Genomic DNA, 57671 nt, shown 5'->3' on the forward strand with positions numbered 1-57671 from the left:
ATGAGTCAGCGAGTTACTCTTACTAGCGAGGTTAAGTTCATGGAACGGAGCCGAAGCGAAAGCGAGTCTTAACTGGGCGTCTAGTTAGTAGGAGTAGACCCGAAACCGGGTGATCTATCCATGTCCAGGGTGAAGCGAAGGTAACACTTCGTGGAGGCCCGAACCCACTGGCGTTGAAAAGCCAGGGGATGAGGTGTGGATAGGAGTGAAAGGCTAATCAAACTCGGAGATAGCTGGTTCTCCCCGAAATATATTTAGGTATAGCCTCGGGGGTTCCGTGATGGGGGTAGAGCACTGAATGGGCTAGGGGCCTCACCAGGTTACCAAACCCAACCAAACTCCGAATACCATCAACGTATACCCCGGGAGTCAGACTGCGGGTGATAAGATCCGTAGTCGAAAGGGAAACAGCCCAGACCGTCGGCTAAGGTCCCAAATTGTATGCTCAGTGGAAAACGATGTGGAAATGCCCAGACAACCAGGAGGTTGGCTTAGAAGCAGCCACCCTTTAAAGAAAGCGTAATAGCTCACTGGTCGAGTGGATCTGCGCGGAAAATGTAACGGGGCTCAAGCATACAACCGAAGCCACGGACTTATATTTCAAAATATGAGTGGTAGGGGAGCATTGTGTAAGCCTGCGAAGGTCGACCGCGAGGACGGCTGGAGGTATCACAAGAGATTATGCTGACATGAGTAGCGAAAATGCGGGCGAGAAACCCGCACACCGAAAACCCAAGGTTTCCTACGTAAAGGTAATCTGCGTGGGGTTAGTCGGTCCCTAAGGCGAGGCCGAAAGGCGTAGTTGATGGGAAACAGGTTAATATTCCTGTACCTCTGGTTACTGCGATGGGGGGACGGAGAAGGGTAGGCGATCCAGGCGCTGGTTGTCCTGGTTCAAGCGTGTAGGGGGAGAAGGCAGGTAAATCCGCTTTCTCGTTAACTCTGAGACGTGATGACGAGAGCGTATGCTCATAAAGTCGTTGATCCCATGCTTCCAAGAAAAGCCTCTAAGCTTCAGGTAACTTGAGACCGTACCGTAAACCGACTCAGGTGGGTGAGGAGAAAATCCTAAGGTGATTGAGATAACACTGGTTAAGGAACTCGGCAAAATGACACCGTAACTTCGGGAGAAGGTGTGCCTCCACTAGGTCTAGCGATTTGCACGTGAAGCCGAAGGAGGTCGCAGAGAAATGGCGGTAGCGACTGTTTACTAAAAACACAGGACTCTGCTAAGTCGTAAGACGATGTATAGGGTCTGACGCCTGCCCGGTGCCGGAAGGTTAAGGGGATTTGTTAGCCGCAAGGCGAAGCTTTGAACCGAAGCCCCGGTAAACGGCGGCCGTAACTATAACGGTCCTAAGGTAGCGAAATTCCTTGTCGGGTAAGTTCCGACCTGCACGAATGGCGTAACGATTTCCGCGCTGTCTCAACCAGTGACTCAGCGAAATTGAATTCTCGGTGAAGATGCCGAGTACCCGCGGTAAGACGGAAAGACCCCGTGAACCTTTACTACAGCTTGACAGTGACATTCGGAATAGCTTGTGTAGGATAGGTGGGAGACTTTGAAGCTGGCACGCCAGTGTCGGTGGAGTCGTCCTTGAAATACCACCCTGGTTGTTTTGGATGTCTAACCTAGGCCCGTCATCCGGGTCGGGGACACTGTCTGGTGGGTAGTTTGACTGGGGCGGTCGCCTCCCAAAGAGTAACGGAGGCGCGCGAAGGTTCCCTCAGCCCGATTGGAAACCGGGCGTAGAGTGCAATGGCATAAGGGAGCTTGACTGCGAGACCCACAAGTCGAGCAGGTACGAAAGTAGGTCATAGTGATCCGGCGGTTCTGTATGGAAGGGCCGTCGCTCAACGGATAAAAGGTACTCCGGGGATAACAGGCTGATCTCCCCCAAGAGTTCACATCGACGGGGAGGTTTGGCACCTCGATGTCGGCTCATCGCATCCTGGGGCTGAAGTAGGTCCCAAGGGTTTGGCTGTTCGCCAATTAAAGCGGTACGCGAGCTGGGTTTAAAACGTCGTGAGACAGTTTGGTCCCTATCTACCGTGGGCGCAGGATACTTGAGAAGAGCTGTCCTTAGTACGAGAGGACCGGGATGGACGTACCGCTGGTGTTCCAGTTGTTCCGCCAGGAGCAGTCGCTGGGTAGCTAAGTACGGAAAGGATAACCGCTGAAAGCATCTAAGCGGGAAGCCTCCTTCAAGATTAGGTATCCCTGGGTGTAACAACCCCTGAAGGCCCGTTGTAGACCACAACGTTGATAGGCTAGGTGTGTAAGCGCAGTAATGCGTTCAGCTTACTAGTACTAATCGGCCGTGAGGCTTGACCATAAAAAAATAAATGGAAGGGGGGTGTTAACCCACCCCCCAACCTATAAAGCAATCGACTCCAAAAACTAAACAACTACAATCCCTCAAATGCAATTGGAAATCAATTCGGGTAAGCAGCCTGCCATGTGCTGTTGCTTGACCCAAAAGATTTCTGGTGGCTATGCCGAGGGGGCCACACCCGTTCCCATCCCGAACACGGAAGTTAAGCCCCTCTGGGCCGATGATACTGCACGGGTAGCTGTGTGGGAAAGTAGGTCGCCGCCAGAATTAATTACAGAAGCCCCGCCCAGGTATACCTGAGCGGGGCTTCTGCGTTAATCGTTAATCAAGAAGTCAGCCCTCTCCGCTGCATACTTGAGTAGTTAGTAGTTACATCCAGTTACCCTGAGAAAGTTGGGAGAGTGAGTGCACAATTGAATCTGCCTGCTGGAGTTTTGAGTCAGGGTAACTATTAGAAACAGCAACGACTTTCAGGCCGGCACCTTTGGCAGACTGAATTCCTGCGGGTGTGTCTTCTATTGCATAGATAACGCTGTTGGAATCAAGCTGATGGGGATAACTGTAGAGCAATTTATCCCTTGCGCCTATGTAGCTAGCTGGATCAGGTTTACTTTGTGGTACATCATCAGCTGTAACAATATGACTGAAAAAATCTTTGATTTTTAACTGTTCTAGTATCGGTATGATATCGCTTCGAAGTGCCCCGCTGCTAATTGCAAGCGGTATTCCCTGATCTGCCAGTTCTTGAATAAGTTCAATGACCCCTGGGTAGGGGGTGACGCCTTGCGTTACAACTTCTTCAAAAATAGCTGCTTTTTGATTAATGAGTAGTTGCAAAACGTCTTGGCTTACTTCTTTACCTGCTGTGTGAAACGCCTCCCTGAAGGCATCTCTATCATCAAATCCCATGTATTTATCAGTATATTCCTGCCAACTGTATCCCATCCCCTGCGGTTCCAGAATTGTCTGAAACACCTGGTAGTGAATCGGTTCCGTGTCCACGATGACTCCATCAAAATCAAATATGACAGCTGCTGGATACATGCTTATTGATGTCCTTTCATAGGCAAAGGGCAGGTATAAACTCCCTGCCCTTTGCATTACCACATTCTATGGTGAGCTAAAATACTATTTTTTGAATTTGGCTAGTGGTGATGCAATGTTTGCTGCAATATCAATCGATTTTGTCGGGTCTCCCTGACTGTCAGTGCCGCTGGCAATTTTAGCCCTGATCCTCGCGTTAACTCGCGCCAAATCAAGACCGGTAGAGGTCACTACTTCAGCGAGAACCTCTTCTGTTGCAATCAAATGATATGCCATATTCTCGACTTTTTGAACCAGTATATCGAGTGTTTCACTCAGAGTACCGACGAGGCAGGATAGTGTTGAAAGATTTTCAACAACCAGCTGTTCACCCGATAGATCCGATACGAGTGGTGTTGCCTTCTTGCGGGGGGCCTTCGCAGTAGGTTTGGGAGGAGTCGCTTTGGTTGGAGCCTTTACTGCTGCCTTTTTTGCCGATTTGTTGGTTGCCATGGTGGTAATGTCTCCTTTCATGATTGTAGATTACAGGTTGATAAGATTACATCAAAATTATTTATAGCGTATCACGGACTTTGGTCGGGTCAAGTGTCGTATGAAAAAAAGTGAACCGTAAAAGGCATTAGTTTTACGGTTGACGATTCGGGATTATGCATTATTATTAGTTCGGTTGACAGCTGGTCTCTTATTTGGATTCAGCAATGCATCGGTTATCATATTACATGAGGAGGAACAGGTATGGCTTTGCGCGTTGCAATCAATGGTTTTGGACGTATTGGCAGGATGGTTCTCAGAGCGGCTTGCAAGGATAAGAATATTGAATTTGTAGCTATCAATGACCTGACTTCTGCTGCCACCTTGGCGCATCTCTTTAAGTATGATTCTGTGCATGGTGTGTTTCCCGGCAAGGTGGAAGCAAAGGACGATCAGCTGATTATTAACGGCAAGGCAATTAAGATCTTTGCCGTTAAAAATCCGGAAGAACTGCCTTGGAAAAAAGAGAAGGTTGATATCGTACTAGAGTGTACTGGTATCTTTACTGATCGTTCAAAGGCCGAACTGCACCTTAAGGCTGGTGCAAAGAAGGTGATTATCTCGGCTCCTGCTACCAATGAGGATATTACTATTGTGATGGGCGTTAACCAGCACCTGTATGATCCTAAGAAACATAACATCATTTCAAATGCCTCCTGTACCACTAACTGTCTGGCTCCGGTCGCCAAGGTGCTGCATGAAACCTTCGGAATTGAAAAGGGTTTGGTCACTACGGTTCACTCGTATACCAATGACCAGAATATTCTGGACCTTCCCCACAAGGATCTGCGCCGTGCCCGTGCTGCTGCCATGTCAATGATCCCAACCACAACCGGTGCAGCAAAGGCTGTCTCGCTGGTGCTTCCAGAGCTGAAGGGGAAGCTGGATGGTATGGCTATCCGTGTGCCGACCCCGAATGTTTCAGTCGTTGACTTGGTGGTTACCCTGAAGAAAAAGACCGATGCAGCCAAGGTTAACGCCGCGCTGAAGAAAGCCTCAAAAGGTGCCCTGAAAGGCGTGCTTGGATACGAAGAGGCTCCCCTTGTCTCTATCGATTATAATGGCAATCAGCTTTCTTCGATTGTAGATGCCTCTTGTACTAAGGTACAGGATGGGAATCTGGTCAAGGTACTTTCCTGGTACGATAATGAATGCGGTTTTTCCAATCGCGTGGTTGACCTTATGAGACTGATTGATAGCAAAAAGTAGCTGTTTGATTATACATTGTCGGAGGGGGAGCTCTAGTCCCCCTCTTTTTTTGTCAGATGCCAATTTATAGCGGGAGGAGCTCATGCCGATTCGTTACATTGATCAATTGAAGGACCTGAAGGGGAAAAAGGTGTTTATTCGGGTCGATTTTAACGTGCCTCAGGATGAGAAGGGCAACATAACCGAGGATACTCGTATTGCAGGTGCTGTCCCTACCATTAAATATGCGGTTGAGCAGGGGGCGAAAGTCGTACTCGCTTCTCACCTGGGCCGTCCCAAAGGGGAAAAAAAGCCCAAATATACCATGGCTCCGGCAGCCAAACGGCTTTCCCAGCTGTTGGGTAAAAAGGTTGTGCAGGCCCCGGACTGTTTTGGCCCTGAAGTTTCTAAGGTGATTGATTCCATGAAGCCCGGTGATGTGGTGATGCTGGAGAATGTCCGTTTTTACCCGGGTGAGGAGAAGAATGACCCTGAGTTTGCCCAACAACTGATTAATGGCTGTGAAATCTATGTTAACGATGCCTTTGCTGTTTCCCATCGGGCGCACGCTTCGGTTGAGGCGATAACCAAGCTGGTGCCTACCATTGCAGCAGGCTTTCTGATGAAAAACGAAATGACCTTCTTTGATAAAGCAATGAGTAATCCGGTGCGTCCTTTAGTTGCCATTCTTGGGGGGGCGAAGGTCTCCGGCAAGCTGGAGGTGCTTGAGACACTGGTTAACAAGGTTGACAAGATTGTAATCGGCGGAGGCATGGCTTTTACCTTTCTAAAAGCCATGGGATACGGTGTTGGTAAATCTCTGGTTGAAGATGAACTTATTCCAACCGCCAAAAAGATTATGGATAAAGCGAAAAAGAAAGGGGTCACGTTTTATCTGCCGGTTGATTGCGTGGTCGCCAATGCCTTTGAGGCTAATGCAACCAACTTTGTCACCACAGTTCAAGAAATTCCTGAAGGTTGGATGGCTTTGGACATTGGTCCGGCCTCAGCAACGTTATTTGCCGAAACCTTGCGTGATGCCAAGACCGTTATCTGGAATGGGCCAATGGGTGTCTTCGAGATGGATGCCTTCTGCCGCGGCACATTTGCTGTTGCTGAGGCGGTGGGTAACTGCTACGCGACAACGGTGATCGGTGGTGGAGATACTGATGCCGCAGTCAACAAGGCAGGGGTTGCTGCCAAGGTCAGTTATATTTCCACCGGTGGCGGGGCATTTCTTGAGCTGCTTGAAGGCAAGATTCTGCCAGGGGTAAAAGCCCTTGATGTAAAAAAATAGGGGGCGCCATGCGTACACCGCTTATTGCTGGAAACTGGAAGCTGTTTAAGACGTTGGCTGAAGCAACAGCTCTGATTAATGAACTGGCGCCCCTGGTTAACGATGTCAAAGACGTCGAGATAGTTGTTGCACCGGTGTTTACTGCGATTAGTACGGTCGTAAGTGCCGCTGGAAAAACCGCTGTCAGGGTGGCGGCACAGGATTGTTACTGGGAGGATGAAGGGGCCTTCACCGGTGAGGTTTCGCCGAAGCTGCTGAAGGATGTAGGCTGCAGCCACGTCATCATTGGCCATTCTGAACGCCGGCAGTATTTTGGCGAAACGGATGACACCGTCAACCGCAAAACAAAAGCCGCTATAAGAACTGGGCTGACAGTGCTGTTGTGTGTCGGCGAGAGTCTTGCCCAGCGTGAATCAAACGACACCTTCAAGGTGATTGAGGCTCAGCTCCGTGGAGGGCTGGCTGATATCCCTGCAGCTGAGCTGCCGCATATTGTTATTGCCTATGAACCGGTCTGGGCGATTGGCACCGGTAAAACTGCCAGTGATACTCAGGCACAGGAGGTACATGCCTTTATCCGGGCGCTGGTCGCCCAGATCTATAGCCCGTCTGAGGCTGACGCAGTGCGTATTCTCTACGGTGGAAGTGTAAAGCCGGAGAACATCAACGGGTTGATGTCGCAACCCGATATTGATGGCGCACTGGTTGGTGGAGCAAGCCTTAAAGCTGAATCATTTGCAGGCATTATTCGATTTAAAGGCTGATTTCATGCTTTACATCCAAGTAGGCGCTGTGGTAAGAAATAAGCTTCATTTTTGAGAGGATGAGTAAACTATTATGACGACCCTCATTGCAATCCTGCATGTACTTATCAGCTTGTTTATAATTGGCGTTGTGCTGCTTCAGTCCGGTAAGGGCGCTGAAATGGGTGCTTCTTTCGGAAGTGGGGGCAGTCAGTCGGTGTTTGGTGCGGGTGGTGGAGGAAACTTCATGACCAAGCTCACTACTGCTGCTGCTATTATTTTTATGCTGACTTCCCTGACGTTGGCGTATCTTTCCGGGCATATGCCTGCATCTTCAATTATGTCTGGAAAACAGTCCCAGAAGCCCGCTCCTGTTTCGCCTGTGAAGCCGATGCCTGCAGCTCCGACTGCTCCGGTTTCCCCGGTTAAGTAGAATTTTGGTTGCTTTGTTTTGGCTAATCTGCTAAATATCGCAACTCTTGTGCCGAAGTGGTGGAATTGGTAGACACACCATCTTGAGGGGGTGGCGGGCGACAGCCTGTACGAGTTCGAGTCTCGTCTTCGGCACCAATGACTTTTGTAACATACTGTAAGTACTAAACTTTTTAGTGGTAAAAAATGAAGGCCGTTCCGTTTTTGTGCACAATTTTGCACACGCGGGAGGGCCTTTATGCTTTTCTATCTTCACAAAATTGGAGCCATTTACTATTATCGTCGGCGCGTCCCGGATGACATCCGTCATTATTTTCCGTACCCGGAAATTCGTCTTAGTCTCAAAACTGGCAACCAAAGATTTGCCCGCTCTCTGATGCGTGGACTGTTGGGCAAAACAGAAAAATTGTTTTTGCAGATTAGGAGCGGCATGCTTTCAGAGTCCATGATTCATAACCTTGTGTTAGATTTTATCTCTGAATCGCTTGGGCGACGTGATGAAATCCGCAAGGACATGGATTCCGCTGAGCACGAAATGCTGAGCGATTGGGCCAACGAGTTTGCAAGCGATGTATCGGAAACACATAAGCAGATGCTCGCCAGGGGGCAGATGTCGGGTTACCCTGCCATGCGCGTGCGCGAACTGCTGCAGGCAAAACAGATAGCATTTGATGAGCAGTCTCCCGCCTTCCGCCTGCTCTGCAGGGAGATACTTGTTGCTGAACAGAAAATCGCCGACACTGATGTCCGTCGGTTGGTGCATGGTGATTATCGAAGCGAGCTGGATGAACAGCTCCGTCGCCGTGGTGCTCTGCCAGATAACAGCGTTCCCCAGCCTTCAGAAGGCCTTGCGGATATTGTACGGGGGGAGTTGGAAAAAGTAATTCCGGTTTCACCATACCGTGATCTGCACCTTGCCCGGCTTATCGAACTATATGAAGAGTCAAAAGCCGGTTTCTGGACAAAGTCGACTGCAGAAAAGCTGCAGGGGGATCACCGGAAAATCCTTCACATCCTTGGTGATATCTCAGTTAGTGACATTACCCAGCAACTGGTCAATCAATTCTGTGCAGATCTTCTACACTACCCAAAAGCCATAAAAGGGAATCAATTAGAGACGCCCTGGCAGGAGTTGTCAAGGTCAGTGTCAGCACGGCTCTCGGAAAAATCCCGTACAATAATTCGTACCCAGCTTGCCAGTCTCATCAAGTACGCCAAAAATGTGCTGGGCTGCCCGATAGTCGGTGACCCTACCGTTGGTCTGGTGTCCAGCAAAAGGGGTAGAAATTATGAGGTGCAAAACCCACCGCAGCATGCTGTAGCATCTGGGCAGGCAGCGTCGGTTGAAGTGTCTGTTGCTGCAAAGCAGCGTGGCTTCTATGAACAAAACGAGCTTCAGGGGATGCTGTTAAAACTATCAAAACAAAACAGAGTTGAGAGGCCTGATAAATACTGGATTCCTCTTGTGCTGCTGTATACTGGTGCGCGCGCAAACGAAATTTGCCAGCTCAGAACTGATGACATTGTAACGGCGGGGGATATTCCGTTCATTTGTATTAAGGAGGATCTGGCACACCTTCAGTCGACAAAGGACCACAAAAATCGGGAGGTTCCGATTCATCCGCATTTGGTTGAGCTTGGTTTTCTTGATTACGTTCGGCAGCAACGGCGTCGGAAATCCGACCGACTCTGGAGCGCACTGAAGCCTGATAAAAAAGATAAATGGAACAAGCTGTTTGGCAACTGGTTTAACGGTACCTTGAAAAAATATTTTGTCAACGATACTAACCAAGATCTGCACACTCTGCGGCATACGTTTATTACTGCGATGGTTAGTAATGTCGATACGAGTTTTAAGAAGCTAGCCGTTTTAAAAGGGATAATCGGCCATGTTGATGGTGCTGATAATCAGTTAATGCAGCAACTACTGGATAAAAGTGAAATGACGCTCAGATATACGCATACGACACAGCAGGAAAAATTTGAGTATCTGTCGCAGCTTGATTACGGGCTTGATTTTAGTTGCCTCAAAAAATGGTAGTGACCCGACAGCCCGGCGTAGCCGGGCCGCAGATGATTTTTCCAAAGGGCGGGATTACTCCCGCCCTGCCCGTATGTAATATCAATAAGTTACGAACACCTCACGCACAAAAACATTAGCAAAAACATTAGCAAAAATCCAGTGAAATTTAGGGTTGGTTTCCAGGATAATAAAATATTGTTCTATTAATTAAAACACCTCCACAACCCAGTAAATACGGGCAATTCCCGCACGTCTTACAATAAAGCCACTATTTAATTCTGCCCACCAGAACAACACCCCTAAACCCTACCCCAAAAACTTTTTTTCATTAGAAATACTGGCGTTTAGTCATGCTTGTACGTAACTTGCTGTTATTGCTAATATAAAATTTCTAATAAAATTTTAAAAATTACCGTATACGATCTTTTAAAGACCATGACGACATGGTCTAGTCATCGCAATAAAACCGATAAAAAGATAATAATATCAGCTATATGATAAAAAATGATGTTTGCAGGTATATCAATATAGTGAGGATGAAAACATGGTGGAATTATCGCAAAGGATTAGAAATGAGAATTTCCCTACATTGGTACGAATTTACAATAAAGCATCTGACTGAAGATGCACTAAAAGAACTCTGCACATTGCTGGATATTCAGCTATCCGTATTTAATCTGCAGATTACTAAAACCGGTGAAATCTACCGCTATGCTGTTCCACATTCCGGCGTTGCTGAATCTCTCTACATCAAAAACCCGTCAAACCGTGAGTCATACGGTGTTGTCAAGATCAAGGGGAGTTACTGGGAGCAGAACCCAGACTTACCCTTTGACCTCCTGCATAAGTTCGCTAAAAAGCATCAGGGCAACACCAAACGGATTGACGTAGCGTTTGACGACGACAAGGGGAAGTTACCTTTCAGGGAAATTATCCGCGTATCCCACAAAGATTTATACAAACAAAACATCGTCGGGACCCACTGCTGTCCCATAGTTTTTAAAGCAGCGCCAGTTGAGGATTTGGCAATGCTTTCGTTGGTTTGAATAAGCTTTCCAGGTCTCTTCGTTCGAACAGATTGAGCTGTAATAACCGTAACATCTGCTGCATCGTGATGTTGATCTTTGACATGAACTTCAGCCAGGCCAGCACCAGGTACACGCATAGCGCTATCCAGATTTGCGTCAGCACGGCATTCTCCGAGGTGCCGTAAAACGCCTTGATCTTCAGGTTCTGCTTAATCCACTTGAAGAACAGCTCAATCTGCCAGCGTTCCTTGTATAATTCGGCCACCAGTGCCGCAGGGATGTGGTCGGCATTGGTGACGAAGCGGTACTCGTTGCCATCATCAGCCACAAAGTGAACCAGACGAAGGCTGCCCTTGACTCCTTTCAGGCTGATCTTCTGATCGGCAAGTACACCCTGTGATCTGCGACCCGGACGCTTCTTAAAGTACTCAACCAGGGCGTTGTCCTTGAGCCGGGCTACAAAGAAGATGCCGCTGTCCATCAGGGACTGATACCAGTTGTAGTCGGTGTAACCACGGTCGAAGACAACAAAGGAGCCGGTGGGCAGTTTGAGCATTCTGGCCCAGTTGATCTCATGCTCTTTGCCGGTGGTGACATCGAAAAACTCCGGCAGATAGCCGTCAGCGGAAAGACCGACATGCAGCTTGATGGCTCCCTTGGTCTTCTGGTAGCTGGCCCAGGGAAACACCTTCAGGCAGAGGTTGATGACGGTGGCATCCAGCAGGTACAGCTTGGCGTCCAGCTTGAACCGGTTTTTTGGCGCAATGGCCTGGCAACGGCCCAGCAGTTTGTGAAAGAGCTCTTTGTACAACTGGTGTGGCTGCTCTTCATTTACCCGAGCCAGTGTTGAACGGGGTACATCCTTGGTACCCAGATGGTAGAGCTTATGCCCCTGAACCTTGAGATTATCAACCAGATCACGCAGGCTTTTACGACCCGTCAGCTGACCAACCAGCATGGCGGTGAACTGGCTCCAGCGTGAAAAAGAGCGAAATTGCTGCCCGACGTGATGCCTGCGGGCGAGGGTCTCAAATTCATGTCTCTTGAAAAAACGAACAACTTGGTTAATGACTGTGTTATTATGTGCCACGGCTCTGATCTCCTCGTGTTTATTGGTGTTTTGGCGAACTCAATATAACACAAGTAGCTCTCAGAGCCTCCTTTTATTCAATCAAATTATGGGACAGCAGTGGGTCTGCATCAAAAGCCATAGAGTTTGAAGCAGAGAATAGAAGTAGTGAGGCACCGAAAGCACATATAGTAGATTTTATCATGAAACCCCCTCTCAATTTTTTTTTTTTGAAATTCTACCTGTTGAATGAAGTATGTCAAATGTGAAATTAACAAAAATAAATAATAGTACGATTTAAGTACACTTCATCTGACTGTCAGATACACCCTGATTTTGTGTCAGATATAAATGTACGAAAATAAATATTGACAGCCTCCCGATAATGTCTTAGATTTAAATCGTACACAATGACTTGTTAGGGGGACTCCATGAGAGCCAAAGGGACCAAAATTCAAAGCACACTAGCAGCAGCTATAGGTATGGAGAGCAACCACAAAGGCCAGCAGCTAGGATATATCCGCGTATCATCAGCCCTGCAAAACACTGACAGGCAATTAGCAGACCTGACCCTTGACCGTATCTTCACTGACAAACTGTCAGGAAAAGACACTAACCGCCCACAACTGCAAGAACTGCTGACATACTGTAGGCAGGGTGACACTGTACACGTACACAGCTTAGACCGCTTAGGCCGTAATCTTGACGATCTAAGACAGCTTGTGCAGCAGTTCAAGGCTAAGGGGGTAGCTGTAGTGTTCCACAAGGAGAACCTGACGTTTGCTGCAGGGGAAGACAGTAACCCCATGAACGAGCTGCTATTCAACATTATGGGTGCATTCGCTGCGTTTGAACGGTCATTGATACGTGAGAGGCAGCTTGAAGGGATCAGGATTGCACAGGCAAATGGAGCGTATAAAGGCCGTCCTGCTGCTATGACTCCTGAGAGAGTAGCAGAGATTAAGGCAAGGGTAGAGGCTGGAGAGAGCAAGGCGGGGATTGCTAAGGCCCTGAACATCAGCCGTGATACTTTATATCGTTACCTTAAAGAACTGTAACAATAACAGTATACTAGCATGGGGCGGACCTTTTACTAGGCTTATGCCTCATTTGCCCCCACCCTCCTGCTTTCGTATAAAACCATAATATCATTAAATAAAACATGGCTTTAGATTTTATTTTAGGAAAACCTTTTCTGTACTGAGATAGTATTCACCTGACAGTGCCCTTGAATGGTTTGTGATTTACGCTGCCAGTTTGTAGTCCTCAGTATCTGAATCGTCGTTCTTTGGCAAGCCGTCTATGAAAACTGCATAAGGTGTCCTGCCAAACATGTTTCTGCCCTGGTGTGGACGGTCGTAATTGTAGGTCTTGAGATAGGCTTCCAGATCAGCCTGCATCTCGTCCAGTGACTCGTACCATTTGGTACGCCCCATAATGCGGAAATGCTCGTCCAACAAGGTTCTGTGAAGCCGTTCAACAAAGCCGTTGCTCTGTGGCCTTCTGACCTTGGTTGTGCGGTGTTCGATTTCCTCAAGCTGCAAAAACAGCTCGTAGGGATGGTTGTCTGGCCTGCCGCAGAACTCTCTTCCGTTGTCTGACAAGACGGTGCTGATCTTGGCGTTATGCTCTTCAAAGAACGGCAGCACATCCTCGTTAAGGACATGCACGGCAGTGACAGGCAGCTTGTTGGTGTAGAGCCTGCCCCAGGCATAGCGTGAATAGCAGTCAATGACTGACTGCAGGTAGACCTTACCGACGCCTTTCAAGGTGCCGACAAAGAAGGTGTCGACAGCTACCAGATCGCCAGTATGCTTTGTCTCGATGTGGCGCTCACGAAACTCAGGGCTGAAACGCTCCAAGACGCGGATCTGTTCGTCTGAAAGTTCAAACGCCTGCTCTCTGACGCTCTTTTCAAGCCGGAGAAACCGTTCATGCTTGGTTAGAAGGCTGTGCCTGCTCCAAACGCCACGAACACCTCCAGAGCTAACCTGAATCCCTTTCAGCATCAGCTCATGGGCAACCCGAATAGGGCCATGGGAAGGATGAGCCAGGCAGTGATCAAGGATCGCCTGTTCAACAGCTTCATCAACCCGGTTAGGATGTGGGCCTCTGGCTCCAGGTAGCCGGTCAACTAAACCAGCTGAACCGTAGGTCTGATAATTACGACGGATTTCATAGAACTGCTGCCGTGAATAGCCCATAAGCTTACAGGCTCTGCTGACATTTGAGAGATCAGCGGCCAGGTCTAGCAAACTGAGCTTTCTTCGTGATACTTTCTCTGCGGTGGTCATACTGTTCTCCTTGATGGAAAAATGTTGTCTGAGCAACTTCATCTTTATCCATTCAAGGGCGGTATGGCCACCCCTAGAAAATGACCAACTGTCAGGTGAATACTATCTCAGTACACCTTTTCCAAAAATTTTTACTAACTAAATTTAGTTAAATAGCCACAACCAGCTGTTTTTGTTTAACTAAATTTAGTTAAATAACGCCAAGCACATGTTTTAATTTACTAAAATCAACATCATATTTCAGTCTTGAAACAACCTCACTGCAAATAATATCTCTTTGCTTACGGTAAACGGTTTCTCCCTTACCGCCTTTAATTACATGCCCCATAATGTCATCTATTGATCTGTCAACAAAAACACTGAGACCGAAATGATTTCCAGCTATTGCCATCTCAGTATAAATCATCTCTAGTGTCGTCCGAAATTGAGCCCGTAACGAGTATAAGACGAGCTTTTTATTGCTAGACACATGCTCATGTATAATCTGATTTAGTGCAACGCTAAGCGACCCAGAATAGTAACCGTCTTTAATGGAATATTTACAATTCGGGAAAACTTGACTTTCTGCTGATTGCTTTCCAATGTATTCAAGAAGACCTAAATCAATTAGATTCTGGTGAATTGGAACTCTTCTTTCTACTCCTGCCTCTCCTTTATCTGTTTTTACTGATTGTTTCCGCTCTTTATTATTTCTAGCCTCAAAAAACCACCTGTCACGCACCAAAATAATATCGTCTGTATAGAGTTGGGCTATCTCATTTGGTCTCATACCTGAGTGCATACAGATAATTGGTATCCATAACATTTCAGGGTGGTTAGTATCATAAGTCTCAGCTAGTGCATTAACATATGTTTGTAGTTGTTCATCCTCAAATATATCGCGTCTGTCTCGTTGTCTACCAACGGACAACCTCAATCCCTTGAATGGATTGCATATAATATTTTTTTTGTAGGCCGCATTACTCATAGCCCAGTTATAAGCAGAGCTTAGGTCTTCAAGTTTTTTGTTGACCGTTGCTGGTTTGAGTTTACTAGCTGCAAAGTACGACTTTAATTTTTCTATTTCCTCATCACCTATGCTAGCGGCATATACATCGTCTTTAAAACAATCATATATATTTTTGTACAAAGTCTTGTACGTTGATTGTTTTTTGTGCACCCTACCCTCATGCTTAGCTGTTTTTATCCAATCATCAACATACACCTGCAATAAGGTCTTTAATAATACCCCTTTAGGTTTTGGTTTTTGGGATTGCCACTCACTAATTTTACGCCGCTGATAATCTGAGTCATATTCTCCTCTGACACGCTCCGATATAATCTTGCAATAGTCTACATCAGCTTGAACTAATCCCCGCTTGAGTTGTCTATATTCAGCCGATTTCTTGATTTTTGCTGTTGGTTTAGTACCTGAGTTAGTCAGTAATCTGTCTGCTGTCTCGTCAAGCTCATCCAGATCGTCTGTAGCTAATTTTAGTTGATACTCTGCTACTGCGTTGCTAAAAGCCTCACTGCTCTCTTTTATTTTGGCAGGCGTAGGTCTACGGCTAGGGTCATGGGGTATTTGCTCGAAATATTGCCAGATACTTAAAGATTGCAATCCGTATTCTGCAACTAATCCCTCAATTTGTTCAGGCGTAATCATTCTAGACCTCACCAATAAAAATAATCCCTCAATCCAAGCATGAAAATGCCGGGCATAAATCCTTGCATGATCATATTTAGTAGATTTTAGAGACTTCCATATCTGTTTTTTACCAACAAATGCCTGTACGTCCAGAGGTACTGACACAATCAGTGAGTAATTTTTACCACGTTTGACTAGTCCCGTCATAAAAAAACCCCTTCCACATTAGCAAAAACATTAGCAAACGCGAAAAGGGTTTTTTATTAGTGATATTAGCAGTTTAAGCTATTTCCTGGCGGGATTTCTCCCGCCCCTTTTTTGTGGCCATTACAGCAGGCCGGACTCGACAAATGAAAATGAATTGCCGGAATCCGTATCCACAATGATATGGTCCAGCACCTTGATACCCAAAATATCTCCGGCTTCTTTCAACCTTCTGGTGATTTCCTTATCTTCCCTGCTTGGCGTGGTGTCTCCCGATGGGTGATTGTGTGCCAGGATCACGGCCGCCGAATTTGCAAGAATTGCGGATTTGAACGTTTCTCTTGGGTGCACAATTGACTGGTTCAGGCTGCCTTCACTGACGATGTGGATGGTGGTAATCCTGTTTTTACCATCCAGCATCATAGCCACAAAATACTCCCGATCAGGGTTGCCAAGCAGTTCGGTGAATGCCTGGGCGGCCTGTTGTGGCGTGGAAAGTTTAGTACCGTTATAAGCAAGTTTCCGGTCACGTACCATCTGAATCGTTACCACGTCGATTGATTTCTTTGCTTGTGCGGTCATTGCTATATCCTCCGCAGGAGGGGCGGCCCCTCCCGTTGTTGTCTTTTTTATGGTTAGTTGTCGTCGTGGTCGTTGTGCTTGGTGATATGCACAACGGTTTCAGTGGATTCGTCTTCTTCGTTGCCGTTATTTTCAATTCGTTGCATAACCTGCCCCAGCAGCATGTAGATGCCGAGAGCAGTGTTGCCCTTGTGAATCAGTTCACAGACAATAATGACAATCAGGATTGTTAAAGCGGTTTTGCCGATGGTCTTGGTGGTGCGGTGATTTACTGCCTTGCGGATTGTTTTGGAAATGGCTGCTGAAATTGTTGCGATTTGAGTTTTCATTATGTGGTTCCCCTTTTGCTCTTAGATTTCTGAACCCTCTCTCGGGCTCCCGTCTGTTTCGTATTCAGTTTTCAGAGAACTTCTGGTGCTGCCTCTTGCTCTTGAGTTCCTTCACCCCTCACCAACTGCGGGGGTGAAGGGAATCAAAGAGCTGGCAGCGCCGTGAAAACTGGATACAAAAGAGCTGGGTAACTGACGCGACGCAGTGCACTCCTGCTGGCCAAACGGCAAATGACAAAGCAAAGCGGTCTTTACGATTGAAATGAAAAAATTGGGGGAAACCTTCAGGGGGAACCTATTTTTGAAATGGAAACGGAAAGATTGGCGTGCCGCCGTGCGAACAGCAGGTGGGTGCTGCAGAAGCAAAGTGCTGTTGATTTTTTGATTGTGAAGAGGACCTCTTCCCACCGACTTCCATGTCGGTGGATGCAGGCCTATAATAAGGGTTACTCAATCAGCAGTGGGCGGCAGTGACCAGGCTGCCATGGTGTTACGCTGCCGCGTTTTTGTTTTCTTCACCAGCTGCAGCATCAGGTTGTGCCTGGGGCTGTTTAATCTTCTGCAGGATGTCAGTCAAGATGTCTTTCGAAATATTAAGGGCTTGTGCTTGTGCAAGTTCAGCCTTGAGTTTTATGTTTTCAGTCTTGTACTCATGCAGCTGGTTATTCAGGTGATCAATACGTGTCTCAAACTCAGCAACTGTGTCGTCGAAAGCTTCCGCTTCTTTTTGGAGGTCAGTCATATATTGACCACGGAGTTCAAGCAAGGCCGCCTCATGGTCTTTCATTAGCCAGGCAACTTGAACTTTAAGGACCTGTTCTGCATCAGCTCGCAGTTTGTCAAGCCCATCCTGAGCATCCTGTGATAATCTGCAGGTAGATGCTGCTGCCATCTGATTTGCCTTCCACTCGTTAAAAAAATCCTTGATGTCTCGTGAACTCATTTTGGCTTTGTGGGCAACATCATCAACTTTGGGAATGTCACCAGTTTCTCCATAAAGTACATTAGCTGCTTCATTAACTCGTGCCTGCTTAACGCTGTCTGGTGCTTTCTTTCTTGGCATACAGCCTCCTTGTTTTTGAAAATGAAAATGAAAAGATTTTCGTTTTCATAACCAACTTGCTTTGAAATAACAATATTTATAGCATGTTATGACACTTGTCTTTTCTTGCGGCGAAATATACCAACAGAAAGTCGACTGTCAAGGAGGAAAACTAGCTTTTTTTAATGATAATTTTTGTGCCTTAAAATAAGGGGGGAAAAGCGACAAGAAATTTTAAAAAGAGGCAAGGACGACTGGGCTCGATGGACGGTATAAATTGTCTGAGGGCAGGGTGGTTTATAATGCTTTGAAGTTACTGCTTAGAACTTAGTATTGGTTGGCGTTGGTAGGGGCCGGTGAGACGTGAGTCCCACCGGCTTTTTTTATCGAATCAATCCAATCCACTGCCAGTACGGCACAGAAACTATGATTGCAACCTGTGCCGCCAACACGTGAACTATGGCGGCTTTTCGGGTCTGGTGATGGTCAAACACTTTGCCTTCTGTTGCCTCAAGCAGATTGAGATAGACACTATTCTGATACGGGAAAAACCACGGGTTGCCGGATATCAGAACCACTAGGCAAAGCGCGAACGGATCAATGTTTGTTGTGGTCAGTACCGGGAGAACGGAAAGCAGCGTAACCAACTGTGCCGCCGGTAACGGCAAGAAGAAGCGCAACAGATACATGCCAAGTGACACTGCCACCAAAAACGTGTAAGGGCATTGCTTGACCTGTTGCAGTAGCGGGGCAACATACTCTGCCATGACTCCACTCAGTCCGCTTGAAGAAATCAATCCACCAAATCCGACTAACGCACCGAACGAAAGTAAAAAATTCCAGTCAATATCAGACCTTACCGACCGTTCCGGCAGCACACCAAACGCAAACAGTAGAAAGAAGCTGGTCAGCGCGATCCATGCTCCGTTCACGTGGTGGAACGATTGCGTGATAAACCCGAGCAGTGATGCAATCACCAGTAGGATTGTGATCTGTTCATGTTCACTGTAGGGGCCAAGTGCGGCAAGCTGTTTTGCAATCACACTTGAACCTGATGTGCGCTGCACTTTGGGACGGTACTGGATCAGGACTGCTAGATACGAAATTCCGAAGAAGACCAGTCCAAGCGGCAATGCCGCTAGAAACCAGCTCCCCCAGGTAACGCGGTTGATCACTTGTTGTGGTAACAAGCCAAATGCCAGCAAACAAGTTGCTGTACCGTTCATGAACATGAACGACATATGCCCGAACCCCAACAGTGCCGCCATTGACATGCCGATTGAACCGGCACTCCCTCTACGGAACCGCAAAACCTCACTGACGTTGGCAATCAGAGGACCAGCTAGCACAGCTCTACCGTTGGATGACGGGATAATCGGTGTTAAAAACATTCCTGATAATGCCAGCGCAAAACTCTGCCAACGGTAACTGGCTGGGAAGCGGCTAACCACCAGCAGCACCAGCCGGTACATCAAACCTGTTTTTGAGATGGCGGCTGAGATGGCAAATACACCTAACACCAGAAACCACGAGGGATGAGAAAAACCGCTGAATGCCTGCGCTGGTTTTGCCGCGTTCAGCACAACTGCTGCCAGTGGCAATGCGAGCGCGACCGCGTGGTAGGAAAATGCGTCAAAACTCCAGGTCACGGTTGCGCCGAGCAACAAAACCGCCAGCGTGATCTGCTGATAGGTCATGCCGGTTCTGGAAAGCATTAAAGCGACTATTGAACAAAGTACAACTGACAGAGCGCTGCTGATGAACCGGCGACTGCGTAGCTTGACCCCCAAACTCCAACCAGCCTTCAGACCTGATGATGATGGCAGTTCGCGTGTTTCACTGTCGTTCTCAGGTTCTGTTACGTGGAAAACGTCTGCATGATCGTTGTTGGTGACATGCCCGTTGGTACGGCTGATACGTTTTGCCAGGATGGAAGCTATTTTGAGGGCAAGGGCATTATGTTGTTTGAGAAGGCCGTTGAAACGTTCACGCGAAAGCCGGAAAACCGTAGTCTGCTCATCAATGGCAATGACATCTGCTGTTCTGGTCTCTCCGGTAAGCAGTGCAACCTCACCAAAGCATTCGCCTTGCCGCAGCAAAGCAATTTCAGCATCAGAACCATCCATCTTATGACGCACGACCTGTGCTGTACCACTAATAATAATAAAGAGACTGTCGCCATGTTCTCCCTGTTTAACAATTGCATTACCCTTTTCAAAAGCAATGACAGCACAATTGGGAATCAACCGGGCGCGGTCAAGCCTGCTGAGCGAGCTGAAAAGTGGGATGGCGTCAAAGTTTATCTGCATAGATCAGTACATAACCAGCTTATCTACTGTCCTACGAGGAGGCTCGTCTTCATCAAACAGCTTTTTCTTGTCTATGCTGAACGGTAGCACCTCCAGCTCAGCAGTAGCCGTCTTTCCCGAGGCCAAATGGCGGGCAACAATCCGTGTCTTACCCACCTTCAGTCCCTTCAACTGTAGATTCTCATCATTTGAGACGGTTATGGCTACCAAAGAAGTATCCTCAACAGACCATTCAACTTTACGGTTGCGTATTTTTGCTGGAGTAAAGACCGTGCCGCAATTCCCGGTTTGGTTGCGCTTAATAGTCAGCTTAACCGGTTTAACTGCCAGTTTCATCAAGTCAAAATCATCTGCGGCGATAGTCACGTTATTGTCAATCAACGCTTGCTGATGTACCCCAAATGGATCCAGATAGCTTAATTGCTGCGGTGTATGATCTGAAATCGCCCCAATATCATTGAAAATAAGATCTATCAGGAGATACTGTTCATCGAGCACATGCGTACCAGCAGTCCCTTTACGCATCTTCAACCGAAGCCCTCCATCAATAATATTGCTGCCGTCCGGGCGTTGCGATACCTTCAGGTGGTCTGCTGTAGGTTTCATCTGCGCGTCAACCACCTTCACTGATCGAACTTTTACGGGCTGGGGCAACAACTCTTGGTAAACGACGTTTTTAAATGTAATTATGGCATCAATATCCGCCAGAACCTGGCGGTAGATTTCCTGCATGTCTGCTTCGCTCAAGGCCTTGTAGTAATGTTGTCCGTTTTGGGTTTCCCGTGCTCCCATTGCCAAGGCAATCTGCTCGATAGAGCTGCCCACGTCGGTAATAGAAACGGCATAGCCATTGATGTTCTTTTCACGCAACTGTACAGCCGCTTGCAGCGTATCGTTCAGATTGTTTGGCATGCCATCGGTCATCAGCACTACAAAACGAGCGGTATCCTCCGGAAAATTCTGAAGTAACTGGGCCGCCTTGCGTAATGCAGCACCGGTGTTGGTGTTGCCGTCTACCTTAAGGGCGCTTATTCGCTCCTGCAGTTGTCTCACAGAATATCCAGATTTTTCCTGCAGATCAAAAATCTGGAAGTTACCATATACCGTCTGTGAAAAAGGTGCCAAGATGATTGAGGCCTGTTTACCCATAAAAGATGCAACAAAACTCCTAGCTGCATCCTGCATGATCTGCATGCGGTTTTTTTCAGGAGAGCTGGGATAGCATTCATCGCACGTCATACGCCACCCCATGCTTCTGGATGTGTCCAGGATGAGTATAATCGCCTTGTCAGTCTCTTCAGGCGGGCGAGACAGCTTGACCGGCTCTGAGTAGATACGGTGCTTCAGAGTCACCTTTTCGCCGACCTTGAGCGACTCCAGCTTGGTAGATTCCCCCCCGGACTTACCCGACAGCGTTGAAGACAAGTGAATAACCGACTGAGCTGATACCAATTCACGTTGCATCAATATGGCTGCTATGAAGAAAAATAGTATAATAAGCGGTTTAGCTTTTCTCATATCTCAATTTTGCTCCTTACTTAATCTTCATCATCCCGCCGAGATCCTCCTGAGGCGGACCCTGCAACAGCAAGAGCAAATAATGCAATAACAGCCAGAACTGCAACAATTGCCATGAAGGCACCAACCATAAGTATAGGCGCTTGCAGCAGGGTTCCGCCGACGCCATATAACAGGTTTGTTTTTTTGATGTTGAACGATATTACTCCAATAAAAATCAATAAGCTGGCACCGTACAGGCCATAGACAATATATTGTTTTTCTTTGACAGTAAACTCGCCCAGCTTGCGATCCATAAAGTTTGTATGCGCAATGGCTTTTGCATCAGATTTCTTCTTTCCCTTTTTACCGGAAAGTTCTGCCACCTTCACAGGTGCAGATACAGCCTTGATTGAGTCTTCCACATAGGAGGCACCCCAAAGACAACCGATAATTACCAAGTACACCAAAAGAATGGTTCCATTTTTTATGAAACGATAACCAAATTTTTCCTCACTATGGAGATCAAACTTCCAAATAGCCCAGATAATAAAAATAATCAGTCCAATTGCAGCAATCAATTCAAACAATTCCATATTGGTCATGGCGACGTAACACTCCTTAACAGTATTATATCATTGTCTGCAATCAGACCAACACGCTACGGCGCGCCTTGGTCAGTTGCGATGGCCCGCCGATCGGCTGGCCTGATGCCGACACCGCCCTTTCACGCCCCCACGTACGGATCGACTCGATCTGTTCAGGGCTGGTCTTTGAAAGCGGCACTACATTCTGGAAACTGAGTACAAAAAGCTGCTCGTTTACCACCTCATCGCCCTTCAGGTACGCTTCCTTGACCACTTCACGCACTGCCGACTCCAGATCTGATCCGGCAAAGCCTTCCGATAACTCAACCAGATCATCCATCAAACTTGGCGGAATATCACGTTTCAGGCCACGCCTGACGTAGATTGAGATAATGTCACGGCGTTCTTCCTGGGTAGGCAGATCCACAAAGAACAGCTCATCAAAACGGCCACGGCGCAGCAGTTCCGGTGGCAGACGGGAGACATCGTTGGCGGTGGCCACCACAAAGACCCGTGAGCGGGCCTCCTGTAGCCAGTACAGGAATTGTCCCACCAAACGGGTAGAGGTGCCGCCGTCACCACCACCGGTGGCACCAGCCAATCCCTTCTCTATCTCATCAATCCAGAGTACACAGGGCGCGACATGGTCCGCGGTAGACAGTGCATCCTTCAGACGCCCTTCACTCTGGCCCAGATACTGACCATGGATAGTTGAAAGATCCAGACGATAGAGAGGCATCTCCCAGTTGGCTGCAATCGCCTTTGCTGACAGCGATTTACCACAGCCCGGCACCCCGACCAGCAGGACACCGCGAGGCGGACGAATCCCGCGTTCCCGCAGATCTGCGGTTAACAGAGGACGCTCTTTAGCCAGCCAAGACTGCAACCCCTGCAGGCCACCTACACTCAGTTCTTCATGCCTGACCTGGACTCGTTCAATACCAGAAATATCGGCAAAAATGCGGTCTTTGGCATGCATCAGTTCCTTCATATCCTCTTTACGGATGGCGCCGTTGGCAAGCAGGGTGGCAATAATGTTTTCCGCCTCAATTCTGGAGACGCCAGCCATTACCGCTGCTGCACGTTTTTCATCATCGGCATCCCATTCAATCGGAAACTGGCCACGGTAAGCACCAATCTGCTCTCTGATGATCTCCAGCATCTCATCTTCATTGGGAGGAGAAAGTAGCAACGACATACCCTGTCGCTGCAACTGCCCCCAGACCGGTTTTGTGGTTATGATTACCAACACCCCACCATGTTCGGCTGCTAACATAACCGCATCCTGAAGTTGACGGGAAAAGGAGGTGTCATCCTCAATATCAGCCACTTCGGTCATAACAAACGTCAGATTCTGGCGCTGGGCGATCTGCTGTCCGGCAAAATCAACCGCACCAACCACTGAGCGATCCTCACTCACCACTCGGTTGGTGGCGATGTCCCGCATCCCTTGCGAGAGGGTGTGTACATACACCGGCGCATTGATGATGGTGGCAACTTCTCGAAGGATGTCCAGCACACGGGTGCGTTCAGCGCTTCTGATGGAAATAAAGGGGATGCGTGCTTTGAGGTAACGGGTCAAGTTTTGTTTGAATTCATTGGTATCACTCATAATTCATACCAGTATATTCCTTTTCCGTGGTGCGCCTGGTTGTTGATTTGACAACGGTTGTGGCGGGGTTGAAGAAATCAATGGTTGTAGCAGCGGCGTATCATACCGCAGCAAGCTGTTATTTCTAATCAGGGTACGGGTATGACCGCTACGATCATCAGCACTGCTCTCCTCCAGTGCTTGCTGGGTTCGTTCTGCAGAACGACGCAATTGCTGCTGGAGATACTCACGCAATGTTTGCGGTAGTGACCTGATCAGGCTAACCTTGTAGAGCAAGGTTAGGCCACGACGCATATCCAGCATGGCGCGAATCAGATCGGCTTCCCCACGACTGCAACGCAGATCACGATTTAAACGGTCGCTACAACGGGTCAGACGTTGATCAAACAACGTACAAAGTCGTTCAGACAGAAGCTGCACCACCGTGCCACCGCTGGACACTGAGCCCTGCTCCATGGCAGCCAGCACCCCTTCGTCATCCAGCCCTTCAGCCAAAAAATCAAGACAACGACTCCAATCGGCATAACTGACCGGCGCTTGCATGGTTTACTTGACTCTGCGAATAAACTGGGTTTGAGGCACCAAATCCCAATTGGGAAAGGCACCAGCCAGGGCGTCTCGTTGAGGTGCCCGGACTGCAGGAGCCTCGACTGCCGACTTTGGCGCTACAGGTATGGCTTGCAATTCCGGTTTTGACTGTTGTTCGTTCATGATGTCACGGGGCATATCATTTCTCCTTTCAGGCCGCCCGCTGCGTCATTACCTGACGTGCGGTATCGTGAGATGTTTTGAGATACTGCTCAGGTGAGATGGTAGCCAGCAGTTTGACCACCTCAACCTCAACACTGTCATTCTGGCGAAACTCCCGCCACCACTCCACCACCTCGGCCAGACAGCCTTTCAGTACCTGAGTCGCCTGTTCCTTACGCCGGTTGTAATCGCTGATAGTCTGCTGCTTGGCCTTGCTAACCGGATTCCAACCCGCAACATAGAACCAGATTAAGGCTGCGGCGCCACAAGCCATAAACAGGTAGCTCATCTTGGGGAGGCCAAAAATCAGAAAACCGATCCCTATGGCCAGGCCGGCCCAGTATTTGAAATCCACCTTGATCTGGCTAAGCGCCTGCTCTTTCTGATGTTCAATATGGGCCTGCAGTGAATTTACCAGTTCCTGTTCATTATCCCCTTTTGCCGTCTCTGCCTTCCATTGAACCTCTTTCACTTCAAGCTCAATCCGTTGTGGCAAGGCAGCCCGGATAGTTCCGGTCAAATCCTGATGGGCCTCACGAATCCAGTCACGGGAAAGGGCAAGGGCAAAACGCTGGGTAGCTCGTGATGCATGGGAGGTCTCCGGGTGCATAGCGGCATTGGTTAGAAGCTGAGTAAAGCTTACTAACTCTGTAAGCACGGTGGTTTCAAGACCGTGACGCTTACGGGCTGACTCCTTATCCCCCTCCTCTTCGATAATTAATTTGTTTAAACGTTCATCCCGACGTAGCGGCAACTCTTCATCGTCAAAATTGCTCACCAGGCTGGTCAGCAGATTGTCAACCTCAGCCTGCAGCGATGGAGCAGGCGGAATCACACCGTCGTAAATCCCTGCAAAATAGTCCAACACCACCTTGTGCATGGCTGCATCGTTCAGACGCTGGTTCAGCACCGGCCAGGTCGGGCTGTTGGACTGCAGCCCCCGATAACGCAGCCCGTTATCCGTCGTCGGTGTTTTTGACTGCAATCCCTCAGTCCACTGTCGTCGCTGTTCATCCACAAAACCTGCCTTCAACGCCAGTTCTGCAATCCAGTCTTCAATCCGCTTGGTGCACTGACTACGGACTTCTGCACCAAACACGCCGCTTGCCAACGCATCAATCAGCACCACGGTCTGACGGTCAAGTGAAGTGGGATTTTGCATACCAAAATAGCGATCAAGCCAGATTCTACAGCCATCCTGCCTACCAGCCCGGCGACAGACCAGAGCAAAAAAGAGCGAACTCTTTTCGTCATCACGCTTTAACGCCTCAGCCAACGCCTTATCAGCCAACGTCCTGTTGTCAGACATCCAGCCAGACAGTGCCACCAAAGCGGGAGCCAGCCAGTAACGGGGTGCCTTCAGCATAAGTTCTTCTGAGGCAGTAGTGATGGTCTCCTGCCGCACAATGCTGACATCAGCCGCCTGCAGGATGCCGGTTGTATGGCGCCGCACCTCGGCATAGTAGCCAAAGGTGGTCTCCAGCTCCTGCCGGATCTTGACCACCCGCGTTTCAGCCAGCTGCAGCGCCTTGGCCTTACTATCCTCTGCCACAAACTGCTCAAACTGGGCCTTCAGCCTGTCCAGCTCACTCTTGGTGTTTTGGACACAGCCTTGCACACTGTCAACCTGACGACCAACCATGACGATATTTTCGTTGACCGTCCCAAGATTTTGCTGAATCCCGCTAAGATCTGCATAGGAAATCCGATACTCTGACATGCCTGTTCTCCCTCCTTACCTCACCAGTGATGTGTTGCCGCTATCGGCAACCGCCAGCATGTATTCAGGATAAATCTCAACAAAGGCGTAACTGCCGTGGTCCAGCAATGCAAAGGCCCGTGGCGCAAAACCGGCTAATACTGCACCATAATTCTCACAGGTCTGCTCAAGGGCTGCGTCGTAACTGCCCAAAAGTCGGGCCTTTGATAGCAGTTCACGCTGCCGATCACTCCCCAGCACGCCGGAGGTGGCATCTGCAATCTGACTTAATGGCATCCACGTCGGGTAACCGGGGCGCGCTCGAAACACCAGAGCCAGCAGCGGAAACTGCTCAATGGCAAATTCAGGAAACTCCCCGGCTATGGCCAACTTCATAGCCGCCAGCGCCTCGGTATCCTGCAGATGGGTTGCGGCCTGCAACTGCAGTATGGCCGTCACAAATTGTGCCGAACGTTTCTGGCGCAGACGGGTTTCCAGCAGATGTGGAGACAAGGCGGCCTTTTTCTGAATCGGCGCTGCATTGAGTGTCGGAACCGCAAGCTGTGGCGCCGCAGTACCAAGAATGAGACGTGCCATACTGATTACTCCTATATGACGGCGGTTTCACCGTCTGAACTAACCGCAACCAACCGGTCGGTATAAACCTCAACAAAGGCATAGGCGGGATGCAGTGCAAGACTTCGGGCTCGCTCCAGCAACGGCGGCAGTGACTCCCAGTTTCTAAAGTGGGTGATAATCTGTCCACTCAGATCCAGGGTATGCACCTCAAATGGCCTGCCCAAATTGCAACGGGCCACAATTCCCAGCAGTGGGAGGTCATCAAGGCCTATGCCTGGAAATTCCTCTCGAATAGCCAGCTGAAATGCCTGGTACGCCACCGGATCGTGTAGGTGATTACCGGCATCTAGCCTAGCAAGGGCCTTGCGATACTGCTGCGAACGTGGACGGCGTAGCAGACTCTCAAAACTATCTGCAGACCTGAAGCCATGCAGATCAACCGTATCTGTCACTGCCCTTGCCTGATGTCCCACAACAGGCTTGTTCTGCAGAATTACACGTACCATTTGTTACCTAAAAGACTTACTTCGTAATCGGTACGCTAAACTTCAGTAAATCTCTTTCAGCATCGACTTTCATGACTGCTGAAAACTGAACTGAAGTAGCTTGCGTATTCACATAGTTGAATTTGAAAGTAAACTTTCCTGACCCACCAACGGAGATGGGATATGAGTCTCCACCAGCTTTAAAGGTTGCCCCCAAGTTGTCAACGATAGTCGGTTCTTCGATGTACAGCCGCCTAAACTCAGCAGTATTAATAGCCAAAAAGTCGCATGAAATTGCTTCACCATGCATAATACATTGACCAACCCGAATCCTGACTTTGGTGTTAGGAAAGATATGCCGGTCATCAAAACCTGCTGGCTGGTGAGAGGCCTGTTGACGCGGTGCCGGTGCAGCCTCTCCATCTTCACTGATACAGCGCCTGTTCTTCGGGCTCCAAATCGTACCCGGTGCGCACTGCATCACCACCCGCTCCTTAACAATTACTTTCGGCTTTGGCGGTGGTGGCGGCTCATCCCCTTCAAGAGAAAGCGTTTCCGACTGCCTTATGTTGCCATTTTCATCCTCTTCAACGGCATAACATAAACCTGCTGTTGTCAGCAGCACCAGCAGTACCCACATTGCTACGGTTCTCATTTGATTCCCTCCTTGTCTTATTTGATTCATTACTCATCTAGCCAGTTTGTCCAGCAAAACACTCAGGCTTTCATGTACTTCCGGGTCACGAACCTTACGCAGTTTTTTGATAAAGAGCAGTTCAGGGGTATTCAGCGTCAGATTACTACGCACGTCAAAAAAATCAGCCGGATGTATTCTCAGGGCTGCTGCGATCTGCTGCAACTTGTCAGTGGAGACCCGTGATTTTGCCGCTTCGTATTTTTGAATCTGCTGGGGCGTAACCCCAACCAGTTCAGCCAGTTTTTCCTGACTGAATCCAGCCTCCTGACGAAAGCGGCGGATACGGCCACCAACGTCTATCAACGCTTCATTACCTGATGGTTGCATAAACAAAGAGCCCTCGTAAGATTCCTTCAATGGCCTGATTAACGGTAACAGCACCGGGAAACCACAAACTGTCAGTTAAAAAGCACCCAACTAAAAAACAACCAACAGTTTGCAAACCTTTAACAAATCCCATGCCAATCATTTCACACAAACAAGTTCGTGTTTTTTTAGTATGTTGTATACACAACTATTGTTTACTTAAAACAAATCAGCAAAAATACTTTTCATATTTTGAAATCAAGACTATATATTTTGAAATAATATTGAAGGTGCGCCATGAAAACACTGCACATACTCTGCGATTTTTGGGAACAGTCGGTCTCACGCGCTTTGCATGAGCTGCGCAGACATGAACGTTTTCCCTTCCAGACCGGCCATATCCATGCAGGCAACCTTACGGAAAAGCTGGAGTTGCTGCTGCACGAGCTGCGCGATCAAGACCACGTATTGATCAACTTGTTGCATGCCGATAGCACTGTCCTGCAACAGGCGGCAAAGCTGCTGGGAAGCCAGAAGGCATCCCTGCGCAGCAGGATCAGGATCTCCTATTCACGCTATTCTCCAGATCTGGCCCGCTGGGCGGAGCAGTGCGGCACCGCCCATGAAATCAATCAGTACGAGGCACCACGCCACTCAGACTGGGAACCGCTTGACACCCGCTACGGAACAACGTTGGCAGAACGCCGCTGGATACAGTACCGAATGATGCGGACCTTGATCGGCGGTGAACAGCCCAAGGATGTCTTCAACGAAATCTTCAAAAAGCTGCGCAGCGGAAAATTGTCTGAGACAGACACCCTGCGTTCACAACGTTTTTATGAGCGTGATGAGCCTGATATGGCAGGTGGCCAGTATGCTGAAGCCCGTCACACCACCCCCAACGCCATTGACTTGCTGCGCGAAAGGGCGGTACAGGTTGGCCGATCCGGCCTGAACACACTGATCATTGGCGAGACCGGCACCGGTAAAGAGTCGCTGGCCTGGTATCTGCACGATTACAGCACCCGCTTTGACAGGCCGTTTCTGGCACTGAACTGTGCCTTTTTTGAAGGTGAACGGCTTGAATCTGAGCTATTTGGCCACGAACTGGGGGCGTTTACCGATGCCAAGCGGATGAAGAAAGGGCTGGTTGAAGAGGCGGACGGTGGCACCCTGTTTCTGGATGAACTGCCGGAAATGGCTCCCCGTGTACAGGCCAAACTACTGCGGTTTCTGCAGGACGGCACCTACACGCGGCTGGGCGGCACCAAGGCCATGCGGGCCAGTGTGCGGGTCATATCGGCAGCCCAGCCGGGGCGCCTGGAAAACCTGCGGCAGGATCTGTATTTCCGGGTAGCTGATGTGGAACTGCATACCGTGCCGCTGCAGCAGATGAAGCAGCGTGACATCGTTAATATCGCCTGCAATCTGGCCTATCGGTTGATGTGGCGACCGATCATCACCGCCACAGGTCAGAGTATCCTGACACCCGATGCTATCCGCGAGGTATGGGGCAGGCTATCTCAGCCGGAACATGCCGCCTGTCTTGCCGGATACGCCTGGCCCGGCAACATGCGTGAGCTATCAACCCTGATCAAACGGTTTGTGCTGCTGGGGGATGATATCTTTCAGGAGATACGCGGCAGATATGGTTCCGTTGCTACAACTGCTGATGAGTGGCAACGATTTCAGGTGCCCGTTGCCAATTTGGAAGACCTAAAGCAGCTTGGCATTACACTGAAAGAACTGCAGCCTGCCTTTGTTCAGTATATCGTCGCATCACTTGGCGGACGGGAAGCTATCCAGCCAACCAAACTGGCTGAGACACTGGGCTGCAGCTACAATACCTTGATGAGTTGCCTGGCGACAACACGGAGGGACTTGTGATTGACCATATCATGCGCGGAGTTGCCGGAGTTGTAGCCTTGATCCTGATAGCCGTACTCTGTTCCCGTTCACGCAAGGATATCCGCTGGAAACCGATTATCTGCGCCCTGGCTTTCAACCTGCTGTTTGCCCTTCTGGTGCTGCATACACCGCTGGGGAAAGCGGTCTTTGGCCTGTTAAGCTCTGGCCTGATCAAGACTATGAAGTTTGCCGATGAGGGGATCAAGTTTGTGTTTGGACCGCTCTTTGGCGGATTCAATGCAGTACCCGGTTTCCAGGGCTCAACCTATGTCTTTGTGCTGCAGGCACTGATGCAAATTGTCTTCTTTGCCGTGCTGATCAATCTACTCTACTACCTGCAGATCATGCAGCGGGTAGTAAAGGGAATGGCCTGGCTCTTCAGGAGACTGTTCGGTCTGACCGGACCGGAAGCAACGGTGGTGGCAAGCAACATCTTTGTCGGCCAGGTGCAAGGGGCAATGACGGTTACGCCCTACATAAAAAACATGACCGAAGCTCAGCTCTTTCAAGTCATGGTGGTTGGCATGTCCACCGTTGGCGCAGGCATGCCGATTATCTACGCCGGTATGGGGGCAAAGATTGACTACGTGCTTGCCGCAAATATCATGGCAGCACCTGCTGCTGTCCTGTTTGCAAAGCTGCTGATGCCAGAGCGGGAAGAGATTACGACTGATGAAACAGTGACGCAGACCGACTACCAGGCCGGTATCAATCTGCTGGATGCCGCAGGGCGTGGCGCCATGGATGGCTGGAAGGTGGTGGTGGCTATCTCGGTTATGCTGCTGGGATTCATCCCGCTGATTCACCTGCTTAACTGGGTGGTTGTAACAGTGACCAACAACGTTTCAGATCTTGAGACAATCTTCAGTTGGCTGTTCGCGCCAGCCGCGTATATCGTCGGGGTGCCGTCCAGCGATGTTGCGGGATTTGCAAAGCTGCTTGGTCAGAAAATCGCTTTTAACGAAGTAATCGGATTCAGCGGCCTGAAGGAAACCGCCCTGTCACCCAAAGGATTTATGCTGACCTGCTTTGCCCTTACCGGGTTTGCCAACTTTACTTCGGTTGGGATTCAGATCGGCGGGATTGGAGAATTAGCTCCAACGCGGCGGAGTGATGTAGCCCGATTGGGGATGCGGTGTGTACTGGCAGCCACCCTGGCAAACCTGCTGAATGCTACTATCGCTGGAATCTTATTTGTAGGATAGCGGCTTCAATCCCGTTGTGATTCGTAGTTAACCAACTGGAATTAAAGTGCAAATAGTGTTGTACATGGTGAAAACGGGCGTCTGTTCTGATTTTGTAACCATTTGAAATCAGGAGGCGTTTATGTATCCAGTTGTGCAGCATGGCCCGTTTGCCGGTTTTGAAGTAATCCATTCCTACACACGTCAACAAGCAATTGCTGACGGCGTCCTCATCAATCTCTCCACCTCCTTTCCCAATGAAACACGGATGTTCAAGTGGAACGTCTGCTGTACAGATACTGTCTGGAACCTGATCGAGCGCGCGTCTGATCAATAGGTGGCGGTCAAACATACAACCGCGTATTTTCAGGCGACTGCATCGTATATTGTCATAAAATAAGGGGTGATTTTGAAACTGCCTCGGATCTATTGACAGCAGGTATGATGCCGGGAGAAAATGGCATTATACTTCAATTTCCCAACAGGAAAACCGCCAGACTCGTTTTTTAGCTGGCCTTCATGCCATACGGCATAATCATTTTGTTGATTTCACGATGACAATCGTGTGGGCGTTCTGTCCTCACTTAAGGTTTTGCATCTTGCTGCCTATGTACCGGCAGCCGGGTGCTGCAAGCACTCGCAGACCTTTCCATTTTTCGTCCGTCCGGACGCAAGCAAATTTCCCTGATTTTAATAATGGGCAGCGACCTGCCCACTGCACTTGGAGATATTTATATCGTAAAGGGCGGTCGCTTGTCAGAAGTTGTATGCTGACAAGCTGCCTTGGTGTGCAGCGTCAGTGCGTTATGACTGCCTGCATGCCGAGGCAAACTCCCATCCATTTTCCGACAGGACAAATATATAACCAGATGATGGGCAATAGCCCGTCCAAGATGTGCAGCGTCACTTGCCTGCAAGTGACGCTGATTAAAGTACATAATTGTCAGTATGTTAAGACGATTATGCACAGTGACACCCCCGTGACGGTTTGAGGGGCATCACTGGAACTCCGGTTGTTCACATATATTCCCTCCCATTGTTGTTCCCTCCGATGCCCGGTTGCATTCCGATGCACCGCATGCCGTCACGCGTGCCGTTTAGGCACGGTCAGGTATGTCCTGACTATCTCAATGCGTGTTCTCCATTCCTGCCAAGGTGCTGCAGGCTGGACACCAGTGCAATGCTGGTGAGGCGCTTACACTCAACCACCTTTTGGCCATGGCATTGGCCCAAGAAAGGAGAAAACAATGGGTAAATTCAAACCACTGGAAGTTCAGGCGTTGGAACGGATAGGTAAAAACTGGAGCAAAAGTAAGCTCACGCGAGAAGGGCATCTGCAACACACAAAAGAGTTCGCAATCTATGTTGCCAAACGCTTCGGCCTGGAGCGCATCGAGCATCTGAAACCAGGACATGTACAGGCATATGTCGCACACCTGCATGAGCGTGGACTTAACCATGGTACGATTGCCAACAGACTCGCTTCTGTACGTCAGCTGGCACAGGCAATCGGCAAGGCCAACATCGTTGAACGTACCAATGATGCCTATGGTGTCATGCGTACAAGAATGAATCCGGTTATTGCTGACCGTGATAAAATTGACCAGATAAAATCAGAACTGAAAACAATGGCTGATAACGGTGACAGGGTAGCCATGATGACCTACGCAGCATCACTGCTGCGTGATGCGTTTGGTCTTCGAGCTAAGGAATCAATCATGTCTGCAGTAATGATACAGCACGAGGGTAAACTATTTCTTCGCGTGGAAGGTGCCAAAGGTGGCCGGACACGCGATCTTGAAATCAAAACACCTGACCAGCTGTCAGCAGCGCACAATATTGAAAAAGTAGCTGCACTACTTGGCTCAGCAACCGGTCGCGTTATACCTCCAGAGTTATCACTAAAAGAAGCATACAATGCCCAAAGGGCCTTATGGGCAAGTCTTGGCGGTACTCGTGAGAACAGGACACATATGCATGCCCAGCGTCACGACCACCTGCAAGTAATGCATGCAAATGGAGCAACCAATGCGGAAATGATGAAACAGGCTGGTCATGGTGAAGACCGTTCGCCTGGTCATTACATCCCTAAATAGCAACTCATAAAACAACGCCCCCGGATCAGTGTTCTACTGATATCCGGGGCGTTTTGCGTTCAGGTTCAAGAAACGTGAAGAAACAAAGAAACTGAACAAACTTTAAGAAGCTATATCGAAAAAGGGTGTTGGTCCCTTTTTGAGAGTCTTATCCCGCCGCCCTACATTTAAAAAATACATCTATTGCATAGCTTCAGCTAGAAACTCCTTCCAGCCAAGCACCTGCACCCCCATTCCGGATATTGATGCTGTGAAAATAAGGTAATTATGTGGTAGCCATGCAAGGCCGGTCGAAAGATCGGCCTTGTTCATTTTCGCTAGACTTCATCCCTATAGCCCGAGTGAAAGCATTCCTTGAATCATACCAGCATGCCGCCAAAAGTAGTGCCGAGTTTAATGGCTTCGACAAGTTTGAATGAGAGCTCGGTTTTGGATAATAAAATATTGAAAAAATCCAATACAAGCTGTAAATAATTGCAAAAATGAAAGATTCTTGGCTTTAAATGCTGAGATAAATACTAATTTTTGAGGGATATCACATGTTTGACCATATTTTAAACATAGGTGTCCAAGGGGTACTTGCAATTGCTAACGGAGCAACCGCTTTGTTTGGTGGTACACCTGATGTCCCTCCAAAACCTTTTGAGAAAGGTGAGTGGAAGTGTCGTAGATTTTGTACTGATATTCAAAAGATTACTATTGATAAAGGTAAATGCAGCCTCACGGTGGGCAGTAATGAATACAATGGTGAATGTACCATAGCTGAAAATGTTATTACTATTAAAGATAAAGATAAAGAGTATAAATGGAAGATTGGTGGTGATGGTTTAATGCTGGTTGAGTTGTATGATGAAGAAAAAAAGCAATGGGTAAAAATGTATCCATAAATATTATATGTTTAAAATTAAATATTTATATAATATAAAAATATAAATATAATTTAGGTGCTTATGATTGTTTATAATTTAAATAAAAAACTTACTAAATGTATTAATTATAGAATAATATTCTTGTTAACAATATTATTCTATTCGTCAATATTAAGTGGCTGTGCAAAACCACATAGCAGTGCACTTGTATGGTTAAATCTAGGTGCTAATGAGGCAGCTTGGAACATAATATCATCTGAGGTCAGAAAACCTAGTGTTTCTTCAGATGAAGACCTCTGCGAATTACACACGGCAAATCTTAAAATACTTCAGAGCATCGTTTTATTCAATTACGCGCCGAAAGATCCAGATTTAACTGCCAAGATTTCCTATGATTATGTTTTGGAAAATTGTGACAAATATAGAATGAAGCAGGGGGTTGCTGAAAATCAGTATGGTTTGTACTTCCAGGTTACTAAGCGACCTGGTTTAGCAATCCAGCATATCAAAAACTCTGTGCGCTATTTTGAACCAATTTCATTTGAGAACTTCTCAAATGAAAATATATTAGCAAATTTGTTTTCTGATATGGGACTTTTTGAGATTAGGGATTTACATAGAAATAAAGCTATCAAGATAGCAAATAGTTACTTTAAAATACCTAAAAGTTATAGTGTATTTGAGTTTGATGAAAGAAATCAAAATTTAGAATATATGCATGTTTTAGAGCAAAAGTTAGAAGACTTGTCATTATCAGAAGATGGTAAAAACAAATATGAAGAAATGCGTGCACTTTGGAGTGAAATAAAAAATATTAATAGCAATTGGTCTTTTAATAATAACAGGCATTTTGTATATTCTCGTGCTTTACATTATTTCACAGAAGCAGGTGATACTGATTTTGCACGCACATTGTTAAATGAAACTAAGTCAAATAGATGGCTTTTTGTATTTCCAGAAATAACTGAATTAATACTGCAGGCAGGTGAGGCTAAAATATTATCTAAGGAAGGTAAATATAAGGAGTCAGCCGAATTATGGAATGATTATATTAATAAGTTTCCAAAAGTGTACGGACGAAAGCCTTCAGGTAATGATTATAGAGTCGTTGGCTTGGCAAATGAACAGGCAGGTAACTATGACCAAGCTATTATTGATCTAGAGAAGGCTGTTAATGAGTTTGAAACAAAGCGCTCAAGCTTTGAAGTGGCTCAAAGAGGGCAGGTTATAAGCGGCCTTACTGTTACAGCTTATTGGGGGCTGTTACGCTCATATGTCTCTAGATACATGAAATCAGGTTCCCTTGGTGATTATCAGGCAGCACTCCATACGGAAGGGCGATTAAGGGCGAGGCAGTTTTCTGAGCTGTTGGGAATTAATAATGCCGAGAGCAGGCAAATTGAAGCTATGCTTAAGCCTGATGAACTGCTTATCAACTACATTGTTACAGATAAAAGTATTGTAGCTTTTGCAATTAATCAGCATGAAAAAGATCTTTTTTTGCTGCCGCTTGATTCGAAATGGCTTAACTTTAAGGTTAAAAATATAAAAGAACGGTTGTCAAGCCGTGGTGGGGTAGATCAGATCACGGCGGACTTGATGGCGGTAAGTAAACTGCTTATGACGCCTATTGAAAATAAGCTGAAAGCTAAAAAAAGGTTATTAGTTGTTACTGATGGTTCTTTGGGAGTGCTTCCCTTTACGTTGCTTTCAAGTTCAGTGTCAGATTATAGACCGATTGTTATGGACCACGAGGTCACTCTTTTCCCCTCAATTTCTTATCTACAGAAAGTAAGAGAGGTGGATGCGCCTGTAAAATATGATAAGTCGCTGTTTGCTATTGCGGATCCGGTATTTGATAAAATGGTACCGCCAAAAACTTTCAGAGGTGATAGTGAATTTTTCTATACTCGCGCGGTGAATGAACTAAATCTGTTTAGCCCACTTCCTGAGACACGGACAGAGGTTGAAAAAATATCACAGTTGTTTAGGCCTGGTAGTGTCAATATTGCTGTTGGGCAAAATGCATCCAAAAATTACATAAAAAAACAATCGCTGTTAGGTTACAAGTATCTGCATTTTGCAACTCATGGAATACTTGGAAATCAGGTCCCCGGTGTTGTTGAGCCATCTCTTGTTCTTTCCTCTGACTCCCAGAACCCAGAAAGTTCGTTCTTTACAATGAGTGAAATTGAGAAACTAAAAATTAATAGTGATCTTGCAGTTCTTTCTGCCTGTGATACGGGCAATGGAAAATATTATACAGGAGAAGGAGTGATGGGGCTTAGTCGCGGCTTTCTGCTTGCTGGCAGTAAATCAGTCCTTGCTACTCTTTGGCCCATTGACAGTAATGTAACGGTCAGCTTTATGACTTCTTTTTATAGTCATTTAAAGTCAGGTAAAAGCAAGTCTGAGAGTCTCCGTCAGACACAGCTCGAATTTATGAAGAATGGATTAATAGGCTCTTCAGCGTTTCGTGGCCTTAAAGTTGTGGAAAGCAAAAAAACAAAAAATCTTGGTTCTCATCCGTACTACTGGGCTGCCTTTATCCTTACAGGGGAGTAGACAAAAATGGATTTTGTATGCTTTATTGAGCCTTTTCTTGTCGTGTTCACAAGATATCGTCATGGATGTCCTGCACAATAATCCGAGTTTTGCTATCTGGTAAATCCGTGAAATGGTACCCTAAAAACCGTATCAGATCTGGCCATAAATCTGGCCTTGCAAACAGGACTAAAATGGGGTAGTACTTGTACACAAATTTGCACACGCGGGCGCTTTTTCCGGGTTTTTGCCTCTAATAAATGCAAGTACTTAGAGTTACTAAAAAAGTAGTGCCGAGTCTCGTCTTCGGCACCAACTAAATTATAAGGCTCCTTCTCTTTGTAGAAGGGGCCTTTTCTGCTTTACATTCCAGCAGTTGTTCATTATTCTTCCTAATTCTATCCGTTCATCAAAAGTCAGTGAGAGTTCATGGATATCAGTAAGATTCGTAATTTTTCAATTATCGCCCATATAGATCACGGCAAGTCCACATTGGCAGATCGCCTGTTGGAATACACCGGTGCACTGACTGCGCGTGAGATGCAAAGCCAGTTTCTGGATAAGATGGATCTGGAGCGTGAACGTGGCATTACCATCAAGGCCCAGACCGTACGTCTGAACTACACGGCTGATGATGGAACCACCTATGTTCTTAATCTGATCGATACGCCCGGGCATGTGGACTTTACCTATGAGGTGTCCCGCTCACTGGCTGCCTGCGAAGGTGGTTTGCTGGTGGTTGACGCCTCACAGGGTGTTGAGGCACAGACGCTGGCGAACGTGTACCTTGCTTTGGACAACGACCTGGAGGTCTTTCCGGTATTGAATAAGATTGACCTGCCAGCAGCTGAGCCGGATCGGGTCAAGCACGAGATAGAAGAGATTATCGGAATTGATGCCCATGATGCAGTGCTGGCCTCTGCCAAAGAGGGGATCGGTACCCGTGAGATTCTTGAGGAGATCGTTAAGAAGATCCCGGCTCCGCAGGGTGATGCTGCTGCCCCGCTTAAGGCGCTGCTTTTTGACTCATGGTATGACCAGTATCAGGGGGTTATTATTCTGGTCCGCCTGTTTGAAGGCACCCTGAAAAAGGGAGACAAAATTCAGCTCATGTCAACCAACAAGGCCTATGAGGCGCTTAAGGTTGGTGTGTTCTCGCCGGTGATGGTCGAGGTGCCGCAATTGGCAGCAGGTGAAGTCGGGTTTGTGATCGCCGGTATCAAGGATGTGGCAGATGCCAAGGTCGGTGATACGGTCACGCTGTTGCATCGGCAGTGCGCTGAGATGCTGGGTGGATTCAAAGAGGTCAAGCCGATGGTCTTCTCCGGCCTCTATCCCATTGATACCGCCCAGTATGAGCAGCTGCGAGATGCGCTTGCGAAGTTGAAGCTGAATGACTCCTCGTTTTCTTTTGAACCGGAGACATCGGTCGCTCTGGGATTCGGTTTTCGCTGCGGCTTTCTGGGGCTGCTGCATATGGAGATTATTCAGGAACGGCTGGAACGTGAGTTCGGCCTTGACCTGATCACCACAGCGCCGACAGTTGTCTATCGGGTGCATAAAATGAACGGTGACGTGTACTCGATTCAGAGTGCCAACCAGATGCCTGAACTGCAAAGCACGGAATATCTTGAAGAACCGTTCATTCTGGCCCACATCCACGTGCCCAATGATTATGTCGGTGGTGTACTGGCGCTTTGCGAGGATAAGCGTGGCGTCCAGCGGGAGATCAAGTATCTGACTCCTACGCGGGTCATGATTATCTATGAACTGCCATTGAACGAAATTGTGCTTGATTTCTACGACCGGCTTAAATCGATTACGAAGGGTTATGCCTCACTGGATTATGAGCATCTGGAGTACCGGCGCAGTGATCTGGTCAGGATGAACGTCTTGATCAACGGAGAGGTTGTTGATGCCCTGTCGCTGATCCTGCACCGTGACAAGGCATACTTCCGTGGCCGGGATCTGGTCTCTAAGATGAAGGAGCTGATTTCACGCCAGATGTTTGAGGTGGCCATCCAGGCCGCCATTGGTAGCAAGATTATTGCCCGTGAGACGGTTAAAGCCATGCGCAAGGATGTGTTGGCCAAGTGCTATGGCGGTGATATCACCCGGAAACGCAAATTGCTGGAAAAGCAGAAGGAAGGCAAGAAGCGGATGAAGAACGTTGGCAACGTTGAGCTGCCCCAGGAGGCATTCCTGGCGATCCTTAAAGTTGACGACAAATAGGAAGGGACATTCATGGCGGATCTGAACGAGCAGCAGCAGACTGAAGAGATTCAAAAAAAGAGTCTCTGGCGTGAGTATACTGAGTCGATTATCATTGCTGTGCTTCTGGCACTTGTTATCCGGACCTACGTGGTGCAGGCCTTTAAGATTCCTTCCGGTTCCATGGAGGATACACTGCTGATCGGGGATCACCTGCTGGTCAGCAAGTTTATCTACGGCACCAAGCTTCCCTTTACGGATATCCAGATCCTTAAGTTGCGCGACCCCAAACGTGGTGATGTCGTGGTTTTTGAGTATCCGGAGGACCCGCGTAAGGACTTCATCAAACGGGTGATTGGTGTTCCCGGAGATGTGGTTGAAGGTAAAGACAAGAAGGTCTATGTCAATGGCAAGCTGTATGAGAATCCCCATGAAGTACATAAAGAGCTGGATATAATACCCAAAGAACAGAATCCGCGTGATACCTTCGGGCCGATTGTGGTGCCCGAGAATTCCTATTTTGTGATGGGGGACAACCGGGATCGCTCCTATGACAGCCGTTTCTGGAAGTTCGTCCGCCGGGATCAGCTGAAAGGTCTGGCATTCATCAAATATTGGTCTATTGACGGGCCATGGTACAAGTTCAATATCCGCTGGCGTAATATCGGGCGGTTGATCGACTAACTAACTGGAGGATCAGCATATGGATACATTGGGAAACTGGAAACGTTCTGACTACTGCGGTTGCCTGACTGCTCAGGATATTGGCCGTGAAGTGGTATTGATGGGATGGGCTCTGCGTCGTCGTGATCATGGTGGCCTGATCTTTATAGATCTGCGTGACAGAGAGGGGATTGCACAGGTTGTGTTTGATCCGGAGGTTAATGCGTCTGCTCATCAGGTGGCTGAAGGCGTGCGCAGCGAGTACGTACTGGCCATTAAAGGCAAGGTTATTCCCCGTCCGGAAGGTACCGTTAACCCCAATATGAAGACCGGTGAGGTGGAGATTCAGGTGGCTGAATGCAAGCTGCTGAATCGTTCCAAGGCACTGCCATTCATGCTGGATGAACATAGCGAGGTGAACGAGAATATCCGCTTAAAGTACCGCTATCTGGATATGCGTCGTCCTCAACTGGCACAGAACCTGATTCTTCGCCATCAGGTGGCACAGGTTACCCGCCAGTACCTGACTGACAACGGTTTTTTGGAGCTTGAGACACCGTTTCTGACCAAGTCAACCCCTGAGGGTGCCCGCGACTTCCTGGTGCCGTCCCGGATCAACCAGGGGCAGTTTTATGCCCTGCCACAATCCCCCCAGATCTTTAAGCAGATCCTGATGATTTCAGGGTTTGATCGCTATTTCCAGATTGTACGCTGCTTCCGTGATGAGGATCTGCGTGCTGACCGCCAGCCTGAGTTTACCCAGATTGACTGTGAGATGTCGTTCATTGACCGGGAGGACATCATCACGGTCATGGAGGGGCTGATTGCACGGGTATTCAAAGAGGCCAAAGGGGTTGAGGTTCAGCTGCCGGTAGAGCGGATGACCTACCAGGAGGCGATCCGCCGTTTTGGTGTGGATAACCCTGACCTGCGTTTTGGCCTGGAACTGGTGGAACTGACTGATATTGTCAAGGGATCAGGTTTCAAGGTCTTTAACGAAGTGGCTGCCAATGGCGGCATCATCAAAGGGATCAATGCCAAGGGGTGCGCCACGTTCTCCCGCAAGGATATTGAAGATCTGACCAGTTTTGTCTCTATTTATGGTGCCAAAGGTCTGGCCTATGTCAAGGTAACTGCCGAAGGCTGGCAGTCACCAATCACCAAGTTCTTCACTGAAGCTGAGATCGCGGCCATGAACGGCGCCTTTGGGGCAGAAGAGGGTGACCTGCTGCTGTTTGTGGCAGATAAGCCCAAGGTGGTCAATGACTCGCTGGGCAAGCTGCGCAATCAACTGGCATCGCTGCTTAAGCTGACTGATCCTAATGTGTTCCATTTTGTCTGGATTACCGACTTCCCGCTGTTTGAGTGGGATGAGGATGACAAACGCTGGTGTGCTGTGCATCACCCCTTTACTGCGCCGATGGATGAGGATGTGGACTATGTTGAGTCTGACCCCGGCCGTTGTCGTGCCAAGGCCTATGACCTGGTGTTGAACGGCAATGAGATCGGTGGCGGCTCAATCCGTATCCACCAGGAGCATGTGCAGTCGCTGATGTTCAAGATGTTGGGGCACTCAGAAGAAGATAAGCGTGCCAAGTTCGGCTTCCTGCTGGATGCCCTGGAATATGGTACACCGCCCCACGGCGGCATTGCCTTTGGCATGGACCGTTTGATCATGCTGCTGACCGGTTCTGACTCGATCCGTGACGTTATTGCATTCCCCAAAACCCAGAAGGGAACCTGTCTGATGTCGGAAGCCCCTTCGGCAGTCGACACCAAGCAGCTGCGCGAACTGGGAATCCGCTTGGCAACACCTGCCGGCACACCGGCAGCATAATATGTAATGAAAACACTAGTGCGCCTCATACTGCTGACTCTGGTGCTGATGACAATGGCTGGCTGTGGTGGTCATGACCCGATTTGGCGTATGAAGGCGCAGTTGACGTTGCTGCAATTGCAGGACGAAAATGCTTCTGATGCTTACCCTGATGATTACACGAGCATCAGCAAAACTTTTCTGTTTGGTGAGCTCCTGCTGACTGAGGAAGATGAGGCGGAGCTGGCTGACGAACAGTTTAAGCTGGCGTATCAAAAGGGTGTGCTTCTGAAACAGGAGCTCCGACAGTATAAAGAGAGGCTGAAAGAGGAAGCTCGTCTTAAGTTGATTGAAGAACAGGCTGTTCGTGAAGAAGAGGAACGGGCACGGCTTGAGGCTGAGCGTAAAAGAGAACATGAGCTGCTTGAAGCCCAGAAGGCCCTGCAACGAAATAAGGATGGCGAAGCCGCTGCAGGTGAGGGGGCTAACCATGTCACGCAACTGACCACGTACACGGTGAAGCGCGGTGAAACCTTGCCCCAGATTGCCGCCCGGCCCGAACTCTATAATGATGCAGCACTTTGGCCATTGATTTACCGGGCCAACCGGGATCAGATCCGGGACCCCTATCAACTCTGGCCGGGACAGGTTTTAAAAGTACCTCGAAATTTCAGCAGAGACGAGGCCCTGGAGGCACGTCGACAAGCCCACCGCCGCGGTCAGTAATCCCCCCGTTTTTAGCCGTATTAAACCTTTGCCGCTCCGGCAACAAGTTTCGTTAAACATACAACATTGAAAAGATTTTTCCTTGACAGTCCGAGGCCTTTTGCATACTGTATACACGATTTAATGCTGACGTTGTCTATACTGATTGTAACTAGTTGCAATCAGTATATTAAATTTTATATATACCAAAACACAAGGAGAGAACATGGCAACTGAATCAGCAAAGATTATCTGGTCAAAGATTGATGAAGCACCTGCACTGGCAACCTACTCGCTGCTTCCTATCGTTAATGCATTCACCAAGGCAGCCGGCGTTGTTGTTGAAACCCGCGACATTTCTGTTGCTGGCCGTATTATCGCAAACTTTCCTGACTATCTGACTGAAGAGCAGAGGATGCCTGACTATCTGGCTGAACTGGGTGAACTGACCCAGAAGCCTGAGGCAAATATCATCAAGCTGCCCAACGTCAGTGCCTCAATTCCTCAGTTGAAGGCAGCCATCAAGGAACTGCAGGAGCAGGGATACAAGCTGCCTGATTATCCTGAAGAGCCGAAAACTGATGCAGAAAAAGAGTTGCATGCACGCTATGCCAAGTGTCTGGGGAGCGCCGTTAACCCCGTGCTGCGTGAGGGTAACTCTGACCGCCGTTCGGCAAAGGCTGTTAAAGAATATGCCAAGAAACATCCCCATAAGATGGGCGCATGGGCTGCCGATTCCAAGACTCACGTGTCCTGGATGGAGTCCTCTGACTTCTATGCAAATGAAAAAGCCGTAACCATGGAAAAAGCCGGCAATGTAAAGATTGAGTTTGTTGACAAGGCCGGTAAGGTCACCGTGCTGAAAGAGAAACTGGCACTGCAGGCTGGCGAGATCCTTGACGGTACTTTCATGAGCGCCAAGGCTCTGCGTAAGTTCATTCAGGAGCAGATTGATGATGCCAAGGCTAAAGGGGTGCTGTTCTCGGTCCACCTGAAGGCCACCATGATGAAGATCTCTGACCCGATCATGTTCGGTCATTTTGTTGAGGTTTACTACAAGGATGTATTTGAGAAGCACGCAGCAACCTTTAAAGAGCTGGGCGTTAATCCAGACCTTGGTATGGGCGATCTGTACCTGAAGATTGCCAAGCTGCCTGCAGATAAAAAAGCTGAAATCGAAGCTGATATTCAGGAAGTCTACAAGAAGCAGCCGCCTCTGGCCATGGTTGACTCCGACAAAGGGATCACCAACCTGCACGCCAGTAACGACATCATTATTGATGCCTCCATGCCGGTGGTAATCCGTGATTCCGGCGGTATGTGGGGACCAGACGGCAAACTGCACGATGTCAAGTGCGTCGTACCTGACCGCTGCTATTCACGCTGGTATCAGGTGTGCGTTGATTTCTGCAAGAAGCACGGCCAGTTTGATCCGACCACCATGGGCTCAACCTCGAACGTTGGTCTGATGGCTCAGAAGGCTGAAGAGTACGGCTCACACGACAAGACCTTTAAGATTGCAGCTGACGGTACCGTGCGGGTGGTTGATGAGGCAGGCAATGTGCTGATCCAGCACGAAGTAGAAGCCGGTGATATCTGGCGTGGTTGCCAGGCTAAAGACCTGCCGATTCAGGACTGGGTCAAGCTGGCTGTACGTCGTGCCCGTGCAACCGGCGCACCGGCCATCTTCTGGCTGGACAAAAACCGCGCTCATGATGCCCAGATGATCCTGAAAGTGGAAAAATATCTGAAAGACCACGACACCAACGGTCTCGATATTCAGATCATGGCACCGGTTGATGCGATGCTGTTTACCTGCGAGCGCGCAAAAGCCGGTAAAGACACCATCACCGTTACCGGTAACGCCCTGCGGGATTATCTGACCGACCTGTTCCCGATCCTCGAGCTGGGCACCAGTGCCAAGATGCTCTCCATCGTGCCGCTGCTGGCTGGTGGCGGTCTGTTCGAGACCGGTGCAGGCGGTTCTGCTCCCAAGCACGTACAGCAGTTTGTCCAGGAAGGCTACCTGCGTTGGGATTCACTGGGTGAGTTCCTGGCGCTGGCGGTCTCCCTTGAGCACCTGGCTGCAACCTTCAAGAACGAGAAGGCCCAGTTGCTGGCCGATACCCTCGACCAAGCCAACACCAAGTTCCTGGATCAAAACAAGAACCCGGCCCGTAAGGTTGGTCAGATCGATAACCGCGGCAGCCACTTCTACCTGGCCATGTACTGGGCCGAAGCCCTGGCTGCTCAGACCAAGGATGCAGATCTTGCTGCACGTTTCGCCAAGGTGGCCAAGCAGCTTCAGGAAAATGAAGAAAAGATCAACGCAGAGCTGATCGGTGCCCAAGGCAAGCCCCAGGATCTGGGCGGCTACTACAACACGGACCCGGTCAAGACCGAAAAGGCAATGCGCCCAAGTGCAACGTTGAACGCTATTGTTGATGCCATCTAAGCTTCTGTTGTTTCGGGGAGTCGGTCCTCCGGCTCCCCTTACATATTTCAGGTATAATCAGTTGTTGGTGTAAAATAGAAACACATTCCAAACGAGGAGGAAGAAACAATGGGACGTAAAAAGATTTCATTGATTGGCGGCGGACAGATTGGTGGCGTTCTTGCTCAACTTTGCGCACTGCGTGAACTGGGTGACGTTGTTCTGTTTGACATCGTGGAAGGTATGCCCCAGGGCAAGATGCTGGACATCGCTGAGGCTTCACCGGTTGACGGTTTTGACGTCTGCCTGCAAGGTACCCAGGACTACAAGGATATTCAAGGCTCCGACGTTGTTATCGTTACTGCCGGTCTGCCCCGTAAGCCCGGCATGAGCCGTGATGACCTGATTGCAACCAACTCAAAGATCATGACCTCCGTTTCCGAAGGGATCAAGCAGTACGCTCCCGGCGCATTCGTGATCGTTATCTCCAACCCGCTGGATGCCATGGTTACCCTGTGCCAGAAGATCACCGGTATCCCTGCCAACCGCGTTGTTGGCCAGGCTGGCGTGCTTGACTCCGCACGTTTCAAGGCCTTCATTGCCTGGGAACTGGGTGTGTCTGTGAAAGACGTTTCCGCCATGACTCTGGGCGGCCACGGCGACGACATGGTTCCTCTGGTTCGTTATGCCGCAGTGAACGGCATTCCTGTTATGGAACTGCTGGAGCAAAAGTACGGTGCAGACAAGGCCAAGGAAGTCATGGAAGCGATGGTTAACCGTACCCGTCTGGCTGGTGGCGAAGTTGTTGCCCTGCTGAAGACCGGTTCCGCTTTCTATTCACCGGCTTCTTCCGCCATCGCCATGGCTGAGTCTGTTCTGAAAGATCAGAAGCGCGTACTGCCTACCTGCTGCCTGCTGAACGGTGAGTTCGGCGTGAACGGCTACTATGTTGGTGTGCCTGCTGTTCTGGGCGCAAACGGCGTAGAAAAAGTTCTGCAGTTCAAGCTGGATGCAACTGAGCAAGCCATGATGGACAAGTCTGTTGCAGCAGTAAAAGGTCTGGTTGACAGCCTTGACAGCATTCTGAAAGGTTAATTTGCCTTTTACAGGCTCTGTCGTGCCTGCAAGAGAAGGGTGGTTTATTGGCTGCCCTTCTCTTGCCGCATAAAGAGCCGTTATTTCACACCTCCGAATACGGATAGAAGGAGTTGAGCCGATGTCTGAAGAAAAGAAGCTGCCACGTATTGAGATTATCGAGAAGTACTGTAAGGGCTGCCACATCTGTGTGGAGTTCTGTCCCACCAAGGTTCTTGAAATGAAAGGTTTTGTTGTTTCAGTCAAGGATCTGGAGAAGTGCATCAAGTGCATGCAGTGCGAACTGCGTTGCCCTGACTTTGCCATCAAAGTTCACGCCGAATAATAAGACGGGAGGATTTCAAAGTGTCAAAAAAAGTCGGTTTTTTGCAAGGTAACGAGGCAGCTGCCCACGGCGCTCTGTATGCCGGTTGCAAGTTCTTCGCCGGTTACCCCATTACCCCCTCCACAGAAGTTTCGGAGGTTTTGTCCGTTGAGCTGCCTAAAGTAGGCGGTAAGTTTATTCAGATGGAAGACGAGATCGGTGCCATGGCTGCCCTGTTGGGTGGCGCTCTGGCCGGTCAAAAAGCCCTGACCTCCACTTCAGGCCCCGGTCTGTCCCTGAAGCAGGAGTTGATCGGTTACGGCTGCATCGCTGAGATCCCCTGTGTTGTGTACAACGTTATGCGTGGTGGCCCTTCAACCGGTATGCCGACCGGCCCCTCACAGTCAGACGTTATGTGTGCCCGTTGGGGTACCCATGGTGACCATGCCACTATCGCCCTGATGCCTGCTTCCGTTCAGGAAACCTACGACATGATCGTACGTGCCTTCAACCTGGCAGAGAAGTACCGTATGCCGGTACACGTACTGCCGGATGAGATCGTTGCTCACATGCGTGAGCGGATCGAATTCCGTGAGCCGGGCGAACTGGAAGTAATTGATCGTGCAGCTCCGACCGTGCCTCCTTCAGAGTACAAACCGTACGACACCAAGTTCGGTGATGTGCCTCCCCTGGCTGCCTTCGGTTCCGGCTACAAGTTCCACGTAACCGGTCTGAACAAGCTGCCGGACGGCTTCCCGACCACCAAGGCTGAGTATGTCCAGGCTGAAGAAGAGCGTCAGATCCGTAAAGTCACTGCCAATATTGATGAGATCGTTGAGTTTGAAGAGTTCATGCTTGACGATGCAGAAATCTGTGTAGTTGCCTATGGTTCAACCTCCCGTTCTGCTCGTTATGCGGTGAATGAGGCACGTGAGAAGGGTATCAAGGCCGGTATGTTCCGGATCAAGACCTTCTGGCCGTTCCCGGACAAGCAGATCAAGGCCCTGGCCGAAAAGGTTAAAGGCTTCATCGTACCTGAAATGAACCTGGGTATGTGCAGCCTTGAGATCGAGCGCTGCGCACAAGGCAAGGCTCAGATCCTCGGCATCAATCGTGTTGACGGCGAGCCGATCAACCCTGAGCAGATCCTTGAGAAGATGAAGGAGGTTAAGTAACCATGGCTTTTGATTACGAAAAATTTATCCGTCCGGGCAAACTGCCCCATATCTGGTGCCCTGGTTGCGGCCACGGTATTGTCATGAAGGGCCTGATTCGTGCCATGGACAGCCTCAACCTGAAGAAGGAAGAGACTGCCATCGTTTCCGGTATCGGTTGCGCCTCCCGTCTGCCCGGCTACATTGATTGCTGCACCCTGCACACCGCTCACGGCCGTGCAGCTGCCTTTGCAACCGGTGTTAAGCTGGCCAAGCCTGAAATGAACGTGATCCTGGTCGGTGGTGACGGCGACGGTACTGCCATTGGTGGTAACCACTTCATCCACGCCTGCCGTCGTAACATCAACATGACCTACATCATCATGAACAACTACATCTACGGCATGACCGGTGGCCAGTTCTCACCTTGTACCCCCACCGGCCACAAGGCTTCAACCACCCCTTACGGCAACCCTGACCCAGGTTTCGATGTGGCCAAGCTGGCCATCGGCGCTGGTGCTACCTTTGTTGCCCGTGGTACCGCCTTCCATGCCAACCAGATTGACAAGCTGATTGCTGAAGCTATTCAGCACAAAGGTTTCTCAGTGGTTGAAATCCTGGATGACTGCCCCACCACCTATGGCCGTCGTAACAAGTTCAAGTCGGTTGTTGAGATGATGAACCGCCTGAAGGAAGTTGCCGTACCGGTGAAGGCTGCCGAGAAGATGACTGCCGAACAACTTCAGGGTAAGGTGCTGACCGGTGTTCTGCACAAGGTTGAGCGTCCTGAGTACTGCGAAGAGTACGCTAAGGTTATCGAGCGCGCTGGCGGCAACAAGTAATAATTACTCTGAAAAAGGAGAAGATAGATGGCCAGGTATGAATTACGTTTTTCCGGTGCCGGTGGACAAGGTCTGATCACTGCGGGGATCATCCTTGCCGAGGCAGCTTCCATCCACGAAGGCAAGCAGGCAGTACAGTCCCAGAGCTATGGCCCTGAGGCTCGTGGTGGTGCTTCCAAGTCAGAGGTCATCATTGATGATGTGCCGGTTGACTACCCCAAGGCAACCAAGGTTGATGCCCTGCTGGCCCTGACCCAAGAAGCCTGTGATAAGTACAGTGCAGACCTGAAGGATTCAGGTATCCTGCTGTATGACACCGATCTGGTAACCAAGTTGCCAGAAGGCGGCTTCAAGAAAGTCGGCTTCAATATCATCAACACCGCCAAGAACGAAGTGGGCCGTGAAATCGTTGCCAACATCGTTGCCCTTGGCGCCATGATCGCCCTGACCGGTGTTGTTTCCCGCGAAAACGGCTTGAAGGCCGTTCTCTCCCGCGTGCCTGAGGCATTTCTGGAGCTGAACGAGAAGGCCTACGCTGCCGGATTCGACAAGGCAAAGGCTGCAGCTGCCTAAGTTTTGTTGTTTTTTGCTGTAACAGACCGGCCCGGTGCATTTTGCGTCGGGCCGGTTTTCGTTTAAGGAAAGGGGCTGAAAATGAACGGCAAGATCGTTATGATTACCGGTGCGTCATCAGGATTTGGAGCCGCCTGTGCCAGGGTTTTTGCAGAGCAGGGCAACCGTTTGGTCATTGCAGCCCGCAGGCTTGATTCGTTGCAGAGGTTGCGTGATGAGTTGTCCGGGAGGGTCCCGGTGCATGCTGCTGTGCTGGATGTCCGGGAGCGTGAGGCTGTGCAGGCTTTTGTGTCGGCCTTACCGGAAGAGTTTTGTGCCATTGACCTGCTTGTGAACAACGCTGGCCTCGCTTTGGGGCTGGAACCAGCCCAGCAAGCCTCGTTGGATGACTGGGATACCATGGTGGATACCAATATCAAAGGGCTCATGTATTGCACCCGAGCTGTATTGCCCGAGATGGTCGCCCGCAATCGCGGCCAGATCATCAATGTCGGTTCGACAGCGGGTGCCTGGCCATATCCGGGGGGCAACGTCTATGGCGGTACCAAGGCCTTTGTAGAGCAGTTTACGCGTAATCTCAGGGCTGATCTGCTGGGAAGCCGTGTACGGGCCAGCTGCATTGCCCCGGGCATGGCTGAAACTGAATTTTCAGCGGTTCGCTTTAAAGGCGATCAACAAAGGGCCGGCAAAGTCTATGAAGGTACTGAGCCGCTCACTGCTGGTGATATCGCCGGGATAATCAAGTGGATCAGCGATCAGCCGGAACATGTCAATATCAATCACCTGGAGGTTATGTCTGTCTTCCAGAGCTGGGCACCTTTTGCGGTGCACCGCGGCTAGCTCCGTCAATGCAGCTCCATTGGTCCAGACTGGTGTCTGGGGCGTTTCAGCAGGAGCAGAAGTGGAATGATTGCAAGAAAGGCCAGTCCTATGATGAAGAAAATCCGGTTATAGGCCAGGGCGGCAGCCTGTTTGCGTACCATTCCGTAGAGCATGCCCATGGCTGTCTGGTCAGCCTGGCTTGCCTGCATCCCCTTGGCGATCAGGGCCTGCTTGAGTGTGTTGAACCGCATCTGAAAGACGGGGTTGTACTGGCTGATAGAGGGAACGAGACTGGTTTGGTAAAACTGTGAGAACCGCGCCAGCAAGGTGGCGGCAATAGCGATACCGACACTGCCGCCGATATTGCGCAGCAGGTTGAAGACCCCGGTGGCATTGCCCATTTCCTGCCGGGGGATTGCTGAAAGGGTGACCGTGGTCAGCGGTACGAAGATCATGGCAAGGCCGATTCCCAGAACGATGCGGGGCCAGACAAAGGACCAGTAGGAGGCCTCCAGGCTGAGCCCCTGCATGATAAACATGGCGGTTGCTCCGATCAGTAGTCCCGTCAGAACGATCTTGCGTCCATCCCGTTTGCCCAGCATGGCGCCTACAAACGGCATGGTAAGCAGGGTCGCCACACCGCCCGGTGCCATAACCAAACCTGCATCAGTCGCCGAGTAGCCAACCAGGGTCTGCAGAAACAGCGGGATCAGCATGATTGAGCTGTAGAGGCAGAACCCCACGACAAACATAATCAGGTTGCCGGCTGAGAAAGAGATGTTCTTAAACAGCCGCAGGTTTACAATCGGGTGGGGATGGATTAACTCCACCCAGATCAAGGCCAGCAGCGAGACAACGGTAATCACGCTGAAGGTGAGAATGAAAGAAGAGTTGAACCAGTCCTCTTGCTGCCCCTTGTCAAGTACCACCTGCAATGCCCCCATGCTGGTGGTCAACAGGAACAGGCCCCAGTAGTCAATCTGAAGCACCGCACTGGACTTTCGTCGCAGATACTCAGGGTCAAAGATAAACAGGCTGCACATGACGATTGCAATCAGGCCGATCGGCAGATTGATATAGAAGATCCAACGCCAGTTGAGATTGTCGGTGATCCAGCCCCCCAAGGCCGGGCCCACGATCGGGCCGAACATGGCACCAATGCCAAAAATGGCCATGGCCATACCCTGCTGTTGTGGCGGGAAGGTTTCCATCAGGATGGCCTGACTGATCGGAATCAATGCACCGCCGGCAGCCCCCTGAACCACCCGGAAGAAGATCAGTGATGCCAGGTTGGGAGCTGCACCGCAGAGCAGTGATGCCAGGGTAAACAAGATGATGCAGGTCATCAGGAACCGTTTGCGGCCAAACATGCGGGAGAGCCAGCCGGTCATCGGCAACACTACGGCATTACTGACCAGGTAGGAGGTGAGAACCCAGGTTACCTCATCGGTTCCGGCATTCAGGCTGCCCTGCATGTGTGGCAAGGCCACGTTGGCCACCGAGGTGTCGATGATCTCCATGACCGTGGGGAGCATCACGGTGATGGTAATCAGCCATTTATTGATATTCTTTTCTGAGGCTGTGGTCATGTCAGACTAGAACAGCTCTTTCAGGATGTCAGAAGCGGCGCGGCCGGTCAGTACGGTGGGCTCAACACTCATACCCACCCGTAGCAGATGTTGGGGGTCACTGCTGGAATCGATCTTGATTTTGACAGGAATCCGCTGCACGACCTTGACGTAGTTCCCTGTGGCGTTTTCGGGAGGCAACAGTGAAAAAGCCGCTCCGGTGCCAGCCATGATACTGTCAACCGTTCCTTTGAACGTTTGCCCCGGATAGGAGTCAACCCGGAACGTTACCTGCTGTCCAGGTTTGATATGGGTTAACTGGCTTTCCTTGTAGTTAGCGGTAATCCAGGTGTTGTTCAGTGGGACCACAGCCATTAACGCCTGTCCCGGTTGCACCGTTGCTCCCACTTCAACACCTTTGCGAGTGATATAGCCATCTACCGGCGCTACAATACGTGTGTATCCAAGCTTTAAGCGGTTTTCTTCCAGCATTGCCAGTTGCTTGCGAATGCGGGCCTTGTTGGTGGATTCTCCAGCGATACCGGCAATCGCTTGATCCTTTTTCAAATTCTCTTCTGCCTGTTTCAGGCGTGCCTCGCTCAGCTGTTGCGCCGTCTGGAGGCGATCAAGCTGTTCGCGGGGGATAACCTCTTTACCAAACAGGGCGGTGCCACGCTTCAGGTCCAGTTCCGCCTGGTCGCGCTGTATCCGCGCCGATTGAACAGCAGCCCGCGATGCAGCCACCTGCAGCCGGTCACCGGATGTCTCGTTACGGGCAATCCCCAGCTCTGCTTCAGCCTTGTCAACGGCTACGCGGTAGTCAACGGCATCCAGCATCACCAGTAGATCACCCTTTTTTACAAACTGGTTGTCGTGCACCAGAACTGTTGTGACCGTGCCGCCCACCCGTGGCGTAACCGGATGGATGTGGGCCTCGATAAAGGCATTGTCAGTTGAAAGATGAGTGCGGCTTTTCAGGAACCAGCGTACACCAAACCAGGCCCCCAGCAGCAGGATTGAAATCAGGATCAAGGCCGCCTTGCGCTGGCGGGTAAGCAGCTTTTTGTCTGACGGTGAGGTGGTCTGTTCCTCTGTATCAGGCAAAGATGCCGGTGTCAGGTCTTCTTCATGCATAGAAAAACTCCTTACAGATCGCCAGTGGCTTTACGCAAACGTGCAGCGGCACGCTGGTAGTCATAGAGTGCCCGATAATGTTCTGTTCTGGCCTGCGTCAACAGGGTCTGGGCATCCAGCACCTCAGTAGCGGTACCTACCCGTTCTTTGTAGCGATTCTGGTTGATGCGCAGGTTCTCCTCGCCTTGCCGGATTGATTCTTTGGTTACGGCTATCCGCTCAAACGCGACCTGCAGATCATTGACGCTGGTATCAATCTCAAGCTGTGCCTGTTCTTCTGCCAAGCGCAGTTGTTCGGTGGCCCGGCTTTGGGCTGCAACCGATTTGCTGCGGGTGGCGGTTGAGGCGAAACCATCAAACAGGTTGATCTTTATCCCCACAGTGGCGCCATAGATGGCCTGTTCACGCAGTTTGTTGTTTTCAAGGTAGTCCAGGGAGAGCCGGCTGAACAGTTCCGGATAAAAGGAACTCTGACTCTCCCGTACCCCTTGCTCACTCATCTCTACCACCTTGCGCAGGGCAAGAAGGTCGGGACGCTGGCGGATTGCCTTTGAACGGTCTGGTGCGGTGTGTGGTTGTGCCGGAGGGGCCGGTTCAGCAAGCTGTGGGTGCTCAGCAGCTGGTATTCCAGTAAGGAAGCCAAGCAACAGGTACTGGTTTTCAAGCAGATTCCTGCGCGCCAGCAGTTGTTGACGGGCATTGGCGAGTCTCACCTCGGCCTGCAGCAGATCATTGCGGGTGACCGAACCTGCGTCATACAGCGCCTGGGCGACCCGGCGGTGCTCTTCTACGGTCTGAAGCTCCTCTGTGGCAGCGGTAATATTTCTTTGCGTTTCCAGAATGCCAAAATAACTTTCAACCACGTGCAGGGAGACTTCCTGCTCCTGATTGCGCAGGCCGAATGTTATTGCATCAAGATTTAATCTGCTGCTGCTGCGTCGGGCCTCTCGGCGGCCAAAGTCGTACAGGGTGTAGTTGATGCCCAGGCTGGCGAAGAGGTAGGCTGGCTGCTGGGTCTCCATGACCTGCCCGGCAACTTTCATGGCCTGGGCCTCCAACTGGGCTGTGTAACCGCCTTGTGCATCAACACGGGGGAACAGTGCTGCATCAGTTTGTCTGATCGATTCATGGGCGATACCAACATCCTTGCGGGCAACCCGTAATGCCGGATTGTGATTTCTGGCTCGAACGAGACAGTCGTCAAGGCTGAGCGTGGCGGCAACCAGATTGGCCGGAATCAGCCACAGCATCATGCTATAAAGCAATATCCGCATGTCAGTTCCTTTCTTTCCGCAGGATATCGAGCATACGTGTCAGTTCGTGCCGATCCTGAGTGGTTAGTCCTGAGACAAAGCGTTCAAGTACCTTACCTGCCAGACGGCTCAACTCTCCAGACTGGCTGCTGCCTTTCTCTGTCAGGAAGACCAGATGAGCCCGCCGGTCCTGAGGATGGGGTTTGCGTTCCACCATTCCCTGCCGTTCAAGCCGGTCGATCAGGCCTCCCAGCGTGGTGCGGTCTATCTGGGTTTTGTCGGACAGTTCGGTCTGGGTCAGCCCGTCCTGTTTCCAGAGAAAGGCCAGAACGCTGAATTGGGGCGGAGTAAGGTCATAGCGCCCGATCTCTTCGGAGAAGAGTGCCCAGCCGCGCTGGTGCGCCTTGGCAAGCAAGAAGCCGATACTTTTTTCTATTTCATACATGGGGTATGATCTCCACTGACATAAATAAAATCATTGTACTGATTGTCAGTATGCTGTCAATTGTTTGTTTGTTATGGTAAATTTGCATCAGGTGTATTGAAAAACATGAGTGGGGTAGTATAGTAATACAAAATAATAGTTTAGGCCGATGGGGACGACGGGGAACGTATCGCTATATTTTCCGCATTGTAAGAAAAGACGTGTGGCACCTGCATGGTACGTGGCAATGGGCTGCCAGATGACTGGCAGACATTTTATATCGGCCATTAACCAGGGTAGGGGCTGGCGGAGGGGATGCTTGAATATGGTCCAACATGACGCGTGCCCCGCAGTTGGCTCCCACTGTCTGCATGATGAACAACAACAGATGATACGTGCGAGAGTGTGCATCAAAAATCTCTAGGCCTGGTTGTGTTGACAAGCGTTGGCCCCCCATGTAAAAAAGACTGATCTTTCTAAGAAAACAGGTACGCATGATCAATCTGCTTTTCATATCCAATAGTCCGCGGGCAGAGCTGCTACGGGTACACTTTCAACAGATCCTTAAGATCCGCATTGATGTGGTCGAAGATTTTGACCACGGTCTGAAGGACGTCTTTGAGAAACGTCCGGTAACGGTCTGTATCCAGGACCAGATTGCCGGTGTAACCGGTGAGAGCGTGGCGCGTCATATCCAGTTGCTGCTGGGTAATGGAGCCCCCAGTTTTGTCCTGATACATGAAGGGAACACTAAAGCTCGCCTTCTGCCGGGACTTTTCGATCATCTGGTTGACCTTAACGCCCCCTTTGACGTGGTCTGTGAAAATCTGCGTAAGGCATTACAGTCTCTCTTGGGTGAACAATGGGACATGGTGTACAGTGCACCGGCCGAGCCGGAACCGATACAGCCCGAACCCGTTGCAGATCCTGATCTGGCGGATCAACTGGTGGAGGATTTTATTGCTGAAACCTCTATCTTTAACCCCCGTAATGCTCCACCATTGCCAACGTTGGAGGCTGATTCTACTTCGTTTTCAGACATCCTGATCGAGCGTCATCTGCCTGGCGGACCTCCGGCCGAGCCTGATGCCGCACGAATTGAACAGCCTGTGCCGCCCGAGAAGCCAGCGCCTGTCGAACCTCCGGTGCTTGAACACAAACCGTTAGTGGAGCCGGCACAGCAGCGGCCTGTCCGGCAGATCCAGCAAGTCCCGCCTGCGCCTCCTGAACTAAGGGATTTGCCGGTTGAGCCCGATGATGAATCGCTGCCGGTGGAAGAGCTGCTGCAGGCCTTTGAGGAAGACTACCGTAGCCGCAAGCGCCTGGTCCGGCGAGTCTGTGGTGCGGTAGTGTTCGTGTTGCTGGCTGGATTATTGCTGTTTTGGGTGAAGCAGGGGGGGAGAACCACCAAGGCGCCTCTGACTGCTGGAAAACAACAGCTGCCGTCGGCTCAAACACTGCAGCAGGTGGTGCAACCGGCTGTCAGTTCAGCCGGACGGCCAGCGTCACAACAACCGGAAGTGCTCCCTTCATTTATTCCTGTGAAAGGACGTGATGCTGCCTACTCCAGTAAAAAGCCGGGTTGGTCCCGTTACCAATCAGAGCAGCGGGATTACCGTCTGTTTTATGCTGATGGGCGATTGAAGGCGTTACAAGTGCTCGTTATTGGAGACGGCGCGATAGCCCCTGCAGAGCTGAAGCAGATCTTGCGTGAACTGGCCGGTACTGATCAGTTTCACATTGACCGCAAGGAACAGAAGGCGGGCGTGTGGCTTGAACGCGCGACACTTTCCAGTCAGGGCGACGTGCTGATTTATCGTTCAAAAGCAGATGGGCCGATCAAGGCCTTTGTATTTGCACGTACACTATGAGGGTATTACCTGCCATGATTTCATTGCGCCTTTCTTTGCTGTCACTACTTTCTCTACTATTGATTACCGACCTTCTGTCCACCGGCTGCTGGGCCATGGATCCCCGATTTGAGCTGGATCCCGCACAAGTTCAGAAGAAAACAGTCCGTACCGAGGAGGGCAAAAAGTCAGCCCGCAAGAAATCCCGGCGGTTAGCCAAATCTCATCACAGAGCCCTTGCGCTGCACAAAAACGCTGTTGAAAAGGAACAGCCCGGTTCAGTCCTACAATTGGCAACAACAGATTCTGATGCAGTCCCTGACCAGCAGCAGATACGTGCATTCTGGGAGAAATTGGTCCCGACAGCTCTGCCTGCACCGCAGTCACTGAGCTTCAAATCTGAAGCATTTGATCTTGCAATCGACCCGAATCGCTATCCTCTGCTCAAGGCTGCTGATGGTAGTACGTTGCTGCTGGATACCGGCGGGACGTTGCCTCCGCTGGTGCGCACACTGATTCAGGAAAAAGATCCGGGCATCCGCATCATAACGGCTTCTCCTGCAGATGGGCGCCGGTTTCTGGGAGAACTTCTGGCATCGGGAGGCTTTTATTCGGTTGAAGAACAACCGCGAATGACCTTTGGCAAAGATCCTCAGCTGAAGGTACGCAGTGATTTCAAGGTTGAGCAAAGTGCAGAGAGCGTCATGCGTAATGAGGTGATGCTGATCAGTGCTGCCCGGCAAGGGTTTCCCCAGCGCTTGACTGAATACCTGAAGGGGCAGGGGGTCAAACTGCTTGAACCGTTTGCCGGCCAACCTGCTTCTCCGGTCCCGTTACGTCACCGGGTAGTCCGCACTGTTTCCCATGACCAGGCTCAGGTTGTTGACCTGCTGCTTGAAACTCTGGCCGTGCCTGCAGAACGTAATAAGCGTGTTGAGCTGTTCAGGACTGTAGAAACCGGTATCGGCCTTTCTGTCGCCGCAGAGCGCTATTTTGAACGCGGTGGGCGTCGTTATGTGGTGGCTCGATTCACTGGTGATCCGATTACCTATACCCTGTTTCGACTTCTTGAGACCAAGGGATACCGGGTTGTCATCCTTGAATCCCGCGATACCTTTAATACGGTGGCAAGCAAGTTGCTGTCTCGCATGGATCTGCCTTCACGCTATTCAATCCATCAGCTGATGGCAGGAGCTGGAGGTCAGTACTCATTTGAAATGTCAGGGGTTATGTTTGAAAATGCGGCGCCAGGCGGTGGTTCTGTCATGCTGACAGACCGGCAGATTGAGCCTGCCATGCGTGAGCTTTTGTACGATCATGGTTATCAGGTGCAGGAGCGATAGGGCGGACATGATTACCAAACGTCTTGGAGAGTTGCTGATAGAGCAGGGGCATATCAGCCAGGAACAGCTGGACGAAGCACTTGAAATGCAGAAAATGTTTCCGGATCAGACCGTTGGGCAGCTGTTATGCCGTCTGGGGTACATCCGGGAGAGTGACTTGTCATTGGTGTTGGACCAGAAGAATAAACGTCGCAAGCTGGCTGACATTCTGTTGAAGGAAGGTGTGATTGATCAACAGAAGCTTTCCCAGGCCCGTGAGTTGAGCCGACAGAATGATATCCCGCTTGAACGGGCTTTGTTGAAGCTGCGCTTTATTGATGAAGAACAGCTGGCCCGGTCTGTAGCAACACAATATGACCTGCCCTATGTTGAAATTCACTCCATTAGCCTTGATCCCGGTTTAGCCCGCTTCATAAGTTCGGTGTATGCCCAGAAACATATGCTGGTGCCGATTTCAATGATCGGTAATACCTTGACGTTGGCCATGTCGCAACCGTTACGGCATCATGATATCAGGCAGCTTGAGGACAATATTCGCCTTAAGATCATCTCGGTAATCGCCTCTGAAGCCAGTGTCCTGCGTGCCCTT

Annotated in this window: 49 protein-coding genes, 1 tRNA gene and 2 rRNA genes (2 of these 52 only partly in view); 30 read left to right on the plus strand and 22 right to left on the minus strand. The window is 49.7% G+C overall.

Going from position 1 to position 57671, the window contains the following annotated elements:
• A 23S ribosomal RNA gene (locus tag FY034_RS06705) occupies positions 1-2336 on the plus strand; it begins 621 nt to the left of the window's first position.
• Positions 2337-2486: 150 nt separating this feature from the next.
• Positions 2487-2603: ribosomal RNA gene (rrf, locus tag FY034_RS06710) — 5S ribosomal RNA — on the plus strand.
• A 102-nt stretch (positions 2604-2705) separates the two neighbouring features.
• Here the strand turns inward: rrf and FY034_RS06715 are convergent.
• Together FY034_RS06715 and FY034_RS06720 are read right to left on the minus strand one after the other, a co-directional pair.
• Positions 2706-3380: an HAD family hydrolase gene (locus FY034_RS06715; protein WP_265554623.1), complete on the minus strand. Its 675-nt coding sequence runs from the start codon at positions 3378-3380 to the stop codon at positions 2706-2708.
• An 84-nt stretch (positions 3381-3464) separates the two neighbouring features.
• Positions 3465-3872 (minus strand): hypothetical protein, encoded by a 408-nt coding sequence (locus FY034_RS06720; protein WP_265554624.1) that lies wholly within the window; start codon positions 3870-3872, stop codon positions 3465-3467.
• A gap of 243 nt (positions 3873-4115) precedes the next feature.
• On the opposite strand from FY034_RS06720, the gene gap reads away from it, so the two are divergent.
• From gap to FY034_RS06755, 7 genes are all read left to right on the plus strand, one after another.
• Positions 4116-5120 (plus strand): type I glyceraldehyde-3-phosphate dehydrogenase, encoded by a 1005-nt coding sequence (gene gap, locus FY034_RS06725; protein ID WP_012469674.1) that lies wholly within the window; start codon positions 4116-4118, stop codon positions 5118-5120.
• 82 nt (positions 5121-5202) lie between these two features.
• Positions 5203-6396 (plus strand): phosphoglycerate kinase, encoded by a 1194-nt coding sequence (locus FY034_RS06730; protein ID WP_265554625.1) that lies wholly within the window; start codon positions 5203-5205, stop codon positions 6394-6396.
• 8 nt (positions 6397-6404) lie between these two features.
• Positions 6405-7160, plus strand: coding sequence for a triose-phosphate isomerase (gene tpiA, locus FY034_RS06735; RefSeq protein WP_265554626.1), 756 nt, complete (start codon positions 6405-6407; stop codon positions 7158-7160).
• 73 nt (positions 7161-7233) lie between these two features.
• Positions 7234-7572, plus strand: a complete 339-nt coding sequence (secG, locus tag FY034_RS06740; RefSeq protein ID WP_265554627.1) for a preprotein translocase subunit SecG — start codon at positions 7234-7236, stop codon at positions 7570-7572.
• Positions 7573-7622: 50 nt separating this feature from the next.
• Positions 7623-7709, plus strand: a tRNA-Leu gene (locus FY034_RS06745).
• A gap of 100 nt (positions 7710-7809) precedes the next feature.
• Positions 7810-9612, plus strand: coding sequence for a site-specific integrase (locus tag FY034_RS06750; RefSeq protein ID WP_265554628.1), 1803 nt, complete (start codon positions 7810-7812; stop codon positions 9610-9612).
• 554 nt (positions 9613-10166) lie between these two features.
• Positions 10167-10640: a hypothetical protein gene (locus tag FY034_RS06755; RefSeq protein ID WP_265554629.1), complete on the plus strand. Its 474-nt coding sequence runs from the start codon at positions 10167-10169 to the stop codon at positions 10638-10640.
• On the opposite strand, the gene FY034_RS06760 is transcribed toward FY034_RS06755, so the two are convergent.
• A complete protein-coding gene (locus FY034_RS06760; RefSeq protein WP_265554631.1) occupies positions 10594-11712 on the minus strand; it encodes an IS4 family transposase in 1119 nt (372 codons plus the stop codon). The genes FY034_RS06755 and FY034_RS06760 overlap by 47 nt on opposite strands.
• 461 nt (positions 11713-12173) lie before the next feature.
• Between FY034_RS06760 and FY034_RS06765 the strand changes: the two genes are divergently transcribed.
• Entirely contained in the window at positions 12174-12749 is a 576-nt protein-coding gene (locus FY034_RS06765; RefSeq protein ID WP_265555229.1) for a recombinase family protein, read from the plus strand.
• Positions 12750-12935: 186 nt separating this feature from the next.
• Here FY034_RS06765 and FY034_RS06770 read toward each other — a convergent pair whose 3' ends face one another.
• The 15 genes from FY034_RS06770 to FY034_RS06840 form a co-directional block, all read right to left on the minus strand.
• A complete protein-coding gene (locus FY034_RS06770) occupies positions 12936-13985 on the minus strand; it encodes an IS481 family transposase (RefSeq protein ID WP_265551327.1) in 1050 nt (349 codons plus the stop codon).
• 190 nt (positions 13986-14175) lie between these two features.
• Entirely contained in the window at positions 14176-15819 is a 1644-nt protein-coding gene (locus FY034_RS06775; protein ID WP_265554632.1) for a DUF6538 domain-containing protein, read from the minus strand.
• A gap of 120 nt (positions 15820-15939) precedes the next feature.
• On the minus strand, positions 15940-16398 hold the full coding sequence (locus FY034_RS06780; protein WP_322573239.1) for a JAB domain-containing protein: 459 nt from the start codon (positions 16396-16398) through the stop codon (positions 15940-15942).
• Between the two features lie 53 nt (positions 16399-16451).
• Positions 16452-16727 (minus strand): hypothetical protein, encoded by a 276-nt coding sequence (locus FY034_RS06785; RefSeq protein WP_265554633.1) that lies wholly within the window; start codon positions 16725-16727, stop codon positions 16452-16454.
• A 490-nt stretch (positions 16728-17217) separates the two neighbouring features.
• Complete coding sequence (locus FY034_RS06790; protein WP_265554635.1) at positions 17218-17790, minus strand: hypothetical protein; 573 nt, start codon at positions 17788-17790, stop codon at positions 17218-17220.
• Between the two features lie 362 nt (positions 17791-18152).
• The gene (locus FY034_RS06795; RefSeq protein ID WP_265554637.1) at positions 18153-20078 is read right to left on the minus strand and encodes an SLC13 family permease; all 1926 of its coding nucleotides are present in this window, start codon (positions 20076-20078) and stop codon (positions 18153-18155) included.
• A 3-nt stretch (positions 20079-20081) separates the two neighbouring features.
• On the minus strand, positions 20082-21596 hold the full coding sequence (locus FY034_RS06800) for a VWA domain-containing protein (RefSeq protein ID WP_265554639.1): 1515 nt from the start codon (positions 21594-21596) through the stop codon (positions 20082-20084).
• A gap of 20 nt (positions 21597-21616) precedes the next feature.
• Positions 21617-22180, minus strand: a complete 564-nt coding sequence (locus FY034_RS06805) for a hypothetical protein (RefSeq protein WP_265554640.1) — start codon at positions 22178-22180, stop codon at positions 21617-21619.
• A 43-nt stretch (positions 22181-22223) separates the two neighbouring features.
• Positions 22224-23774, minus strand: a complete 1551-nt coding sequence (locus tag FY034_RS06810) for an AAA family ATPase (protein ID WP_265554643.1) — start codon at positions 23772-23774, stop codon at positions 22224-22226.
• Between the two features lie 3 nt (positions 23775-23777).
• Positions 23778-24317 (minus strand): hypothetical protein, encoded by a 540-nt coding sequence (locus tag FY034_RS06815; protein ID WP_265554644.1) that lies wholly within the window; start codon positions 24315-24317, stop codon positions 23778-23780.
• Between the two features lie 196 nt (positions 24318-24513).
• Positions 24514-26244 carry a hypothetical protein gene (locus tag FY034_RS06820; protein ID WP_265554645.1) on the minus strand — a complete coding sequence of 577 codons (1731 nt, stop codon included), beginning with the start codon at positions 26242-26244 and terminating at the stop codon, positions 24514-24516.
• Positions 26245-26259: 15 nt separating this feature from the next.
• On the minus strand, positions 26260-26820 hold the full coding sequence (locus FY034_RS06825) for a hypothetical protein (RefSeq protein ID WP_265554647.1): 561 nt from the start codon (positions 26818-26820) through the stop codon (positions 26260-26262).
• Positions 26821-26831: 11 nt separating this feature from the next.
• On the minus strand, positions 26832-27308 hold the full coding sequence (locus FY034_RS06830) for a hypothetical protein (RefSeq protein WP_265554648.1): 477 nt from the start codon (positions 27306-27308) through the stop codon (positions 26832-26834).
• Positions 27309-27324: 16 nt separating this feature from the next.
• Entirely contained in the window at positions 27325-27942 is a 618-nt protein-coding gene (locus FY034_RS06835; RefSeq protein WP_265554650.1) for a hypothetical protein, read from the minus strand.
• Positions 27943-27975: 33 nt separating this feature from the next.
• A complete protein-coding gene (locus tag FY034_RS06840; protein ID WP_265554652.1) occupies positions 27976-28311 on the minus strand; it encodes a helix-turn-helix domain-containing protein in 336 nt (111 codons plus the stop codon).
• A gap of 276 nt (positions 28312-28587) precedes the next feature.
• On the opposite strand from FY034_RS06840, the gene FY034_RS06845 reads away from it, so the two are divergent.
• The 17 genes from FY034_RS06845 (at position 28588) to FY034_RS06925 (ending at position 49528) form a co-directional block, all read left to right on the plus strand.
• Positions 28588-30177 (plus strand): sigma-54-dependent transcriptional regulator, encoded by a 1590-nt coding sequence (locus FY034_RS06845; RefSeq protein WP_265554655.1) that lies wholly within the window; start codon positions 28588-28590, stop codon positions 30175-30177.
• Positions 30174-31403 (plus strand): NupC/NupG family nucleoside CNT transporter, encoded by a 1230-nt coding sequence (locus FY034_RS06850; protein ID WP_265554656.1) that lies wholly within the window; start codon positions 30174-30176, stop codon positions 31401-31403. The genes FY034_RS06845 and FY034_RS06850 overlap by 4 nt, the downstream gene beginning before the upstream one ends.
• Before the next feature lie 121 nt (positions 31404-31524).
• Entirely contained in the window at positions 31525-31719 is a 195-nt protein-coding gene (locus tag FY034_RS06855) for a DUF6573 family protein (RefSeq protein WP_265554657.1), read from the plus strand.
• Between the two features lie 910 nt (positions 31720-32629).
• Positions 32630-33478, plus strand: a complete 849-nt coding sequence (locus FY034_RS06860; protein ID WP_265554658.1) for a phage integrase N-terminal domain-containing protein — start codon at positions 32630-32632, stop codon at positions 33476-33478.
• A gap of 539 nt (positions 33479-34017) precedes the next feature.
• Positions 34018-34365: a hypothetical protein gene (locus FY034_RS06865; RefSeq protein WP_265554660.1), complete on the plus strand. Its 348-nt coding sequence runs from the start codon at positions 34018-34020 to the stop codon at positions 34363-34365.
• 63 nt (positions 34366-34428) lie between these two features.
• Positions 34429-36912 (plus strand): CHAT domain-containing protein, encoded by a 2484-nt coding sequence (locus tag FY034_RS06870; RefSeq protein ID WP_265554662.1) that lies wholly within the window; start codon positions 34429-34431, stop codon positions 36910-36912.
• A 408-nt stretch (positions 36913-37320) separates the two neighbouring features.
• Positions 37321-39123, plus strand: coding sequence for a translation elongation factor 4 (lepA, locus tag FY034_RS06875; RefSeq protein ID WP_265554664.1), 1803 nt, complete (start codon positions 37321-37323; stop codon positions 39121-39123).
• Positions 39124-39135: 12 nt separating this feature from the next.
• Positions 39136-39786: a signal peptidase I gene (gene lepB, locus FY034_RS06880; protein WP_265554666.1), complete on the plus strand. Its 651-nt coding sequence runs from the start codon at positions 39136-39138 to the stop codon at positions 39784-39786.
• Positions 39787-39805: 19 nt separating this feature from the next.
• A complete protein-coding gene (gene aspS / locus FY034_RS06885) occupies positions 39806-41602 on the plus strand; it encodes an aspartate--tRNA ligase (protein WP_265554667.1) in 1797 nt (598 codons plus the stop codon).
• Positions 41603-41608: 6 nt separating this feature from the next.
• Positions 41609-42307, plus strand: a complete 699-nt coding sequence (locus FY034_RS06890) for a LysM peptidoglycan-binding domain-containing protein (RefSeq protein WP_265554669.1) — start codon at positions 41609-41611, stop codon at positions 42305-42307.
• 205 nt (positions 42308-42512) lie between these two features.
• Positions 42513-44741, plus strand: coding sequence for an NADP-dependent isocitrate dehydrogenase (locus FY034_RS06895; protein WP_265554670.1), 2229 nt, complete (start codon positions 42513-42515; stop codon positions 44739-44741).
• Positions 44742-44849: 108 nt separating this feature from the next.
• On the plus strand, positions 44850-45815 hold the full coding sequence (mdh, locus tag FY034_RS06900) for a malate dehydrogenase (RefSeq protein ID WP_265554672.1): 966 nt from the start codon (positions 44850-44852) through the stop codon (positions 45813-45815).
• Positions 45816-45936: 121 nt separating this feature from the next.
• A complete protein-coding gene (locus FY034_RS06905; protein ID WP_012469684.1) occupies positions 45937-46140 on the plus strand; it encodes a 4Fe-4S binding protein in 204 nt (67 codons plus the stop codon).
• 20 nt (positions 46141-46160) lie between these two features.
• A complete protein-coding gene (locus FY034_RS06910) occupies positions 46161-47294 on the plus strand; it encodes a 2-oxoacid:acceptor oxidoreductase subunit alpha (protein WP_265554673.1) in 1134 nt (377 codons plus the stop codon).
• A gap of 2 nt (positions 47295-47296) precedes the next feature.
• The gene (locus tag FY034_RS06915) at positions 47297-48115 is read left to right on the plus strand and encodes a 2-oxoacid:ferredoxin oxidoreductase subunit beta (RefSeq protein ID WP_012469686.1); all 819 of its coding nucleotides are present in this window, start codon (positions 47297-47299) and stop codon (positions 48113-48115) included.
• A 27-nt stretch (positions 48116-48142) separates the two neighbouring features.
• Positions 48143-48688: a 2-oxoacid:acceptor oxidoreductase family protein gene (locus FY034_RS06920; RefSeq protein ID WP_012469687.1), complete on the plus strand. Its 546-nt coding sequence runs from the start codon at positions 48143-48145 to the stop codon at positions 48686-48688.
• An 81-nt stretch (positions 48689-48769) separates the two neighbouring features.
• Positions 48770-49528, plus strand: a complete 759-nt coding sequence (locus FY034_RS06925) for an SDR family oxidoreductase (protein WP_265554674.1) — start codon at positions 48770-48772, stop codon at positions 49526-49528.
• Positions 49529-49533: 5 nt separating this feature from the next.
• On the opposite strand, the gene FY034_RS06930 is transcribed toward FY034_RS06925, so the two are convergent.
• From FY034_RS06930 to FY034_RS06945, 4 genes are read right to left on the minus strand one after another with little or no spacing between them, the layout of a single operon-like run.
• Positions 49534-51099 (minus strand): DHA2 family efflux MFS transporter permease subunit, encoded by a 1566-nt coding sequence (locus tag FY034_RS06930; protein ID WP_265554675.1) that lies wholly within the window; start codon positions 51097-51099, stop codon positions 49534-49536.
• Between the two features lie 6 nt (positions 51100-51105).
• Positions 51106-52212, minus strand: coding sequence for an HlyD family secretion protein (locus tag FY034_RS06935; protein WP_265554677.1), 1107 nt, complete (start codon positions 52210-52212; stop codon positions 51106-51108).
• Between the two features lie 11 nt (positions 52213-52223).
• On the minus strand, positions 52224-53486 hold the full coding sequence (locus FY034_RS06940) for a TolC family protein (protein WP_265554679.1): 1263 nt from the start codon (positions 53484-53486) through the stop codon (positions 52224-52226).
• A 1-nt stretch (position 53487) separates the two neighbouring features.
• Positions 53488-53910: a MarR family winged helix-turn-helix transcriptional regulator gene (locus tag FY034_RS06945; protein ID WP_265554681.1), complete on the minus strand. Its 423-nt coding sequence runs from the start codon at positions 53908-53910 to the stop codon at positions 53488-53490.
• A 473-nt stretch (positions 53911-54383) separates the two neighbouring features.
• Between FY034_RS06945 and FY034_RS06950 the strand changes: the two genes are divergently transcribed.
• The 3 genes from FY034_RS06950 to FY034_RS06960 form a co-directional block, all read left to right on the plus strand.
• Positions 54384-55760 carry a hypothetical protein gene (locus tag FY034_RS06950; protein WP_265554683.1) on the plus strand — a complete coding sequence of 459 codons (1377 nt, stop codon included), beginning with the start codon at positions 54384-54386 and terminating at the stop codon, positions 55758-55760.
• A gap of 95 nt (positions 55761-55855) precedes the next feature.
• Positions 55856-57082 carry a hypothetical protein gene (locus tag FY034_RS06955; RefSeq protein ID WP_265554685.1) on the plus strand — a complete coding sequence of 409 codons (1227 nt, stop codon included), beginning with the start codon at positions 55856-55858 and terminating at the stop codon, positions 57080-57082.
• A 7-nt stretch (positions 57083-57089) separates the two neighbouring features.
• Positions 57090-57671: the start of a GspE/PulE family protein gene (locus FY034_RS06960; RefSeq protein ID WP_265554687.1), read on the plus strand. The gene runs 1353 nt beyond the window's last position; the window shows 582 of its 1935 coding nt (coding positions 1-582); it begins with the start codon at positions 57090-57092; its stop codon lies off the right edge, out of view.

Origin of the sequence: Trichlorobacter lovleyi (assembly GCF_015239775.1) — a bacterium.
GTDB lineage: Bacteria > Desulfobacterota > Desulfuromonadia > Geobacterales > Pseudopelobacteraceae > Trichlorobacter > Trichlorobacter lovleyi_B.

Bases quoted from the DNA above. Each gene is read 5' to 3' on its own strand.
- FY034_RS06715 (WP_265554623.1), bottom strand. From the start codon at position 3,380: ATGTATCCAGCAGCTGTCATATTTGATTTTGATGGAGTCATCGTGGAC.
- FY034_RS06720 (WP_265554624.1), bottom strand. From the start codon at position 3,872: ATGGCAACCAACAAATCGGCAAAAAAGGCAGCAGTAAAGGCTCCAACC.
- gap (WP_012469674.1), top strand. From the start codon at position 4,116: ATGGCTTTGCGCGTTGCAATCAATGGTTTTGGACGTATTGGCAGGATG.
- FY034_RS06730 (WP_265554625.1), top strand. From the start codon at position 5,203: ATGCCGATTCGTTACATTGATCAATTGAAGGACCTGAAGGGGAAAAAG.
- tpiA (WP_265554626.1), top strand. From the start codon at position 6,405: ATGCGTACACCGCTTATTGCTGGAAACTGGAAGCTGTTTAAGACGTTG.
- secG (WP_265554627.1), top strand. From the start codon at position 7,234: ATGACGACCCTCATTGCAATCCTGCATGTACTTATCAGCTTGTTTATA.
- FY034_RS06750 (WP_265554628.1), top strand. From the start codon at position 7,810: ATGCTTTTCTATCTTCACAAAATTGGAGCCATTTACTATTATCGTCGG.
- FY034_RS06755 (WP_265554629.1), top strand. From the start codon at position 10,167: ATGAGAATTTCCCTACATTGGTACGAATTTACAATAAAGCATCTGACT.
- FY034_RS06765 (WP_265555229.1), top strand. From the start codon at position 12,174: ATGGAGAGCAACCACAAAGGCCAGCAGCTAGGATATATCCGCGTATCA.
- FY034_RS06770 (WP_265551327.1), bottom strand. From the start codon at position 13,985: ATGACCACCGCAGAGAAAGTATCACGAAGAAAGCTCAGTTTGCTAGAC.
- FY034_RS06775 (WP_265554632.1), bottom strand. From the start codon at position 15,819: ATGACGGGACTAGTCAAACGTGGTAAAAATTACTCACTGATTGTGTCA.
- FY034_RS06780 (WP_322573239.1), bottom strand. From the start codon at position 16,398: ATGACCGCACAAGCAAAGAAATCAATCGACGTGGTAACGATTCAGATG.
- FY034_RS06785 (WP_265554633.1), bottom strand. From the start codon at position 16,727: ATGAAAACTCAAATCGCAACAATTTCAGCAGCCATTTCCAAAACAATC.
- FY034_RS06790 (WP_265554635.1), bottom strand. From the start codon at position 17,790: ATGCCAAGAAAGAAAGCACCAGACAGCGTTAAGCAGGCACGAGTTAAT.
- FY034_RS06795 (WP_265554637.1), bottom strand. From the start codon at position 20,078: ATGCAGATAAACTTTGACGCCATCCCACTTTTCAGCTCGCTCAGCAGG.
- FY034_RS06800 (WP_265554639.1), bottom strand. From the start codon at position 21,596: ATGAGAAAAGCTAAACCGCTTATTATACTATTTTTCTTCATAGCAGCC.
- FY034_RS06805 (WP_265554640.1), bottom strand. From the start codon at position 22,180: ATGACCAATATGGAATTGTTTGAATTGATTGCTGCAATTGGACTGATT.
- FY034_RS06810 (WP_265554643.1), bottom strand. From the start codon at position 23,774: ATGAGTGATACCAATGAATTCAAACAAAACTTGACCCGTTACCTCAAA.
- FY034_RS06815 (WP_265554644.1), bottom strand. From the start codon at position 24,317: ATGCAAGCGCCGGTCAGTTATGCCGATTGGAGTCGTTGTCTTGATTTT.
- FY034_RS06820 (WP_265554645.1), bottom strand. From the start codon at position 26,244: ATGTCAGAGTATCGGATTTCCTATGCAGATCTTAGCGGGATTCAGCAA.
- FY034_RS06825 (WP_265554647.1), bottom strand. From the start codon at position 26,820: ATGGCACGTCTCATTCTTGGTACTGCGGCGCCACAGCTTGCGGTTCCG.
- FY034_RS06830 (WP_265554648.1), bottom strand. From the start codon at position 27,308: ATGGTACGTGTAATTCTGCAGAACAAGCCTGTTGTGGGACATCAGGCA.
- FY034_RS06835 (WP_265554650.1), bottom strand. From the start codon at position 27,942: ATGAGAACCGTAGCAATGTGGGTACTGCTGGTGCTGCTGACAACAGCA.
- FY034_RS06840 (WP_265554652.1), bottom strand. From the start codon at position 28,311: ATGCAACCATCAGGTAATGAAGCGTTGATAGACGTTGGTGGCCGTATC.
- FY034_RS06845 (WP_265554655.1), top strand. From the start codon at position 28,588: ATGAAAACACTGCACATACTCTGCGATTTTTGGGAACAGTCGGTCTCA.
- FY034_RS06855 (WP_265554657.1), top strand. From the start codon at position 31,525: ATGTATCCAGTTGTGCAGCATGGCCCGTTTGCCGGTTTTGAAGTAATC.
- FY034_RS06860 (WP_265554658.1), top strand. From the start codon at position 32,630: ATGGGTAAATTCAAACCACTGGAAGTTCAGGCGTTGGAACGGATAGGT.
- FY034_RS06865 (WP_265554660.1), top strand. From the start codon at position 34,018: ATGTTTGACCATATTTTAAACATAGGTGTCCAAGGGGTACTTGCAATT.
- FY034_RS06870 (WP_265554662.1), top strand. From the start codon at position 34,429: ATGATTGTTTATAATTTAAATAAAAAACTTACTAAATGTATTAATTAT.
- lepA (WP_265554664.1), top strand. From the start codon at position 37,321: ATGGATATCAGTAAGATTCGTAATTTTTCAATTATCGCCCATATAGAT.
- lepB (WP_265554666.1), top strand. From the start codon at position 39,136: ATGGCGGATCTGAACGAGCAGCAGCAGACTGAAGAGATTCAAAAAAAG.
- aspS (WP_265554667.1), top strand. From the start codon at position 39,806: ATGGATACATTGGGAAACTGGAAACGTTCTGACTACTGCGGTTGCCTG.
- FY034_RS06890 (WP_265554669.1), top strand. From the start codon at position 41,609: ATGAAAACACTAGTGCGCCTCATACTGCTGACTCTGGTGCTGATGACA.
- FY034_RS06895 (WP_265554670.1), top strand. From the start codon at position 42,513: ATGGCAACTGAATCAGCAAAGATTATCTGGTCAAAGATTGATGAAGCA.
- mdh (WP_265554672.1), top strand. From the start codon at position 44,850: ATGGGACGTAAAAAGATTTCATTGATTGGCGGCGGACAGATTGGTGGC.
- FY034_RS06905 (WP_012469684.1), top strand. From the start codon at position 45,937: ATGTCTGAAGAAAAGAAGCTGCCACGTATTGAGATTATCGAGAAGTAC.
- FY034_RS06915 (WP_012469686.1), top strand. From the start codon at position 47,297: ATGGCTTTTGATTACGAAAAATTTATCCGTCCGGGCAAACTGCCCCAT.
- FY034_RS06920 (WP_012469687.1), top strand. From the start codon at position 48,143: ATGGCCAGGTATGAATTACGTTTTTCCGGTGCCGGTGGACAAGGTCTG.
- FY034_RS06925 (WP_265554674.1), top strand. From the start codon at position 48,770: ATGAACGGCAAGATCGTTATGATTACCGGTGCGTCATCAGGATTTGGA.
- FY034_RS06930 (WP_265554675.1), bottom strand. From the start codon at position 51,099: ATGACCACAGCCTCAGAAAAGAATATCAATAAATGGCTGATTACCATC.
- FY034_RS06935 (WP_265554677.1), bottom strand. From the start codon at position 52,212: ATGCATGAAGAAGACCTGACACCGGCATCTTTGCCTGATACAGAGGAA.
- FY034_RS06940 (WP_265554679.1), bottom strand. From the start codon at position 53,486: ATGCGGATATTGCTTTATAGCATGATGCTGTGGCTGATTCCGGCCAAT.
- FY034_RS06945 (WP_265554681.1), bottom strand. From the start codon at position 53,910: ATGTATGAAATAGAAAAAAGTATCGGCTTCTTGCTTGCCAAGGCGCAC.
- FY034_RS06950 (WP_265554683.1), top strand. From the start codon at position 54,384: ATGATCAATCTGCTTTTCATATCCAATAGTCCGCGGGCAGAGCTGCTA.
- FY034_RS06955 (WP_265554685.1), top strand. From the start codon at position 55,856: ATGGATCCCCGATTTGAGCTGGATCCCGCACAAGTTCAGAAGAAAACA.